Origin of the sequence: Sporosarcina sp. ACRSL (assembly GCF_022346605.1) — a bacterium.
GTDB lineage: Bacteria > Bacillota > Bacilli > Bacillales_A > Planococcaceae > Sporosarcina.
This window is the reverse complement of sequence record NZ_JAKRNT010000018.1, coordinates 1-53,659: the sequence shown is the minus strand read 5'-3', so window position 1 is coordinate 53,659 and position 53,659 is coordinate 1. Positions and strand designations below refer to the sequence as shown.

Below are 53,659 nucleotides of genomic sequence, written 5' to 3'. Positions count from 1 at the left end.
TTTGCTCGCAAAAGCCGTTCTACGTGACGGCTAATACAAAGATGTGCTCGCAACGCTTCGCTTTTGCTCGCAAAAGCCGTTCTACGTGACGGCTAATACAAAGATGTGCTCGCAACGCTTCACTTTTGCTCGCAAAAGCCGTTCTACGTGACGGCTTTGCCTGTCGCCTCTATGCAGGCGTCCTTCGCTTTTGTGTATTATTCCTCACCGACAATCTTCACTTCTAACTCCAAGTCGACATCGAATTTCTTCTTCACTTCAGCTTTTACCATATTGATCGTTTCAATATAATCGGATGCGGTTGCTCCGTTTTTATTAATGATAAATCCTGCATGCTTTGTCGATACTTCCGCACCGCCATGGCCTTTCCCTTGCAGGCCACAATCTTGGATCAATTTCCCTGCGAAATATCCAGGCGGCCTTTTGAATACACTACCTGCAGAAGGATATTCCAAAGGCTGCTTCGATTCGCGTTGGAACGTCAAATCTGCCACTTTCGCGTCGATCGCTTCCTTTTCTCCTTCGGTCAGTTCGAAATCGGCGGACAATACATAATAACCTTCGGACGCGATAATGCTTTTCCGGTAGCCCAGATCCAATTCATCCTTCGATAAAACGAGCCGCTCACCCGATTTCGTCAGCACGGTACACTGGACGATCACATCTTTAACTTCCCCGCCGTAGGCTCCCGCATTCATAGCCATCGCTCCGCCGATCGAGCCAGGGATTCCGCAGGCAAATTCAAGCCCTGTCAATGATTCAGCTGCTGCCCGTCTAGAAACGTCAATAATCAGTGCGCCTGCTTCCGCATGAACCTTTGTGCCGTCCACTCGGATTGTATCCAATTTTGACAGATGGAGAACGATTCCACGAACCCCTCCATCCCTTACGACCATATTTGACCCGTTTCCTAATAAAAGTAGCGGAATTTCATGTTCATACGCATACCGTACTGTTTCTTCAGTTTCCTCGATTGTTCCAGGGATGACGAGCAGATCCGCAGCTCCTCCAAGTTTTGTCATCGTATATTTGTGTAATGGTTCATCTATCCGTAGAATACCTTCTTTTATAATTCCGCTTAAGTCCTTAAACCACTGATGCTTCGACATCAACATCCAGTCCCTTCAAATCTGATGCGATGAAAACCATTCTCTTTCCTCAACCAAAAAGAAGGCTTCACTTTTATAATTATGCTAGCTATCGGGTGTTTTGACAAGAAAAGATAACCGGGTTTCCAATGTTTGATAAATCATATTGGAAATAAAGGAGGTAAATGGCTATTCATCGAATTGTATTGCAGGGAGGGATTCACTTTGAAGAAAAGGAAAATGGGAAAGTGGCCAAAGATATTATTATCCGGCTTTGGTGGATTGCTCGCAATACTCGTTGTCGGGCTCATTGTCATCAATATATACATAGGTAAATCGAAGCCGCTTATCGAAGGGGAGCTTAGCGTGGACTTCTTGGATGAAGACGTGGAAATCACGCGGGATGCGAACGGCGTGCCGCACATTACCGCTAGTTCCGATGCCGATTTGTATCGGGCGCAAGGGTTTGTGCAGGCGCAGGATCGCTTATTTCAAATGGATCTGGCAAGAAGACAGGCGAGCGGCCGGTTGGCTGAAGTGGTCGGTGCCGTTGCTGTTGATACGGATAAAACATTCCGGACATTCAGTTTGCGCAATGCGGCGGAAGCCTCCTATGACGGATACGGCGACGACGCCAAGAAAGTGCTTGGCTGGTTTGCGGAAGGCGTCAATGCGTTCATGGAGCAGGCGAAGGATGAGGGGAAATTGCCTTACGAGTTCAAGCTCCTTGGCTACGAGCCTGAAGCGTGGACGCCGATTGACTCGCTTACAATCGGGAAGTATATGGCCTACGACTTAGGGGGCAACTGGCACAGCCTTGCTGTCAGGCATTGGGCGCTGAACAATTTCCCGGAGGAGCAGGCACGTGAATTATTCGTCAGCTATCCGGATAATGCCCCTTCAATCATCGAAGCGAATTTGAAGACGCCAGTTGAAGTGGTGGGCCGCTTCAATCCGGATTTGGTGCCGCACGAATTCAATGGAAGCAATAACTGGGTCGTTTCCGGAGATAAGACGGCTTCCGGAAAGCCACTGCTCGCGAATGACCCTCATCTGGGACTGAATACGCCTTCGATTTGGTATCAAATGCATTTACAATCTCCTGAGCAAAATGTTGGAGGCGTTATTTTCGCAGGCGTTCCAGGCATCATCCTCGGTCATAACGAGAAAATTGCATGGGGAGTCACGAATGTCGGGCCGGATGTGCAGGATCTGTATATCGAAATTCCGAATCCCGAGGACCCGACCCAATTCCGCTATGACGGAAAGTGGGAGCAGGCTGAAGTGCGGGACGAGACGATTTCGGTAAAAGGTGAGGAAGATATTCCGTTCGAAGTGATCGTCACAAGGCACGGGCCAATCATGTCGGACATAATTTATAATTCCGAGGATCCGGGTGCGTTATTCTCCATGCAATGGACAGCACTCGAGCCGACGAAAGAGCTTGAAGCGATCATGAGAATGAATAAAGCAGAGGATTGGGAGACTTTCGAATCAGCATTGGAAGATTTTCATGCGCCAGCGCAGAACTTCGTGTTTGCTGCTGTGGACGGGACAATCGCCTATAAAGCGAACGGTAGAATTCCGATCCGCAAACAAGGGGACGCCCAGCTACCAGTACCGGGTGATTCATCCGAATACGGCTGGAGCGGATATGTCCCTTACGACGAACTGCCTAAAATCGTTAACCCTTCCGAAGGGTTCATCGCAACTGCAAATAATGAGGTCATCGATGATTCGTATCCGTATCACATTACGAAATTCTGGGCTCAGCCGTATCGGTATATGCGAATTGCAGAAGTGCTGCAGGGCGGTGATAACTTCACAGCGGAAGATATGATGGACTTGCAGATGGATCAGGAGAATTTATATGCCCGGGAATTTTTACAAGATCTGATTGGTTCCTTGAAGACTGCGGATAGCGAAGGAGAGTATGCCGGGATTATCAGTATGCTTGAGGGATGGGATCAGGTTGACTCCACTGACTCGGGAGCGCCGCTCGTATTCCATAAGTTAATGAGACAATTGCCGAAGACGATGTTCAGTAATGAAATGCATGAAGATGTGTACAAACTGATGCCAGGCAAAGGGCAGATTGTTGACCAAATGCTGAGGGATGCATATAGCGGTAAGCCGGGCGTGTGGGTGTTCAATTATGGAGGCGTCGACAAATGGGTCTATGATGCATTCAAGACGTCCATTGCGGAAATTGAAGAGCAGTTCGGGAACGATTCGGCAAAATGGAAGTGGGGAGATTTCCACCAGTTGGCCTTCCCGCATTCATTAGCGGCGGCATCGCCGATTCTCGCCTATTTCCTAAACCCTGAAAAACAGGCAATCGGCGGCTCGCACGTCACTGTGCAGGCAGCCGCATTCAGAGATGATGGAACGGTGTATCACGGCGCATCATGGCGCTTCGTCGCAGATCTATCCGACTTGTCGGCGGCACATCACATCGTCGGGCCTGGTCAAAGCGGACATATGAAATCAAAATGGTTCCACGATCAATCCGAAGATTGGTCGAACGGCATCTACCACGAAACCATCCTAAGCGGTGAAGTGAAAAAGGGCTCTACGTTGAAATTAATAGCGAAATGATTGGGAACGCTCCTATTTAATGAGATCTCCTGAGTATTTTGAACAAACAATTTTATTTCAAGATTATTATCTTTACTTCGAGATAAATTAAGTATATCATATGGATATACCTTGGAATGAAGATTTTTGTTAAAAAGGATTATCTTTCATGCATCAGGGTATAAGGAATAACGTAGAATAAAAATGGATGAAAATGAAAGGGTGGATGGGTAAAATGGCAACATGGAATGTTGACGCGGCGCATACGAGTGTAGGATTTTCGGTGAAACATATGATGGTTTCAAAAGTGAAAGGTAGTTTCGCAGGGGTAGAAGGAACGATTGAGGGGAATCCTGAAGATTTAACAGATGCAAAAATCAATTTCACAATCGATGCAAATACAATCAACACAAACGCAGCAGACCGCGACAACCACTTGCGTTCAGCGGACTTCTTCGAAACTGAAAAGTTCCCTCATTTAACATTTGTCTCTACGAATATCGTAAAAACAGACGAAGATGAGTATGAAGTGACTGGTGATTTGACAATTAAGGACGTCACAAAGCAAGTGACGTTTGAAGCAGAATTCGAAGGAATTGGCACAAACCCATGGGGCGTTCAAGTCGCTGCATTCGAAGTCGAAGGCAAGATCTCCCGTAAAGATTTCGGTCTTACGTGGAACCAAGCACTAGAAGCAGGCGGCGTCCTCGTAGGCGACGAAATCAAAATTTCCATCGACCTACAAGCAAACCCAGCTCAATAATTATATAGAATACGGCACGCATGAAAGGAAACTTCATGCGTGCCTTTTTTATTTGTCGCGAACCGGTGCAAGCGCTCATAAAACTGTATGAGTGCTCATAAATCGCGGTAAGTGCTCATAAACCCGTGAAAGTGCTCATAAATCGCGGTAAGTGCTCATAAACCCGTGAAAGTGCTCATAAATCGCGGTAAGTGATCATAAAACCGTATAAGTGCTCATAAATCCGTGTAAGTGATCATAAATTTCGATATGCGCCCGAAGGAAAGCCACCCTCGCCCGAAGTGAGCCGTCGCGCGCCTGAAGTGAGCCGTCGCGCGCCCGAAGGAAAGCCACCCTCGCCCGAAGTGAGCCACCGCGCGCCCGAAGGAAAGCCACCCTCGCCCGAAGTAAGCCGCCGCGCGCTCGAAGGGAAGCCTTCCGCGCCCGAAGCGAGTCGCCGCGCGCCCGAGGGAAACCCCTCCGCGCCCGAAGTAAGCCGCCCCGCGCCCGAAGCGAGCCGCCCTGCGCCCGAAGTAAGCCCCCGCACGCCCGAAGCAAGCCCGCTAGCGCTCAAAGCAAATCCTCACAAATCCAAGCTCATCCCTCAACAAACGGCCATCGTTCTACTGTTCTCCCATGTCTTCCCGTTGTCGTTTGGGCATGCAGTAATGATTGGTACACCGCTTCTTCCGTCGCTTCGATGACCGCCTGGAAAAGGTCGTTCATCACTTTCGCGTCGTCTCGCAAAAGCGTATAGCTCACCATTGAACTCCCTTCACTCGAATGCGGAATGGTATAGGCATTCGAGAAGGCGATGATAATGTCGCCGCTTCCGTTATGGATATGAGAGCCCGTTCGGCCAAGGCCGATCGAGGCCCGTTTGGCGAATCGCTTCAATTGGCGGCTGTCGACTGGCGCATCTGTTGCAACGATGATCATGATCGAGCCATCCGGTTTTTCGCTTTTCATTTCTTCTGACGACAGTAACTCACCACTTACCGTTTCCATTTGTACATCATTCCGCACGAGCCATTCATCAATTAAGCACTCTTCCGGTTTGCCGAAATTCGTCAATGTGAGGACGCCGACGGTAAACGAATTCCCCTCATGCGAGACGACCCTTGAAGAGGAGCCGATTCCTCCTTTATGACCGAAGCAGATCATCCCTTTCCCCGCTCCGACATCCCCTTGTTCAATCGGACCGCTGCTTGCCTTACGGATCGCTTCGATTGCGTGCTCTGGTCTAATTTTCATCGACCGCATCGCATTTAAATAGCTGTCATTGCATTCGCCTACGACGATGTTCAATGAACTCGTGGAATCCCCGATTGCCGGATTCTCCTTAAGCATATGTTGCAGCGTCCCTTCGAGCACCGCTCCGACGCTGAACGTATTCGTGAGCATGATCGGGGACTCGATGAGACCGAGCTCTTCCACTTGAATAAGTCCTGCCGATTTACCGAAGCCGTTCAAGACGAAACTGGCTGCCGGCACTTTCTGTTCAAAACTATTTCCACTATGGGGCAAAATGGCTGTCACGCCTGTACAGGCACTATTGGGGCCTGGATCCTCCTTCAACGTCACGTGTCCAACCGAGACACCGGGCACATCCGTGATCGCATTCCACTTTCCTTTTTCCATCTTTCCACACTCCAATTTCAATAAATATCAACATAAGTATCTTCCATATGAAAGTCGATAACCCTTTATTTTTCAAAATGAAAAATCATTCAAATAATTGTTTGTTTGTACTTGCAATCGGTGAAGGGGAAACATATACTATCTTTAACAATCAAACGGACATTTGAATGAGGTGTCGAAATGACAGTGAAAGATACATGTGAAGTGACGGCCGTCCATGAGGATGTCGTCGAGAAAGTTCAAAAGGGGCTGCCGGATGTCAGTGGCATGGTGCAAATATTCAAGGCGCTCGCAGACGAAACGAGATTGAAGATTGCCTATTCACTTACGCTCGAGGAGGAAATGTGTGTCTGTGATGTAGCGGCGGTCATCGGATCGTCGAATGCGACAGCGTCTCATCACTTGCGCTATTTGCGCGAGCATAGCCTCGCAAAATCGGAGCGTAAAGGGAAAATGGTCTACTACTCGCTTGCAGATGCACATATCGTTGACCTTGTGAAAATTGCCCACGATCATTCACTCGAAAAGGACGGTGAACCGGATGGCCAGTAAGACAGAATACCGATTAGAGAATCTATCCTGTGCGAATTGTGCAATGAAATTCGAAAACAATGTAAGAAGCATCCCTACCGTATCGGAAGCGACCGTCAATTTTGGCGCATCAAAGCTTTCATTTACAGGTGATGCGTCAATTGCGGAGCTTCAAGCGGCAGGTGCTTTCGATGGCATTCAAGTCGTGCCGTTATCAACAAGGAAGAAGGAGCCGAAAATTCCATTTTTCAAAAGGAAGGAAAACATTGTCACGATTTTATCCCTCCTATTCGTTATCGCGGGAATGATGTTCACCTACTGGGACGTTCCGCATCCGGTTATAGCGACAACCCTTTTTGCTGCTGCGATCGTTATCGGTGGAACAGGTATGTTTATCACGGGTATTAAAAATCTCGTGCGACTCGATTTTGATATGAAGACGCTCATGACAATTGCCATCATCGGAGCGGCAATTATCGGTGAATGGCAGGAAGCAGCGGTCGTTGTCTTTTTATTCGCAGTGAGTGAGGCGCTGGAAGCCTACTCCATGAACAAGGCTCGACAATCAATCCGCCAGCTAATGGACATCGCTCCTACGTCTGCTCTCGTCAACCGGCATGGCAACTTGGTCGAGCTGCCGACGGAGGACATACAAGTCGGCGACATTCTACTCGTGAAGCCGGGGCAGAAGATTGCGATGGATGGCGTCGTCAAGAGCGGCCGGTCGACGGTCAACCAGGCGGCAATTACGGGGGAAGCCGTGCCTGTATTGAAACAAATGAATGACGATGTATTCGCAGGAACGTTGAATGAAGAAGGCGCACTCGAAGTGACCGTGACAAAACTCGTCGGGGATACGACAATCGCGAAAATCATCCACCTTGTCGAGGACGCCCAAGCTGAAAAAGCGCCATCCCAAAAATTCGTCGATCGATTTGCGAAATATTATACGCCCATCATTATCGCTGTCGCTTTCCTCGTTGCAATCGTTCCACCTCTACTCGGCGGGGATTGGCAAACTTGGATTTACCAAGGTCTCGCCGTACTCGTCGTCGGCTGTCCGTGCGCACTCGTCGTTTCCACGCCTGTCGCCATTGTGACAGCAATTGGAAATGCAGCTCGTCAAGGAGTGCTCATTAAAGGAGGGGTTCATCTGGAAGAGATGGGCCGAATCCAGGCGATCGCGTTCGACAAGACGGGTACATTGACGAAAGGCTATCCTGAAGTGACCGATTTCATTGCCGCTGAAGGGGAGAAGCTAGCGATTTTGCAAGCGGTAGCTTCTGTTGAATCGATGTCACAGCACCCGCTCGCACGTGCGATTGTCGACTATGCCGAAAAGCAAGGTGCTGTCTTAGCGGAACTTCGGAATTTCCAGTCGGTCACCAGTAAAGGGGCCGTCGGAGAAGTGGATGGAAAGATGGTATACGTCGGAAGCATGAAATGGGCGGAGGAGCTGACGGTACTCCCACTGGACATAAAACAGTGCGCCGAGGAAATGCAAGTTGCCGGAAAATCCGTCATGGCAGTTGTTGTGAATGAAACGTTCAAAGCACTGATTGCAGTTACCGATCCGCTACGGGAAGAGAGTAAGGACGTCATCCGTCAATTAAAAGAAGTCGGCATCCGCCATACGGTCATGCTGACAGGAGATGACGAGCGGACCGCTGAAGCAATTGCCAAAGTCGCCGGCGTAACAGATATCCGTGCGGGGCTCATGCCGGAAGACAAATTGACGGCTGTAAAAGGGTTGATTGGACAATACGGCCGTGTCGCCATGGTCGGTGACGGCATTAATGATGCGCCTGCACTTGCCGCTTCTTCGATCGGAATCGCGATGGGAGGGGCAGGGGCGGACGCAGCGCTCGAAACGGCTGATATCGCTTTAATGGCAGATGACCTCCGACAATTACCATATACAATGAAATTAAGCCGAAAAACGTTGCAGATTATTAAAGAAAATATTATGTTTGCATTAGGCTTAAAAATAGTAGCGCTGCTTTTAATCATCCCGGGATGGTTGACATTATGGATTGCGATCTTCGCAGACATGGGCGCGACGTTGCTCGTCGTGTTGAATTCATTACGATTGATACGAATCCATAAATAAAGTACGCAGCCCGATTGGGGGAATGGAAATGAAATTACGGGAATGGACGATGGAAGAACAAGAACAGCTCATTCATTTTTTGACGACGAATACATGGCCGTTTCATGGAAATGCGCATCCGGAGCGTGAATTGATTGAAAAGACGATCGAAGAAGGCGGATATGAATCGGATGAAGTGAAAACGTTTTGGGTCGAAAACGATGAAGGCGACATTGTAGGAATCGTGAAAATCTATGATTTGCAAGATGAAATTCCACTTTTCGATTTGCGGATTGCGGATCGGTTTCGCGGCTTCGGCTATGGACCGAAAGCGCTCCGTCTTATAACAGAGTTCGTCTTCGGGTTGCCGGAAGAGAAAATCCGCCTGGAAGGCCATACGCGCCAAGATAATTTGGCGATGCGGAAAACGTTCGAGCGTGCCGGGTTTGTGAAAGAAGCCCATTTGCGCAATGCATGGTTTTCACCAAAGGAGAATTCCTATTATGATGCAGTCACATACGGGATGACGCGGGAAGACTTTTTGGCGGGAACGACGACGCCAGTTCAGTGGGAAGATGCGGGATTTGGAGAAAAACCGAAAAAACGCATTCCGAGCGTGCCGACTGAATTTGAATCGGAGCGGCTCATCATTCGCATGCCAGAAGTGGAAGATGCCTTAGACGTGTGGAATGCAATGCGGAATTCGCGAGCCTCCTTAAAGGAATGGATGCCTTTTGCGCAAAAGGCGCCTGAGCTTCATTCAACAGAGGAAAATCTTCGTCAAGCTGTTGCGGATTTCATTACGCGAAAAGACTTGAGGCTTCATGTGTTCTTGAAGGAAACAGGCGAGTTTATCGGCTCGACGGGACTTCACCGGATCGATTGGTCGGTGCCAAAGTTTGAAATCGGCTATTGGCTCGATACGAAATTTGAAGGACGGGGGCTTATGACCGAGGCGGTTGAACGATTGACACGCTTTGCGTTCGATGAATTGAACGCCCGCAGAGTGGAAATTAGATGTGATGAGGTAAATGTGAAAAGCCGTTATGTGGCGGAACGGGCGGGATATGAGTTGGAAGGGACGTTGAAAAACGATTCCCTTTCAGCAGATGGCAAGCAGTTGCGGAATACATGTATCTATGCAAAAGTAAAATAAAAAAGGGTGCCAATTGGTGGCACCCTTTTCAGCCTGTTGGCAAGCGCTCGCATCCGTTGTTGCTCGTGTCGCTCGTCCGCTCATGAACTGAAGTTCTATTCGCGTCTTCGCTCCACTTCGCACGGGCTCGCAGGAGGCGAGTCATGCAACCGTCGCCACAGGACGTGGCGCTCTTAGGTTGCCTTCCTTGACAAGCGCTTTCAATCAGGCTGAAAAAATCCCTATAATCTTATGTTTCTCTAAACCGATCGTCTTCCAGTCAATAGCTGGACGATGAAGATGATTCCTGCGATAACTAATAGAAGATGGATAAGTCCTCCTCCGATCTTCATTACGAAACCGAGCAGCCAGAAGGCAATTAATGCTACGATGATGATCCATAGTATTTTACCCATTTTTAATCACTCCTTTGAAGTGGTATAGTGAATTTACCCGTTAGTTAGAAAATGTAAACTGCCGTATGAAGATGATTCATCATTGAAAAGGCAGGGAATGTACATACTGGAGGTGGAACGTTTGGCAACACCAAGTATGGAGGATTATATCGAACAAATTTATTTACAGCTGGAAGCGAGAGGCGAGGCACGCGTCTCGGATGTAGCTGAAGCGTTATCGGTATTACCTTCATCTGTCACGAAAATGGCGCAGCGGCTCGACCGTGAAGGGTATGTCGTCTATGAGCGCTACCGAGGGCTTGAGCTGACAGACAAAGGAATGCAATTTGGAAAAAAACTCGTCAAACGACATGATCTTCTCGAACAATTTCTCCGTATTATTGGCGTTGAAGAGAAGAATATCTATAAAGATGTCGAGGGGATAGAGCACCACTTGAGCTGGAATGCGATGGACCGGATTACGGACCTCGTGGAAGCGATGAAAGATGACGATGAATTTGTACGAAAACTGAAGGAACGGCAAAGCTTCTAAATGGAAGAGGTAGATATGACATGACAGAACATAAACCGGGATATATCTCCCTGTTGACGGTGAAGAGCAAGGAAGGATCAAGATGGATTTTGGATGGCGGCGAACACGAAATTATGATCAACGCATCCGAATTCGATTCCCCGATCCAAGAGGGAGATGACGTAGAAGTCTTCCTATACATGAACAGGCGGGGCGAATTGACAGCGACTGCACAAATTCCAAACATGACGTGTGAATCGTTCGGATGGGGACGCGTCATTCGGATCGATGAAAAGGAAGGTGCGTATGTAGACATCGGTTCTTCCTTCGAAGTGCTCGTCAATAAAGCGGACTTGCCGAGAGTGAAAGCTTTATGGCCAAAGACGGACGACGAGCTGTTCATGACGTTGCGAACCGATCTCGGTGGAAATATTTTTGGACGCCTTGCGACGGAGGAAAGAGTGCTGGAGTTAATCATCGAAGCACCTTCAACCGTGTTCAATCAAAACTTAAAAGCACGGGCATACCGCCTGTTGCCGGTAGGTTCATTCTTTTTAAGCATTCCGGAAAACTACCGGATCTTCGTCCATCATACGGAACGGGAGCATGAACCGCGTCTTGGAGAAGAAGTGGAGATCCGAATAATTGATGTAAGGGATGACGGTACGTTAAACGGTTCCTTACTGCCGAGGAAAGAGGAGCGGCTCGGTGATGATGCGGAAACGATCTATCGCTATTTGATGGATGTCGGCGGCAAAATGCCTTTTTCGGATAAGTCGACACCAGACGAAATAAGTGAAATGTTTGGCATGAGCAAAGCGGCCTTTAAACGGGCGCTTGGCAAGTTGATGAAAGAAGGTAAAGTGACGCAACGTGAAGGATGGACGTCCTTGAAAGAGTAACAATCGGAAACTTTTTTCATGACAGCTTCGTACTACTTCATAGTACAGGAGGGGAAGTTTATGAAGAAACTACTAATGGCAGCAAGCGCATTGCTGCTCATGTTCGGAGCCTTGCTTCCAACGAATTTGAAAGCGGATGCGGCCATTGATGAAAAACTCGGTGTACCCATTGTTGTATTAGGAGCAAACTTGACAGATGCAGAAAAGGAAAGCGTCAAGAAAAGCTTGAAAGTCGAAGAAAATGATGAGGTCGACATGATAACAGTCGATGGCAATGATCTTGTGAAATATATTAAAGACGGCAATTCCCAGGCAAGAATGTATTCATCCGCCAAAATTACAAGGCAGGATGAAGGCAAAGGCCTCGTTATCAACATCGTCACACCCGACAATATTACGCAAGTGACGAACGAAATGTACGCGACCGCTATGCTGACTGCCGGAATCGAGGATGCGATCGTAGAAGTGGCGGCGCCGAAACCGGTGACGGGCCATTCCGCATTAGTCGGAATCTATAAGGCGTATGAAGTTTCAGGAGAAACACTCGATACCGAGCGGACAGATGTCGCGAATGACGAGTTGAATTTGGCGACGAAGTTTGCGAAGGATTCCGGCATTGATGAGAACAAAGTGGCGGAGCTATTAACGGACATCAAAAAAGCGATCGCCGAAAAAAATCCGGTCACAAGGGAAGAAGTCGAGACAATTGTAAATGAACAATTGAAGAAGCTGAACATCGAGCTGAATGAGGCCGATCGGCAATTGCTCATCGACTTGATGGATCGAATCCGGCAATTAGATATCGACTTCGGCAAGCTGTCGGAGCAATTATCCGATATGGCAACGACCATCAAAGAGAAGTTCGGTGAGATCGACCCTGGCTTCTGGGAGAAAGTGAAACAGTTCTTTGCAGATCTTTTTGAATCGATCAAGTCGTGGTTCAAGTGATACAAGCGTGCGATATGATAGAATATTTGTAAAAGGAGAGAGATGCAATGGAATTTGAATTCGTCGAACTTGGTGGAGATGCATTCGCGTTCCGTCACGAAAAGGACGGTAAAATGCTAGCCGAAATTACATGGACACTTCTCGCCGACGTCATGGTCATGGATCATACGTATGTATCGGAAGACTTGCGGGGGCAAGGTGTGGCAAAGCAATTGCTCGACCGCGCCGCAGAATTTGCCCGTGAAAAAGGATATAAGATGGAAGCGGTATGCTCATACGTCGTCACCGCATTTAATCGGTATAAAGAATACGACGATGTAAAAGCTTAAGAAGTAACAAACGCAAAAAAAGGCAATCCTCATTCAATTAAAGGATTGCCTTTTATTTATTCATAAAATGAATCAAAGTCCCCATGCCATTGTGACGAAATATACGATACCAGTTAATACGGATGCGCCTGCGACAGTGTAAAGCATGTCTGTTGATGTGAATATTACTTTCTCTCTCATATCTCATGCTCTCCTTTCCGCTTCTTGATGTAAATCCTTAATAATCTGACTATACCCGCAATCGACATTCCCAAAACTTCCCTAAAAAAGTTATGGATAAAAACGAAACTTATTGTTTCATCTCTCGTATACTTGATATGATAGAAAAAACCATAGTTAGAAAGGGTGCTTTACTTGAATCGCACAGCGGAAAAGGTATTATCAATCATTGCAGTCGTCTTGACAGCAATTGGAACAGTATTTGGATTTATAGGTTTAGCCATTTTTAATCTCATGAAAAACGATCCGATGTTCAAAGCGGAATTTGAAGCGGAAATGATGGCTGATCCGACGTTGACTCAGGCTGACGTCGAAATGTTTTATACAGTATTCAACGTCTTTGGCGGCTTCTTATGGCTCATCATCATTGGAATGATCATTAGCATCGTCCTCAATATCGTTGGAATCGTCAACATTTGGAAAAACAAAAATGCAAAACTAGCGGGGATCATGTTCATCATCGCGGGTGTCCTAGGCGGCATTCTTTCATTGTCATCGATCCTACTATACGTTGCAGCAATCCTTTGCTTCACGAAAAAACCACCGTTGCAAGACGATATGCTTTACGCAAATCAATCGCACGAAGACAGCACAATGAGACCGTTATAAAAATATGTAAAAAGACGCTCTCCAAGTTCGGAGGGCGTCTTTCTTATTAAGCCAATACCGGCTCGTGAATGTAGTAGACATACTGGGCGGTTTCGACGGGATATCCTTCAAAATATTCCTCGAACACTTCCAGCAATTCAAAGCCTTGCTTTTCATAGAACGCCCGTCCAGCCGTATTCCGGCTATCGACATAAACGAAAAGCTGTTTGGCGTTTCGAAGCATGCTAAGCGTCGTATCAAATAATTTCTTGCCATAACCTGATTGCTGATAAGAAGGCAGGATGTACATGGCTGTCAATTCCGAATCGCCGTCCTCATCCTCTTTCGTGAAGTTCAGAAAGCCTATCGGGGTTCCTTCGTCACATTCAGCGATTAGCACATGAGTCTTTTCCATCCGCTTCATCATCATGGCGTCAGAATAGGAGCGGTTGATAAAAGCTGTCTGAATGTTTTCAGGAAGTATCCCTGCATATGTATCATTCCACGTAACGTGGGCAATGTGTTGTATATAGGCAATATCCTCGTTAGTCATCGGTCTAATCATGACGAATCACCTCCGGATTCCTTTTTATTATGATAACAAAAAAACAGCTGAGAAACTATGCTTGTCATCATAATGAAATATTAAAAATTAAATTATCTAAAAATTTGCGATTTTGACAAGGTAGTGGACTGAATTGTTTGAAATGCGTACGTTGATATGAGATGCTAAGAACAAGAAAAACAATCCAACCGTCACTTCGATAGAGGTGAAGGAAAGTTTTTAAAAAGAAGATGAGGGTATACTATACGTACAAGACGATTTTTTAAATTACTGGAGGAATGATAAGTATGGCACGTAAAAGCGGAAATGGATTACTTCTTGCTACATTGGCTGCAGGTGCATACGCATATTTCAGCAAAAAAGAAAACCGCGACAAAGCGATGGTAGCGGTCAATAATATGAAAACGAAAGTCGATTCCTTTATTCAATCGCAAAAATTGAACCGTTCCGATGCTACGAAAGCCGGTCATTCGGATCCTTACGACTTGCAGGATAATAAAATGGTCAGTGAAGGCGCACAAACGAGTGTCCATTACTACAACCAAGAGGTCGAAGATAAATCGAAGGAGTCCAACGTAGATGGTCTCTACCACAAAAAGGAAGACCCAGGCCAAGCCCCTCAAAACCAATAACCAATTCGCTTCCAATCTGGAGGCGTTTTTTTTTGAACATTTTTCGATAAATGGGAGAAATCACGAACATTGATTGTACTTACACCGTGAAGTGATGTATACTTTTCAGTAGTTTGAAATAGTGAAGGTGAATTTATTGAAAAAGAAACTTGGTTTTTTCACGATATTGATAACCGCTGCCGTTTTTCTAAGCGGTTGCGCTGGAGTCGAGAATAAAGAAGGAACGTTCTATAATATTTTTGTTAAACCGATGGAATGGCTGCTTCATTACTTAGGAGACTCCTTTAACGGAAGCTATGGCCTAGCGATTATTCTTATCACAGTTGCCATCCGTGTAGTTCTCATGCCGCTTATGTTGAAAAACTATAAGGCGCAACAAGAGATGAAGGTCAAAATGGATGCTCTCCGTCCGGAAATGGAAGATATCCAGAAACGTTTGAAAGAAGCGAGAGAAAAGGAAGATAAGGAAGAGCAAGTGAAGCTCCAACAGGAAATGATGGGCTTGTATTCCAAGCATGGCGTCAATCCGTTGAACATGGGCTGTCTGCCGTTAATTATCCAGATGCCGATCATCATGGGTCTTTATTTTGCAATCCTTTACGCTCCACCGGAAGTGAAGGAGCACCAATTCCTTTGGTTCAAGTTGGGCGAACCGGATATCATCATGATGCTCGTCGCAGGTGCGGTCTACTTTGTCCAAGCACGCGTATCGCTATGGACGATGCCTGAACAGCAAAAACAGCAGATGAAAATTTTCATTTATATGTCACCGATTATGATCATGTTCATTTCCTTTACAGTAATGGCTGCACTTCCGCTTTATTGGGCGGTAGGTGGAATCTTGCTGATCTTCCAAACCTATTTGGGCCGGAAGTTCTATTATAAGGAAGTCGAACCGGCTCCACAAACAAAGAAAGATTGAACTGAGTCATATTTTAGGCTGGAGAGCAATCTCCGGCCTTTTTTGGAGGGATTTAACATGAAGTTTAGCAAAGGAACCGTCATTGGCGTTGTGCTGTTAGGGGTCGTGACGTTGTTTTTTGTAGTCAGAGGGCAATTGGATTTAGCGATTCTGACGATGATGGCCCTTTTTACTTTGTCGAACGCTTCCAGGGCGAAATCGTTCAAGGAACAAGGGTTTGACAGGGAGTCCAAATGGATGCGCTATTTGTCCATCCTATTCGCCATTTCGTTCTTCGTTGTGTTGTTTCTTATTCTGTTCAAATAAAAAAACGTCCTCCGGAAACGATTTTCTCCGAAGAACGTCAAACATTAATAGGCATACCGTTTTCGAGTTGCTAGGACAATAATGATAGCGGGAATCGAGCAAATTGTCATTCCTAAAAATGCGGTTCCTGGTGAGATTTCGTAAAGGAATCCTGCAGGGAACGTCAAGATCGCAACGCTTAAACTCATCGCGAAGGCAGCGTAAAACCCTTGGGCCGCAGCAATCTGCGAATTCGGAAGCTTATTCGATATGTATTGGATGAACGCATAATGGGCAATTCCGAACGAAGCGGCATGCAAAGCTTGAGTTGCGATGAACATGATGGCATTCGGGAAAAGGAAGACGAGTACCCACCGTAACGTTGATCCGATTCCAGCAATCAGGAACATCGTCGATATCCGCATACCGGCCAATAAGCGATCCGCCTTTGCGAAAAAAAGGATTTCGAATAGAATTGCGATATTTAAAATGACACCGATATAAAACCCATTGACGTTCAGGTCATTGAGGAAAAGGAAGCCGTAATTGTAATACGATGCATGCGCGCCTTGCAGCAAGATCGCAAGTACCATGACGACAGGAAAACCTTTTGTAGCAAATAACATCTTCAACCCGGTTTTCAGATCACGCGAGTTTTTCTTATCGGGCATGCTTTGTAAAACTGCAGGTGCAGGTTGGGAATAAATGACGACAGCGATGGCGAGCCCGGCAATCATCATGTAAAGAATCGCTTGTTCATTCCAAATCGCTGTTGCGGTGCCGACGAGCAAGAGAGCAACCGTATACCCGATTGATCCGAACGATCGGCTTTTTCCATAATGGACACGCTCTTTTTTCATCAAAACGGATGCCCCGCTTTCAACAGCAGGCAAGATGATCGGATAAACAGCGCTAAATAATACTGTAATGATGAATAACGCAACGAATGGCGACTCAGGGATATAAAGGACGGCCAGTAGCAGCGAAACGATTGTTGTCCATTTGAGGACACGGCTATACGATGTCCTTTCCGTCAAATACGGAAAGACGAGAAACGTGGAAAACGATCGGGCGACCATCCCGGTACCCATAATAATGCTGGCGGTCTTCACGGTTAACCCCTTTTCGATCGTCAACCAGCCTGTCCAATAAGGGGTAAAGACACCCCATGTGAAGAAAAATATAAAAAAACTAAGCGAAAGCCAGCGTTGATTATTCATGGATACTCCTCACATTCATGTAAATACACTTTTGAAAGTAAATAATAGCATACAAGGACTGGAAAGAACATCGTCATTTGGCGATTTAATCTTATTAATAATTAAGAGATACCTAGAGTAGAAGGAAGGCCAACAAAGATGAAGCGGAAACGAAGTACATATAAGAGCAAGAAAAGCACAGGTAAAGCGTTGACAATAACGCTGCTGCTAACAGGATTACTCATGACAGCGATTGTCGTCTGGATCGGTATGAATGACTGGGATGTATCGAAGACATTGAGACAAGTAGATATTGGCAAAACGGAGGAACCGTTGCCGGAACAGCAAGAAATCGAGCCTGAGGACGTTGACGAAACGGAAACGCCTGAGGAAGAACGTGAAGCGGAAGAAGAAACACCTCCTGTCGAGGAAGAACCAGTTGAAGAAGAGCCGCCTGCAAAAGTGGAGGAGACAGAAAAGAAGTCGGAGCAACAAACGGCTCCCGAAAAGCCAGCTAAAGTCGAGGAGAAGCCAAAGGTGACGAATCAACCACAGACAAGCCCGAATAAGAGCGGCTATATCGAAGGTCAGAAGCTTCCGGATGAACCGACATACATTAATGGCATCCTCATCGCAAATAAGAAATATCCTTTGCCGAGCACTTACGCTCCCGGTGAAAATAAAGAGGCGAGGGAAGCATTCGAGGAAATGGCGGCGGAAGCTAAATTGTCCGGCTTCAATCTAACCGCCTTCAGCACTTACCGTTCATTTGAATACCAAACGTCGCTCTATAACCGCTACGTCAGTAGAGACGGCGTTGAGAAAGCGGATCGTTATAGTGCACGCCCGGGCTATTCCGAGCACCAAACCGGTCTTGCATTCGATATTGGGGAAGTGAACTACGAAAAATATTGGGCATCGAACAAGTTCGGGGAGACCGAGGCAGGCAAATGGGTCGCGGCAAACGCCTATCGCTACGGCTTCATCCTCCGATACCCGAACGGTAAAGAAGAGATTACGGGCTACATGCATGAATCATGGCATTTCCGTTATCTAGGAAAAGAAATCGCCGAAGAAATCTTCAAACGCAACATCACCCTTGAAGAATACCTCGGCATAGAATGAATAAATCCTCTTCCATCCTGACATCATGGATGGAAGAGGATTTTTTATTGTAGGCTGGATTATAAAAGAGGAGACAACAATCTTGAAATCGATTCTTTGATTTTGATCCAACGCGTCCGATTTTGATACATCTCATACGTCAGCTCCGTCGATAATTGCATATCTTGCTCGAATAATTCCGCGAGTTCATGAGACTTCTCGCGATCGTAAATAAATGCATTTACTTCGAAGTTGAGTTTAAAGCTCCGTACGTCGATGTTCGCCGTTCCGACGGTGGATACTTCGTCATCTACGACAATTTTTTTTGCATGGAGGAAGCCGTTTTCGTAAATATACACTTTTGCTCCTGCTTTCAACAGCTTTCCGATATTGGAGTACGTTGCCCAGTACACAAACAAATGGTCCGGCTTGTTTGGAATCATAATCCGAACATCGACTCCCGAAAGACAAGCGATTCGTATGGCATCAAGGAAACTAACGTCCGGAATGAAGTATGGCGTCTGAATGTAAATATATTCCTTCGCCAAAAAAATCATCTTCAAGTAACCGTCTTTGATCTGCTCCCACTCGGCATCCGGGCCGCTTGATACGATTTGCAATCCGACCGATCCTTTCCGTGGAATCGCAGGGAAATAGCGTTCGGCGTATTCGATGTCTTCCATATCAGTCGCTTGGTTCCAGTCAAGGATGAACCGTGTTTGCAACGGATGGAGCGCACTGCCTTCAATGCGAAGATGCGTGTCACGCCAATAGCCGAATTTTTTATTCAACCCTAAATATTCGTCGCCGACGTTAAATCCACCGACGTAGCCGACACGTCCGTCAATGACAACAATTTTCCGGTGATTCCGGTAGTTGAGACGTGGATTGATGAGAGGGAGGATGGCGGGGAAGAAAGCCGCTACTTCACCACCGCAATCAATTAATTCCTTCAAATGTTTCACCCGGAGTCCACGGGACCCGATATCGTCGAACAGGACCCGGACTTTAACGCCTTGTTTCGCCTTTTTGATCAATACGTCCAATATCCGTTTACCTAATGAGTCCAACCGCAAAATATAATATTGAAAGTGGATATGGTCTTTGGCGTTTTCAAGGTCGTGCAGCAACGCTTCGAATTTCGCAACGCCATCATTGAAAATTTGAACGTCATTATCTTGTGTCAATACTGCGTGGTTATTTCGGAGATGAAGGTAAATCATATCTTTGTAGTGCTCGGTATCGGCCAATCTGAAATCGAACGTCCCTTTCTCGATCGCCTCAATTTGATAATCAATCAATGTCTCAATGCCGATTCGGTCTTTCCATTCCCATCTGAACAAATGCTTCTGCCGCAATTGCCGGCCGAATAGTAAATAAATGAAAAAGCCGAATAAAGGCACGAAGAATAGAACGAGAATCCACGCCCATGTTGCGGTGGGATCCCTTCTTTCGAGGAAGATGAGGGCAATCGCAAGGAATATGTTCAAAATAAAAATGGCTGTTACCATCAGCGTAATTAAATTGGCCATATACGCCCTCCTTTAGTGACTGCTGTCTTATTAGTATACCGAAAAGTTTATGAAAAAGAATGGAAAATCACCCTGAAAAATCTTTTGCATCCTTCTGAGGGACAATTTTCCTTTAGCGCAATTCTCCTAAAGTCATTTATTCCTAGTTGACTGGTTAGTTTTTAGGGTATATATTCTTTTAGTACTTTTAATAAAGGAGGAAAAGTAGTGGACACAGTACTGTTACTTGTTAATATATTTGCATTATTACTGTTGATCGGTATTCTCTATACTATGCATCGGAAGAAGGTTTCGTTTTCCAAAAGGGTGTTTGCAGGTCTCGGTCTTGGGATTCTGTTCGGATTCATCTTGAATGTAGCATACGGTGCTGACTCGGAAGTGCTTGCACAAACTGTGCCTTGGTTTAACATCGTCGGGACAGGCTATGTCAAGCTGCTTCAAATGATTGTTATACCGCTTGTTTTCATTTCAATTCTTGGTGCTTTTACGAAAGTGACGATTGGCAAGAATTTCGGGAAAATGGCGGGAATGATTTTAGGAATTCTTGTCGGAACGACTGCTATAGCAGCCATCATCGGCATTTCGGCAACACTGCTATTTAACTTGGACGCATCAGAAATCGTCCAAGGGGAAGCGGAAATTGAGCGCGGTGCTTCCATTGAAGAACGTTCTGCGGGAATCGAAGACCGGACGTTGCCGGATCAAATCTTGGATCTATTGCCTGCCAATCCATTCCTTGACTTTACGGGCGCCCGTCCCACTTCGACAATCGGTGTCGTCATCTTCGCAGCGTTTCTCGGATTTTCGTATTTAGCGTTGACTAGACGGGATGAAAAGAATGCGGAATTGGTGAAGAAGGGAATCGACGCTATTTATTCATTAGTAATGGGCGTCGTTCGAATCGTTTTACGCTTAACGCCGTACGGAATTTTGGCGATTATCGCGAGAACGGTGGCAACATCGGATTTTGGAGCGATTTATAGCCTCGGGAAATTTGTTCTGGCGTCGTATGTCGCATTGCTTGTCATGTTCGTCATCCATTTGGCCATCGTCTCCATTTCGGGACTGAATCCAATTACGTATGTGAAGAAGACGGCGGAAGCTTTGCTGTTCGCGTTTTCTTCTAGATCGAGTGCAGGTGCTTTACCCCTAAACATTAAAACACAAACGGATCGTCTCGGCGTTCCGGACGGAATTGCAAACTTTGCAGGATCTTTCGGATTGTCAATCGGACAGAATGGCTGTGCAGGCGTGTATCCGGCTATGCTCGCTGTCATGATTGCGCCTACTGTCGGTCAAAATCCGCTGGAGCCGACATTCCTTATTACATTGATTGTTATTGTGGCGATTAGCTCGTTCGGGGTTGCGGGAGTCGGCGGTGGCGCAACATTTGCTGCAATCCTTGTTCTTTCAGCGTTGAATCTTCCGGTCGCATTGGCGGGTCTATTGATTTCAGTAGAGCCGTTGATCGATATGGGACGTACGGCATTGAACGTGAGCGGATCAATGACAGCGGGTGTAACAACTGCACGCATGAGCGGTGAGTTGGATAAAGATGTATATAACGGTTCAATCGAGCATCAGTCGATCGATGCTACATGATTGAATAAACCGCGTAAGCCATTGCGCTTTCGCGGTTTTTTATTCCTTAGATTTCAGTAATTGAATTTCCCCTGAATCAGATATGAGCTCAAAATTATAATTTCCGTACCCTGTCAGCTTGACTGGAGTTTTTGAATCGAGTTGGACGGTCGAATGATTAGGTGAGGTAATCAAGGAGACTTCCAATAACATGTCCTTAGTTACATCCACCTCTTCTGGGAGGAATTCAAACACCATCGATTCTCCCTTTTTCATCTTGGAACCGTCTGCATCTACTCCTCCTTGCGTGCCCTTTATTTCTCCGTCCTGATGCCAACTGATCTCCATTCCGTACATTGTTGCATTTGTATTATTCGTAATATGCAACTGTACAGAATTAGCAGCTTGTGGAGTGGAACTGTTAGAACAAGCTGCCAATAAAAGAGACATCATGCATGCAATTGCTAATGCCGTTTTCATTTTCATAAAAACACACCCCCGTTATACATATGAACGAGAATGTGTAAGAAAAGTTTCTGAATTCAACTATTTTGAATCAATTCATACGTATCCATAATGAAGTCTTTATAGGGGGTCCGAGGCATCGGAGTAATATTTTCAACTGCTTTATCAATGGCTTCAACCGCTTTGTCTTCTTCGCCTAATGCTAAGTGGCACAATGCTGTGTACGCATCCTTTTCGTAAAAAATGGACAAATCGAATGGATGGTGAACATAGTCTGCGATTGTGACACTTTGGAAACATTCAATTGCTTCCTCGTATTTTTCCAATCCATATAGCACTTTCCCTTTTTCCATATAGAAGTAGGGGGTCTGGTAGTTGGCAAGTTCATTTTCATTTGTAAAGCTATTGATTAGATCCAATGCTTCCTCATACGATTTTTTATAGGAGGTTAAATAATGGGTCCGTACGTAAGTAGGGAAGTAAACAGCTTCTTCATCATCCGCAAATTCACCATATAACTCAATCTTCCGCACATAATATTTCATGGCCTCCTCGTCGCCTGTCATCATTGCATGAAAAACGGCCAAGCGATATAGATGATCAATGCGATAAAAAACTTGCTTCTCCTTCGAAAACTCAATTCCATTATTCATGACACGAATTGCCTCTTTTGCATCCCCAACAGCATAATGGAGGGCAGCTTCCATATAATCAAAATCAAGCCGGGTCATCGGATCAATGAATACATTCCGCGCTTCGATATCCGACCTCTCCTTCAACAGGGTAGCAAGAGCACTTTCGTAATTATGCTCTGTAAATTTCACCAAAGACCTGAAAATTCCTATTGCGGAACGGCGAGGAATAATATTCAATTGGTCGTAAATTTGTGCCGCCTTATCGGAATACTCCTGCCAACCTTCCTTCTTTTCTACATGAAGACTGCGGCTATAGATTTCCAACAGACGGGCAGCTTCGTAGCCTTGTGTCAAGCTGTCAGCATACGGGTCTATTAAAGCGATAATTTGCTGATACTCGTCCGTTAACTTATCAAATTCCGTATTGTATAGTTTCTCCGTCTTCTCCAAAACTTCCCGCAATTCTTGTGTACTCACTTCCTCCAATAGCTCGGACACTTCCACGCCGAGACGTTCCGCGATATACGATAAGCTCTCCATCGATGGATTCGCTTTATTGTTCTCGATTAAACTGAGCATTCCCTTTGTCAGTTGGTCTCCCGCCAATGTTTCCAATGTCATCTTTCGCTGTTTTCGCAACGACCTGATCCGTTCACCTAAAGTATGCAGCAGGAACACCTCCATCTAATTTTGTATATAGTTTAATTATATTAAACTTTCTCTTGCAATGGAAGAGGGTGCGTGTTATTATTTGTTTAATTAAATTAAACTTCCTGAATGGAGCGATTATTTTGAGTGAAGCAATAAAATTAAAAAGGGCAACTTATCACCTATGGACGTTCACAATTAGCAAGATTATTTCATCGTTCGGCGCGCAAGTGTACGCCTTTGCGATCAGCTTTTACATTTTGCAGTTGACGGGGTCTGCGACGAGTTTTGCGACGAACCTCATTTGCAGCATTTTGCCAAGGACGTTAGTAGCCCCGTTTGCTGGTTATGTCGCAGATAGGTATTCACGCAAGACGATTGTTATTACGGCGCAGATTGCTACGTCATTGGCAATCGGTGGCCTTCTCGCTGTCAGCTTGACTTCAGGCATTTCTCTACTAGCGATCTATGCGACGACAGTTATATTGTCACTTACTTCTACTTTTTCGGGTGTAACGTTCAGCTCGTCTATAACAGGTCTTGTCGATGAAGCAAGAATCCAACGGGCGATGTCACTGAATCAAATGTCGATTTCGTTTGCAGCAATCGCCAGTCCTGCGGTAGGGGGCCTGCTCTACGGATACGTTACGTTGCCGGTGTTTCTCATTATGTACATGACTGCCTCTATTATTGCAGTCTTCCTTGAGTCGACGATGGATTTTAAACTATTTGCTAAACGGAAAGAAGTGGTGGAAGGCGAGCAAAAGGAATCGATGCTTCAAAGTATGAAGGCTGGACTTTCCTATTTGAAGCTGCAGCCAATTATAATGGCAATCATCTGGGTCTCGCTCGTCATTAACTTTCTTTTCGGAGCCTTCATGGTCGGCTATTCATTCATTCTAATTGAGAAGATGAAAATGGCCCCTGAACATTTTGGATTCACAGAAGGAGCTTTCGCAGTCGGTATGTTGCTTATGTCTATTTACCTTTCGGTGAAAAAAGAAGTGAAGTTTCCAATGTTAGTAGCGAAGAGGGGAATTCTCGGCATGGCTTTGATTATGGCCGGAATCGGCTTACCTTTGTTTTTTGCAATGCCGTACAATGGGATGTTCGCTTATTATGCGACGTTGATGTTCACCTTCGGGGTAACGCAAATTATCGTCAATACGCCAATGATGGTCATGATGCAAAAGATGATTGACGACGATTATAAGGGACGTGTATTTTCGATTCTTGAAACGATGGCGATGGCATTGATGCCTCTCGGAATGGTGATCTACGGATTTCTGTATGATATTTTACCTGCGCAATGGATCCTTCTCGTCTCTAGTCTATTGCTGATTAGCACAGTTTTCATTATGATCAGACCTTCTGCCATTCGGATGGCGCATCCAGAACTGGATAAAAGAAAAATAATAAAAGCAGAAGCAGTTCAAGAATGAAACTTGTAGGGGGTATTGGGAATGGAAAAAATCTTTACAGAAATTGTTCACATTATGCATAACGACTACGCAGGCTGCAATGATAAACTGGGCTGGGATAGACCGGAGTATTTCCTTCAAAAACTCAGGGGAAATGATCAGCTGTCGCATGAAGAATTCAAGCAAATCGTTGAGGAGTATTTGTTGGACTTTAACGATAAGCATATACATTTTATAGCTGAGAATGTGGGAAGTGAAAAGCCGAAAAACCGAGGATTCAAAGTACGCCGTTTTGAGGATCATCTCTATGTGACGGAGGTAGATTCGGAGGAACGGTTGAAGCCCGGGATGAGCTTCGTATCCATAGGGGGATACAGCATTCCAGAATTGAAGGAACGGCATCACCGACTGTTAAATGAAAATCATCCTGAACGCGAAAATTGGATGCCGATTCTCATGCTCTACAATGAAGGGGAAATTGTAGGTGACAACGGAAGACGGACGATCCCGTTCCGCCTGTATGAGAAGAAGCCGTATATCCCGACCTATTCGGTGGAAGAAAGGGATGGTGTCGCTTTTATTACGATGTCTGACTTTGCGAACCCGGATGCCATTCTGAAAATGCTTGAGGAGCATCAACAGCTGCTTGAGAAGACCGATAAATGGATTATCGACGTTCGTGTGAATTATGGAGGGAGCGATTCGAGCTTTTATCCATTTATTCCGTACTTGATGCCTGAAGAGGGGGTCGAGCTTGCGGATCCGGAGAATAAAATGCTGTTCAATTGTACGGAAGCGAGTACAGATCGAATCCTGTCTGAACTGGAAGAGGCGCTTGCGAGTACGGAAGATGAACAGGCTCGGTGGTTCTTGACTGTCTTCAAGCGGGAGTGGGAGCGGAACCGCGGGAAAGGCTTTGTCGAATTTGACTTTGGTGATCTCGTCAGCGGTACGTTCGTAAAAGGGTCTAAACACCCATCTTCGGTCATCGTCTTGGCGGATGTCTTCTGTGGCAGCTCGGGTGATTCATTCGTCGAAGGCGTTAAAAAGTCGAATAAAGTGACTGTCATCGGCAGAGCGACGATGGGGCTGAACGATTACGCGAATTTGGTGAGCATGAAGTGGGAGGAAGGCTTCGAGCTGATGTATCCGTCTTCACGTCTTTCACGGATCGACAAAGGGGAGGGGATGACGGGCGTCGGTATCACGCCGCATATTCATATCCCTTGGACACCAGAGCATATTGATGAAGATATCGACATAAAGAAGGCTTTTGAGCTTTTACAAGAAACAATATCAAAATGAAACTATTTTCATAGCACGTCGTATACCTATAGATGGAACTATTAGAAAAATAGGAACTGGGGGAAAATTATGCTGAACAAAGCGCTTATTGAAGATGTGTTGCAAGCTGCCCTTGAAACGGGTGGTGATTTTTCGGAAGTGTTTGTGGAGGATCGGTTCACAAACCAAATGGTCTTGCAAAACGCTCGCTTGGAGAAGAATTTGTCTGGCAGGGATTTTGGTGTGGGAATCCGTGTGTTCCATGGGTTGCAAAGTGTTTACGCTTATACGAACGATTCTTCTCGAGAAGGTCTTTTGAAAGCCGCGCGTACAGCTGCAAAAGCCATTCAAGGGAAGCAGGATGGAAAGACGACGATCATTCCGCTTATGAAAGAATCGATCTCGACGCTTCATCCGATAAAAATCATGCCTCATGAAGCAGAAAAATCACGAAAACTTGCGGTCATGCGAAACGCCAATGACATTATGAGAAATTATGACCCGGAAATCGTGCAAGCGATCATTCGTCTCATTGATGAAGAGCAAAACGTCCTCATTGCCAATTCCGAAGGGAAATTTGTGGAGGATCAGCGCGTACGAAGCCGGATGTCCATGGTATCCATCGCTTCAGACGGGGCGGATATGCAGACCGGTTATTATGGTCCTGGCGCCTATCAAGGTTTTGAGTTCATCGAAAATCTCGATCTGAATCATTATGCGAAGGAATCTGCCCGGATGGCTAAAACAATGTTACATGCTGCTCCAGCCCCGAGCGGGAAATTCCCTGTCATTATCGACAACGAATTTGGCGGCGTCATATTCCACGAAGCTTGCGGTCACAGCTTAGAGGCGACATCTGTAGCGAAAAATGCCTCTGTCTTTGCGAATAAATTAGGTGAAAAAGTGGCGTCAGATCTCGTTACATACATTGACGACGGGACGCTTGAAAACGAGTGGGGTTCCATCAATATCGATGATGAAGGTGAAAAATCCCGTAAAAATGTGCTCATTGAAAACGGGATTCTTAAAGGGTACATGATCGATAAATTAAACAGCAGACGGATGGGAATGGAGTCTACAGGCTCAAGCCGCAGACAATCGTATAGATTCGCCCCGACATCCCGGATGACGAATACGTACATCGCTCCAGGAAAATCCACTCCTGAAGAGATCATTGCGGACACGGAATACGGTATTTACGCGAAATACATGGGCGGCGGTTCGGTCAATCCGGGAACGGGAGATTTCAACTTTGCCGTCGATGAGGCGTATTTGGTCAAGAACGGGAAAATTGAGAAGCCGATCCGCGGTGCGACTTTGATTGGGAACGGAGCAACGACGATTTTGAATATCGATCGCGTCGGCAATAATTTAGGCCACGGTGCTGGTATGTGCGGCGCATCAAGCGGCAGTTTACCAGTGAACGTTGGGCAACCGATGGTACGTGTCAGTGAAATTACGGTTGGCGGAAAGGAGGCGTAAAAGAATGAGCATCGAACAATTGAAGGAACAACTGTTTACAGAAGGGGAAAAAGCAGGCTTTACCGATCTAGAACTTTACTATGAGAAAAAAGAGAGCCTTACCGTCGGGGTGTACGAAGGGGAAGTGGATGCGTACGATTTTTCCGATGTTCAAGGTGCAGCTGTGAGAGGATTGTATAATGGAAAAACAGGATACGCTTTTACAGAGAAATTCGACGAGGACTCGGTTTCATTCTTGCTGAAAAATGCGTCGGAGAATGCAGAGCTCAATGAAAATGAACCTGAACAGTTCTTTACGGAAAAGTCCACGTATGAAGATATCAAGTTTTACACACCGGACTTAGAAACGGTCAAGCCGGAAGAAATGATTCAATTCTTACAGGAAGTGGAGAAGAAAATCCTCTCGTTAGATCAGCGAGTAACGAAGGTGACTTCAGCCCAAATGCGAAACCAGAAATGGGAAAATGGCCTATTCCATCATAAAGGGCTTGCGCTAAGGGAAGAGAATAACTCTTTACTATTTTACGTATCTATCCTCGTCCAAGAAAATGGCCCATTGAAATCAGGTACGGTTTTTAGAATTACGAAAGATTTTAAAGAGCTGAATGCTGACGCAATCGCAAAAGAGGTCGTTGAACAAGGGTTAAGCATGTTAGGAGAAAAAAATTATCCGAATAAAACATATCCTGTCGTCTTGAAAAATGAAGCGGCAGCTTCCCTCTTGGCGACGTTCACATCCTCATTTTCGGCTCAGGCTGTGCAGGATAGCCAGTCCCGCTTGAAAGGAAAGTTAGGCGAGAAGATTGCGGCGGATCATGTGACATTGATCGATAATCCATTCCTTCCGGAAGGAATCCGCAGCGCGACGTTCGATTCAGAAGGGGTCCCGACGAGAAAGCACAACGTTGTAGACGGTGGGAAATTACAAACATACTTCCACAACTTGAAAACAGCGAAAAAGGATGGCGTAGAGCCTACCGGCCATGCGCATCGCCAATCCTATCAGGATTCCGTCGGAGTCAGTCCATCTAATTTCTATATAGAACCTGCCAATCAAACGTATGAGCAGCTCTATGAAGGGATTGCAGAAGGCATTATCATTACCGACTTGGCTGGATTGCATTCGGGGGCGAATCCGATTTCGGGCGACTTTTCGCTAGCGGCTGACGGTTATTATGTGAAAGACGGCAAGATTGTCGGACCAACGAAGCAGATGACCGTAGCCGGGAACTTCTTTGAAGTGCTCCAGGACATTGAGAACATTGGAGAAGACTTAGTATTTTCACCGTTTAGTTACAACGGGTATATCGGTTCACCATCCCTGAAGATTAAAGGCTTGGCTATTACGATTGATTAAATAAGAAAAGGCACAACATATTTGCGAAATGAATATGTTGTGCCTTTTATTTTAATTGGAACGTAATGTTTTCGAAGACTTGCGATACATGAAAATGAAGAGGATCGAAATGACTGCAAGCGCAGCGGAAATATAGTAAATTTCGCCTGTCATCCTTGTGAAGAGCCATGTAAACAATAGCGGCCCGATGATGCGACCCATACTGTCCATCGAATAGGTCATGCCGGCTGCTGTTCCATACATCCCTCCGGATTCCTTCGATGTTAATGACACGAGCACTGTCCTTGAAAGTGCGTTGCCCGCTGTGAAGACGCTGAGTGCAACGCCCGCCCAAAACAGGCTGCTTGTGAACGGTATCAAAATCAATCCGATCGCTGTAACGATTTGGCCACCAATGATCCATTTTGTTTCCGACCCGTTTTTCACCCGGCGCACCACACCGCCTTGAATGGCCGCATCAACAAATCCGCTCGCCATGAATAAATAGCCGATTTGCAACGGGGTGATTTCAATCGCGGAAATCTGGAACAATTGGAAGGTCGATTCGATTCCTGCCAATATGAGCGTCACCATGAAAGAAAGCATGAACAAGTTCCGGATCCGGTACTGCCAAAGCATCATACCGCCCTTCGGAAGAAGCGCGCGTTTATTCACCTCGCCAAGACGCTCCGGCTCTTTCAAGATGATTCCTGCATAGATGAGAAGAAGCAACGTTAATACACCGGATGCGATAAATGGAGTTTGCAAGCTAATATCGCCAAGAACACCGCCGATCGCAGGTCCGAAAATGAATCCGAGACCTATCGACATGCCGAGCAAGCCCATATATTTATTCCGATTTTCCTCAGTCGTCATATCCCCGACAAACCCAGTAACCGCCGTATACAAGGCGCCCGAGAAAATTCCACCGACGACACGGGAAAGGTAGAGCATCGTGAGATTATTTATAAAGAAGGCAAACAAGAAAAAGCTTAAACTAAAGCCGATCAGGCCGACTAAGATTAGCTTTTTGCGCCCAGTTCGGTCGGATAACGAACCCCATAGCGGAGCGGTAAAGAAGGAAGCAAGCGAATAAACCGTCAGCAATCCGCCGACGTGAATTTCCGAAAGCTGCTGTTGCACAATGACTTCCGGCAAAACGGGAATGATGATCCCGAATCCGAGATAGACGAAAAATTGCACGGACATTAATAATAATATTGGTTTTTTCATAGGAGAACCTGCTTTCAATGAACATCATACGTCTATTTTACTTCGCTACACTTGCAGTTACAAAGAATATGTATGTAAGGAGAAACTGCTATATACTACACCGTACGAAACACGCATAAATCTATTAATCGCCGCATAAATTGCTTTACACGCGTATAAATCAAGAAGTTCACGCATAAATCGCCTAACAGACGCATAAACCGGCGCAACTACGCATAAATCCCCACGTATACGCATAAACGCCCCGATGGCAATCTTTAATTTTCCATTCGTGTATAAAGCATTTACAAAAGGCGAACAATTTGTAACAGAATTGAAAGATTTAAAAGTGGACAGGAGTGGTATGATGTGTATAGATGAAAATTGGCATGATTTTCATTTCACTGATGAAACTTTCCAATTGTCTGATGCGTCTACAACAGATAGAAAGGTCGAGGTGGAAAAGATGGCGAAAGAAAAAGTTGATTTGAAAACAATCATCTCCAACTTGGCGAAGTTGGGTGTTTCGGCAACAGCAACGAAATCCCGGATGGAAATGCTGAAAGCCCTCGCGCCACCTGCAAATGACCCGCAAATACAGTCATAATGAAAATCCCCCGCATACGAGCATGCAGGGGATTTTTTTTATGCGTTTTTGAGAAGTGTTATGCGTAAATAAATAGATTTATGAGCATGTACACCGGTTTATGCGTGAAATAACTAATTTATGCGCGTTTGGGCAAGTGTATGCGCATATCAATGGTTTTATGCGCAATTCTAGCCGTTTATGCGTTTTATCTTTAATCCTCATCATCCGAGCTAAACATATACGTCCGATGGTGGAACTTCATACTGAATACCAGTCCGATGGCGAGCATATTGCCCATCAATGAGCTCCCGCCATAACTAATGAATGGCAGGGGAATTCCTGTGATCGGCAGCAATTGGATTGTCATGCCGATATTTTCGAACACGTGGAAGGTGATCATCGCGATGATGCCTGCGCAAATATACGTACTGAATTGATCCTTTAGCTCAAGTGTAATTTTCGTCATATGATAAATCAGGAAGAAATACAAGCAAATGACGAGGCTTGCGCCGACGAATCCCCAGTCTTCTCCAATGGTGCTGAAAATAAAATCTGTATGGCTTTCGGCGACATACACTTCTCGCCCTTGGAACCCTTTCCCGAAAATTTCCCCTGAACCGATGGCGTTCAGGGATGTGATCAGATGACGTCCTTCATTGGATGCATATGAATACGGATCAAGCCATGAGTAAATCCGTTCGAGTTGATACGGCTTGGCGCCAAACTTCACGAGAATTTCCTGAGCGTAGAGGGCCATCCATAACAACGTCGCACCCAAAGTTGCGGTTCCTAGGAAAATCGGCAGAATGATCCGCCACGTAATGCCCGCCACGATAACTAATGCAGTGGTGATAGCGATGAAGACGAGTCCTGTTCCTAAGTCTGGTTGGAGCATGATCAAAGCGAACGGGACAATGAAGACGGCGATAATTTTGCCGAGCAGCAGGAAATCCGTCTGCAATGTCTTTTCCAAATATCTTTCATGGTGCTTCGTAATCGTGCGGGCAAGACCGATAATGAAAAACGTCTTCATGAACTCAGCAGGCTGGATACTGCCGACTCCAGGTATATGGAACCAGCTTTTTGCCCCGTTTCTGCGGCTGACTAGTTCCAGGCTATCAGGCAAAATGTAAAGCATTGCCAACATGAATACACCGCCGCCATAGATGATCCAGGCAGCTTTCTTGTATTGTTCCGGCTCTAAATACATCGTGATGGCGATTATAATAGAACCGATGACATACCATTGGATTTGAGACGGGATGAAGTTTATCGGGATGGAGTTTATCTTATATTGTCCTGTTGTTTGTGCAGAAGCGATTGCAATTAGGCTGATCACGAAGAAGAGGAGCATAATGAATGCAAGCGGCCAATCGAATCGATCCACAGGTTTTTTATCTATATTCATGTCATTCACCTTATCAGTTTAGTTGGGTTGATTGAAAACTAGATATCATTATAACGGAAAACAGACGATTTGTACGGGACTTTAAAAAATGTCAATTCGTAAACTATTCAAAGCTTGACGGAATTGGGTGTTCATCCCGAAAAAAATGTGCATACATATACAATAGAAGAATAATAGACATATTCAGTATAACGTACCGATTGCTGTCCTTCAAAGAGACGTCACGATTTAGGAGGAAGTTGCCCATTGAAAAAAGGGTCCTTCCGTATGATGATATTTTACGAACGTCCACATCGATTCGTGGTAAACTAAAGGAACGAAATCTAACGGTAAGTGAGGGAGTTTAATGAAGAAGAAACTGGGTTTAGTATATGGCGGGAAGTCCGCGGAGCATGAAGTATCCCTATCGACTGCCACGGCGGTAACCAATGCGATTGACTTTGATAAATATGAAGTGATCCCTGTCTATATAACGTACGAAGGTGAATGGAGAAAAGGGGAGCCGCTCGTCGCTCCTGTCGAAACGGCTGAACAATTGCGACTTACGCGTGATGGCGGTAAGCCAGACAGCATCCATGATTTTTTGAATGGAAACGGTGTGCCTGACATCATCTTGCCGCTTTTACACGGAACGAACGGGGAAGACGGAACGGTCCAAGGATTGTTCGAAGTCATGAACATCCCGTATGCAGGCAATGGCGTGTTATCCTCTTCCGCAGGAATGGATAAAGTAGTTATGAAACAGCTCTTTGCACAAGTAGGACTGAAGCAAGTTCCTTACGTCTACTTCATCCGGAACCAGTGGAAAAAGGATCAACAATTTTGGATTGATAAAATGGAGTCGGAATTGACGTTCCCGATGTTCGTCAAGCCCGCTAACTTAGGCTCAAGCGTTGGCATCAGCAAAGCGACGGACCATGAAAGCCTCATTGCTGCAGTCGAGTTCGCATTGAAATTCGACCGGAAAATCATCGTCGAGCAAGGGATCACGGCGCGTGAAATTGAAGTCGGCATCCTCGGCAATGACGATCCGAAGTGCTCCGTCCTCGGGGAAATCAAACCGGTGGCGGCATTTTACGATTATGAAGCGAAGTACCAGGACGGCAATACGGAATTGCTCATCCCTGCGCCAGTGACGGATGAAGTGGAAATGACATTGAAGGACATTGCAATCCGCGCATTCAAAGTACTTGATTGCGCAGGGTTAGTTCGGGCAGACTTCTTTGTGACAGAAGACAATGAAGTGCTGATCAATGAAATCAATACGATGCCGGGCTTTACACCGACAAGCATGTTCCCTTTATTATGGCAGCATGCAGGTACATCTTACCCGGAATTGATTGACAGATTGATTGAACTGGGACTTGAACGGCATGAAGAAAAGCAACAGATACAATATACAATGGATTGAGCGTGATGGAAGATGAAGCGTTTATTGACTGAATTGGCTAGTTGGCTGCAGGCAGAAGGGCAGCATATGGACGACGTGGTTGTGAATGGGGCGTCGATCGATACGCGCACACTTAAAAAAGGGGACTTATTCATCCCATTCCGCGGCGAACAGGTGAATGGTCATCAATACGTTCGACAAGCTATTGAAAAAGGAGCGGCAGCATCCCTTTGGATGAAGGATGAACCGGACGCACCTTCCGATATCCCTCTCATTTTCATCGACGACCCTGAACTTGCATTACAGCAGCTTGCACGCTCATATCGGGAAGAGCTCGACTGCAAATTCATCGGTATTACCGGCTCGAACGGCAAAACATCGACGAAGGACTTAGTGGCAAGCGTCCTTTCTCCGTATTTCAACGTGCGCAAGACAGAAGGTAATTTCAATAATGAATTAGGGATGCCGTTGACAATTCTTTCATTGGAAGAAGACACGGAAGTCGCCGTCCTTGAAATGGGGATGAGCGGTTTCGGTGAAATTTCGTTCCTGTCGAAACTCGCGAAGCCGCACTACGCCGTCATTACAAATATCGGCGAAGCGCATATGCAAGATCTCGGCTCGCGCGAAGGGATCGCCAAGGCGAAATTCGAAATCATCGATGGACTGCAAGAAGTTGGAACCTTATTCTATGATGGCGATGAGCCGCTTTTACAGACACTCGTATCCAACCATCCTGACCTGAGAGCGGTCTCATTCGGTCAAAGCGAAGATGCGGACCTTTCTCTCATCTCTATGGAAACAGGCGATGACGGTAGCCAATTCTCCGTCGAAGGAACAATCGCCGGCAACTTCACAATTCCGGTTTTCGGCGCCCACCAAGTGAAAAATTCGCTTGCGGCGATTTTAATTGCGAGTGAACTCGGTCTTAGCGACGAACAGATCGATACAGCACTTCGTCAGTCGACACTGACAGAAATGAGGATGCAACCGATTGTCGCTCAAAACGGAGCGCTCTTCATTAATGACGCATACAATGCAGCACCAACATCTATGCAAGCAGCACTTTCATTCCTACAGGAAACGAAGCTCCGGACCGAAAAATGGGCTGTTTTGGGTGATATGCTCGAACTTGGCGAAAATGAACGGCATTACCATGAATCAATAGCCCATCAGCTTGCCACTATAGAATTAGAAGGAATCCTTCTATATGGCCCGCGAATGAACTGGCTTTTTAAAGAGCTTCGAAACACTGGGAATGAAGCAACAATTATCTGGTCGGAAAGCGACTACAATCCGCTTATTGAGGAACTACTTGCTTCGACTAACGAGGACTCCATCGTTCTGTTTAAAGGATCGAGAGGGATGGCGTTAGAGACAATTATTGACGGCGTGTTGCGAGCATGAAAACAGGCGTACTGTTCCTCCATGGCTTTACCGGAGGGGTGTTTGAAGTCCGTCCTTTCATTCAATATGTAGAGGAAAGGACGGACTGGATCACATCTGTCCCGATCTTGCCGGGGCATGATTTCCCGATCGATCTGACCAAAGTGTCGGCAGAATCGTGGATGATGGAAGCGGAACTCGCGCTTAAACGATTGCAAGAAAAGGTCGATCGCGTAATGATCGTCGGCTTTTCGATGGGCGGCATCATTGCCTTATATTTAGCATTGCGCTACAAAGTTGAAAAGCTTGTCCTGCTCAGTGCTGCTGCGAAGTACATCAGCCCGCGCTATCTTCTTGAAGACATGGCTGTCCTCCTATCGGAATCCGTCACGAAAAACTATCCGCCGAATACGTTTTATCATTTATACGACTACAAATTACGGCATACGCCACTCCATGCCGCCAAGGAATTTGTACGTGTCGTCAAAATGGTGGAACCGTATTACGGCATGATCACGACACCTGTTTGTATTGTGCAAGGGAAGAGAGATGGAATCGTACCGTTTTCTTCTGCATACCATCTATTGCGTTCACTCGGCTCTGTTCAAAAGGAGCTCATCGTATCGGAAAATGGAAAGCATCACATTTGCTACAGCGATGATAGCGACGAATGGTTCCCCCAAGTATATGAATTCATGAAGAAAGAAAATCGGGAATTCTGATTATTTGTTTTAAAGCGGATTGATTGCGGATCGAACGTAAGCGTGATAAACTACTATGAGTATTGGATACATTTACACGAGACTCTTCCGGTGGCGAAGAGTACTTTTTTTTGAATAAAACGGTTGAGCGCGCGTTTTGTACATGCTTGCGCATAACCCGATCGGCAAAGACTAGCTTTCCTTTTCACTAACGCCTCTGAATTCATGAAGTTCACCATTGAACTTTGCCCACTCCAGAGAATTAAAAATATCGGAAACGTTCCCATAGAAGTTTAAGGCTCGAATTTGCCGTGCTTTCATTTGCAAATGTAACCAATTGCTAAATGAAGAAACTAAAGGAGATTGAGAAGTTTGACGAAATTTTCAGAACTTAATATTAGCGAATCCACACAAAATGCTCTACAGCGCATGGGATTTGAAGAAGCGACACCGATCCAGGAAGGCACAATCACTTTCGGCATGGAAGGTCGCGACGTTATCGGTCAAGCACAGACAGGTACGGGGAAGACTGCTGCATTCGGGATTCCGATCATTGAGAAAGTCGATGTGAACAATCCGGCAGTACAAGCTTTGGTCATTGCACCGACACGTGAATTGGCGATCCAAGTGTCTGAAGAAATTTACAAAATCGGATACGGCAAACGCGCACGTGTGTTGACTGTGTATGGTGGCCAGGAAATCGGGCGGCAAATTCGAGCATTGCGCAACAATCCACAAATTGTTGTCGGAACTCCGGGACGTATCCTCGACCATATTAACCGTAAAACATTGAAATTGAACAATGTAAATACGCTCGTCCTTGACGAAGCGGATGAAATGCTCAACATGGGCTTCATCGAAGACATCAACACAATTTTGGCAAGTGTTCCAGATACTCGCCAAACACTTCTATTCTCGGCGACAATGCCTCCTGCAATTCGTAAAATTGCTGAGACATTCATGAAAGAGCCGGAAATGGTGAAAATCAAATCAAAAGAGATGACGGTAGAAAACATCGACCAATATTTCGTTAAAGCGCAAGAAAGAGAAAAGTTTGATGTGCTTTCTCGTCTATTGAACGTTCATCAGCCTGAGCTAGCGATCGTATTCGGACGTACGAAGCGTCGTGTCGATGAGCTATCCCACGCTTTGAGCATCCGTGGCTACTTGGCAGAAGGAATCCACGGCGACTTAACGCAAGCGAAAAGGATGTCTGTTCTTCGCCAGTTCAAGGAAAATAAAATCGACGTACTTGTTGCAACGGACGTTGCGGCACGTGGATTGGATATTTCGGGTGTAACGCACGTTTACAACTTCGATATCCCGCAAGATCCAGAAAGCTATGTACACCGTATCGGTCGTACAGGACGTGCTGGTAAAAGCGGTATGGCGGTTACGTTTGTCACGCCGCGTGAAATGGGTTATCTTCGCGTCGTTGAAGAAACGACGAAAAAACGGATGACGCCATTACAGCCACCAACGGAAGACGAGGCACTAATCGGCCAGCAACGTCTTGCGATGGAACAGCTGACGGAAATCATTGAGAAAAACGAATTGAATGATTATAAAACTCTAGCAGCAGAGCTTCTTGAAAAGCACGATGCAAAAGAAATCGTTGCTGCAGCGATTCGCTCGTTGACGAAAGAGCCAGATGATACACCAGTTAAAATTACGGAAGAGCGTCCATTGCCTTCCCGCAAAACGCACTCCCGTGATCGCGGTGGCTACAAAGGAAGCCGCGGCGGCGGTCGTTCTTACGGTGGCGGACGCGGTTACGGCAGTGGCGGCGGTTCACGTCGCGGCAACCGTGATGGCGGCGGACGTAGAGACCGTTCAAGAGGCAGATCGGAAAGATAATAATAATCCCTGGGAGATGATAATTTCATCCCCGGGGATTTTTTTATTTAAGGCTTCTAAAATATGTGCTCGTAACGCTACGCTTTTACTCGCAAAAGCCGTTCTACGTGACGGCTAGTGCAAAGATGTGCTCGCAACGCTGCGCTTGTGCTCGCAAAAGCCGTTCTTCGTGACGGCTTTGGCATGCGCCCTTCGCTTTTTTTATTATAATGAAACATTTTCAGCCTCACTACGTATACAATGGAAGAAGAGAAAGAGGTGTATGGAAATGAGAGCTCAACCAGCAAATCGTATTTCGAAAAAAGGGTTAAAAGTATGGCGATTATACGGCTGGATTCAAACGATCATTCTCGCATTGGTCGCTATCGGCGGCGGTGTGCTCGTATACATATTCGAATGGCCGTGGTGGATTTATCCGATTGAAGCGATTGTTCTTGTGTTATTTGCCTATTTCATGGTCTTTTTATTCCCGAAGGTGAGATGGCTCCGCTGGCGTTATGAAGTAAGGGAGTCTGAAATCGAATTACAGCACGGTCTTTTCATCGTGAAGCGGACGTTGATCCCGATGGTGCGTGTCCAACACGTCGACACATCTCAAGGGCCAATTTTACGGAAATATAAATTAGCTGAAATTTCGATTTCGACGGCTGCGACGGTTCATACAATTCCTGCGTTAGTCGTAGAGGAAGCTGATGAACTGCGCGGTAGGATTTCTGTTCTGGCAAGGGTGGCGGAAGATGATGTCTGAACAACAACAACGTTATAAACTGCATTGGATTACCGCAATTATCGAAGTGCTTAAAACAGTGAAAGAAGCGATCCTACCACTTCTTGCTTTGATTTTCGTGAATGGCTTTCAAGGCGGATGGAAAGGCGAAATGACCGGACTTTGGTACGTGGATTATTTGTCCTTCATCATCTTCGGCGCATTAATCATCGGATTGGCAATCGCGGGAATTGTGAAATGGAGACGGTTCGAGTATTGGTTCGAGGATGATGAGCTTCGAATCGAATCGGGTTTATTCGTCAAAAAGAAACGCTATATTCCATTCGACCGCATTCAAAGCTTGGATTATACGGAAGGGATTTTCCATCGACCGTTCGGGCTCGTCAAAGTGAAAGTGGAAACGGCGGGGAGCTCATCACAGAAGCAGGCGGAAGGGGAACTGACCGCCATTACGAAAGAAGCTGCAAAACGGGTTGAAATGGAGATGGCCGAAGCGAAACGGCGGAAGAAGGCTACGCCCGGATTGGATGGCGAAGAGGCCGCTTTTGAGGGGATGTATGAGCAGCCGGCTGAAGAGGAATCCGCTCTTCGGCGGATTTTCACGATGTCGACGAAGGATCTATTCGTCCTTGCGACCACATCGGGAGGTATTGGCGTCATCTTGTCCGGGGTTGCCATCTTCTTATCCCAATTTGCGGATCTCATTCCGTTCGAATGGATGTATGAAGAGATTTCAGCATTCATCAAATTCGGTGCGCTTATCGTGGCGGCTGCCATTTTTCTTGGGTTCCTTTTCGTCTGGGTCTTATCCGTCGCGATGACGTTCCTGTCCCATTATAAATTTACGGTCGCGTTGGACAAAGAAGATATCATCATTACGAGAGGACTGCTCGAGAAAAAACGAGTGACCGTCCCGCTGAAACGGATTCAAAGTGTCGTGCTCGTCGAGAACCCGTTCCGAAAGCTATTCGGCTATGTATCCGTCTCGCTCCATAGTGCGGGAGGAAGTATCGGCCTCAGCTCCAAAATCAATTTATTCCCGCTCGTGAAAAAGGATCAAGTAGAAACGTATTTGCAAGAAATTTTTCCGGATTTACATTTGGAGGAACCGGCGAAAAAGCTCACGCCGAAAGGTCGCCCGTTCTATTACCGCATTGATTTCCTTTGGATGGTGCCGGTCATCGGGGCCCTCATCTATTTCTTCTTCCCATACGGCCTGTTTTCGCTCGCGCTCATTCCCGTCGTCATCGCGTACGGCATATGGCAGCATCGCTCGGCGTCGTATGATGTCGTCGGAAACCAGCTCATTATGCGCTTCAGATTGTTTAGCTTGCAGACGGCTTATACGATGAAGAAAAGAATACAGTCAATGGAGATGAAGCAAAGCTACTTCCACAAACGGAAAGGCGTTGCGACAGTCATCGCGAATGTCAAATCCGGCATGGGCTGCTACCATGCGGGGGTGCATCATATGGATGTCGAAGAGGCGGAGAAGATTTTGAATTGGTATGAAAAAGGTAAATCGGCAGAATAAAAAAGCCTGCGAGCGCTCGCAGGCTTTTAATTTATCTAATGGTGGAGGCTAGTGCAAAGATGTGCTCGCAACGCTACGCTTATGCTCCCTTAGGGTCGCAGAAAACATTGCTCGCAAAAGCCGTTCTTCGTGACGGTAGTGCAAAGATGTGCTCTTAACGCTGCGCTTTCACTCGCAAAAGCCGTTCTTCGTGACGGTAGTGCAAAGATGTGCTCTTAACGCTGCGCTTTTACTCGCAAAAGCCGTTCTTCGTGACGGTAGTGCAAAGATGTGCTCGTAACGCTACGCTTTTACTCGCAAAAGCCGTTCTTCGTAACGGTAGTGCAAAGATGTGCTCGTAACGCTACGCTTTTACTCGCAAAAGCCGTTCTTCGTAACGGCTTTCGCTTTTGTTTTTATCGCCAACTAATGATTCTTTTCGGATGAAAATAGCTTAACCCGATGATGAAGCCGACGATCAGTCCTGCAATATGTCCGATAACATTGACGCCGGGTTGAAGGAACGTCATAATCACGCTAATGACGATGATGGGCACAATGATTTGTCGTAGTTGTGGAAAAGCATTTTTCGTATAGTAGACGAGTGCGCCAAATGCACCGAAGATACCGAAAATCGCTCCGCTTGCCCCTACATGGGGTATGAGATCATTCCCGAGAAAGAAGTAGGCGATATTCGCAAAAACACCCGAAAGTAAATAAATTGTCAGGAAGCGCGCCTTGCCTGCAACCCGCTCAAGTTCTGGCCCGAAGATGAATAAGGAGAACATATTGAATAGAAGATGCATCAGCCCGGCATGTAAAAACATCGGAGTGATCAACCGCCACCATTCACCTTCCGATATCATATAATTGATGCCCATTCCCGTATAATATAATTGTTGGCTCCCTTGAAACGGAAGGCCCGTTACAATGAAAACAAGTATATTAATCGCAAGCAATGTGGATACCAATGGATACAAACGAATGTATTGGGAAAAGCTCTCTCTTCGAATAAACATATTTTCACCTAACCTTTGTATTTATTATACATAGTTTATGAACGGATAAGAAGTGCGAACTACTCGTAAAACATTGCAAGAAAGGAACTAAGACAATGATAACAGGCATCGGATTAGATATTGTGGAATTAGATCGCATCGCCCGATTGGATGAAAGATCGGATAAATTCAGGTTGCGCATCCTGTCTCATAAAGAGCTACAAATGTATGAAGCGCTGCCGGGGCACCGGAGGATCGAATTTCTCGCAGGACGATTTGCCGCAAAAGAAGCATTCGCCAAAGCAAGAGGTACAGGAATCGGGGAAGGCTGCCGGTTCGAGCAAATTGAAATTTTGAAGGAGCCTTCAGGGAAACCGGTATTATGTTTTGACGGCAAGGAAGTCACCGGCTTCGTGTCGATCACCCACACTCGTACGGTCGCAGCAGCGCAAGTCATATTGACTTAATCCAGCAAACACCGCTGGACAGGGGAACTCAGGCTAAGGGCGCCGCGTCCTGCGGCAACGCCTGAGTGACCAACATCACGTTGGCCTAATGCCTCCGGCGGATGTCACGGATTTTTAAAGGAGTTAGGAAGGTAGTCTAAAATTGCGACATCCTGTCGCGACGACTGCATGACCTACATCCTGTAGGCCTCAAGCTCGATAAAAATCCGGACGCAATTACGTCAAGACGTAATTGATTTAAGAAATAAAATTCCAATGTAAACAAGCTTGCATAAATGACTGTCCACTCTCATAAGATGACCTACCCGATTGAAATGAGAAAGGATGAACTGTATGCGCAGCCGAATTTTTGTTTTATTGCTAGTTGCGATCATGGCACTACTAGCAGCTTGTGGATCACCGTCTAAAGAGGATGTCATGAAGAAGCTCAGTGGGAAGTGGAACGAGACGAAAGGGTACGAATTGCAAGCGACGATGGAAATTAAGACAGGTTCTGAACCGAGAACGTACGACGTAGTTGTTTGGCATACGAAGCCCGATTTTTACAAAGTCAATGTTGCACAGGCAGGCAGCCAAGACTCACAAATGATCGTCAGAAATGAAGAAGGCGTTTTTGTCATCACTCCGTCACTCGGAAAAACGTATAAATTCCAAAGTGATTGGCCGACACAAAACAGCATGCCATACTTGATCGGCACGTTGTCGGACGACATAAAGGCGGATAAGAATTCCACGATGGTCGAAAAGGATAATATGTATATATTTGAAACAGCATCCCGGAACAATCATAAAAAAGTTCTTCCGACTCAGCAAATCCATATTGATAAGAAAACATTGTTGCCGAGATACGTATCCGTCATGGATGAAAACAAAGAAGAGAAGATCCGTGTGACGTTCAATAAAATTACACTTGGTTTAGAACATAAGCCAGCTGAATATAAAGTCGATATGGAAGCTCCTCCGTCCGAGAAAAAATCACAATCTGAACAAACGGGCATGATGAGGTACTACCCGAATTTGGATTGGAATGGAACAGTCCTTGAAGAGGAAACGGTTCCAACAGAAAAAGGAATGCGGTCATTCATGACATACGGTGGCGGAGATAAAGAGTTTGTCGTCGTACAAGAGCCGGCTGAAACACCGGACAATCAGTTGCCAGTGTCCATTGAAGGGGATCCGGTCGACCTTGGTTTCGCAGTGGCGGCATTGACCGCAAACTCGATTCGTTGGGAGCAAGATGGTGTGGCTTTCTTCGTTGCCTCTTCCACATTGACGCCTGACGAACTGATCGAAGTAGCGTCCTCCATGTCTCCTGAAAGTAGCAAATAATTAGAACATTAATTGACGGATGATGCCAGTAGGACGGATAATAGAGACGACAACTAGAGAAAAAAGAGGGATTCCAATGCACTATCGTCCAACGAAAGCAACCGTCAAGTTACAAGCGATACAAGAGAACATCAACAATTTGAAACAATATTTGCCTCGCCATACATCTATCATAGCCGTCGTGAAAGCGGACGGCTATGGGCATGGGGAGGTTGAAGTAGCACGCGCTGCAATCGAGGCGGGGGCCCGGATGGTGTCGGTTGCGACGCCTGATGAGGCCTTACAATTGCGTGATGGGGGTATTACTGGCGATATTCTTGTCATGGGCCCGTCTCCGGTGGGATTTGCTGAAAAGGCTGCAGAACTCGACATCCACGTTACTGTCTCGGATGCCGAGTGGCTTCGCAAAGCTGCAGAAATGGTAGCAGGAACAGGTCATCCCTTGAACGTTCACGTGAAAATAGACAGCGGCATGGGTAGGATTGGACTCCGGAATGAAAACGAGTTACAGAAAATTGTTGAAGTGCTCGAAGGAACGCAATCCATCCGTTTAGAAGGGACATTCACTCATTTTGCATGCGCAGATGAGAAGGATCCTAGCAAAACGGAGGAGCAATTCAATCGATTCATGGAATTGGTCAATAAATTCCCGCAAAAGCCTCCGCTTGTGCATGCATCGAATAGTGCGGCCACACTGCTTTATCCACAATATGCACTTGATGCTGTCCGGTTTGGCGTCAGCCTGTATGGAATCGCCCCTTCAGTTTACGTCGAGAAGAAATTGCCGTTTAAATTACAGAAAGCACTCACGCTCGAAACGGAATTGGCATACGTGAAAAAGCTAGAAAAGGGCAGTTCGATCAGCTACGGGGCAACATATGTAACGGAGCAGGATGAATGGATCGGCACGTTGCCGATCGGGTATGCTGACGGCTTGAAACGTGGCCTTCGCGGACAGGAAGTATTGATTGCAGGCGAACGGATGCCGATTGTCGGTAAAATTTGCATGGATCAATGCATGGTGAAGCTGCCGCGTGAATTACAAGTCGGGGAGAAAGTGACGTTGATCGGCCGACAAGGCGACGAGGAGATCACAATAGAAGAATGGGCAGACCGGCTCGGGACGATTCCATATGAAATTGCGGTTACAATTGGAAAACGAATTCCGAGAATATATTGAACCTCACATGGATAAGATGTATACAGTTCCAACTTTCGACAAAAGGCACCTTTATTTGAAGATTCTTGTCAATAAAAATCCTTCTTTGTCTTCTCATTGTCGAAGTTCAATGGTAAGATAGACTTTGAATAGAATCGATCGAGGGAACGGGGTCTGTCGGAGGTGCTAGAATTGCGAGAGAAAAACATAAAAATCGTAAAAGTATCTAAAGGGAATGAAATTGAACATACGGCCGTCCATCAGGAGTCGGAGCGCGGAGAATTCGTTTATGTTTCAACAAAGCGGTATATGACTGATCGTGAAGCGGATACGATTCGTGAAGCGATGATGATCGGCTATGTTGAAATGTCGCAAATCAACTTACGAATTGCAAAGGAATGCTTGCATGCGGAACTCGAAGCCCAGCATACGGTGGAACGACTCGTAAGCGGAGGATGAAAAGTTGGCAATAAAACGTGGGGACGTCTTTTTTGCAGACCTGTCACCCGTCGTTGGTTCCGAACAGGGTGGGACGAGACCGGTACTGGTCATCCAAAACGACATAGGCAACCGGTTCAGCCCGACAGTGATTGTAGCGGCGATCACTGCGCAAATCCAAAAAGCAAAATTGCCGACGCATGTCGAAATTGATGCGGAACGATATGGGTTCGAGCGGGATTCTGTAATCCTGCTCGAACAAGTCCGCACGATTGACAAGTCAAGGCTGACGGATAAAATAACCCATCTGGATGAACCATTGATGGAAAAAGTAGACGAAGCGCTTGAAATAAGCTTCGGGTTAGTTAAATTTTGAATACATATGTAAAAACACTTCGGAATTTTGCGAAGTGTTTTTTTGTTTTTTAAAAGATCTGACAATAATAATCGAAATTGCTGTCCAATTCGACTTTTTTCTGTACAATGGGGGTATGGGATTTTCAATTTGGCGAGGAGGCATTAGGAACATATGGACAGAATTATGGTAAAAGGCATCAATCAGAACATGGATGAAATCATTGGCCGTTGGATAACAAAAATGAAGGAAGAAAAAGGAGAACGTTTTTTCCACTTCATGCCCGAACATCTTGTCGAAAAAACAAGCAGGGAATTTGCGGAGCTTATGACTTCCAATATTACCGATCCCTCCAATGTAACGGTCGCAAATACCGAAAGGATCAACGACTTTACCGAGAAAGTCGTCAGATTCGGCTGGACGATCAAATTTGTGAATAAGGCAATCGACAACTTTTCGGAAGTCGTTTTTGTATTTCTTGAGGAGAATGGAATCATCAACGAAAGCAATTTAAGGCCTTTCATTCTCGTATTCAGAAATTGGATAAACCCTCTTCGGGAAAGCATTATCGAGGCGTATTCAACGGAATGGGAAAGGACAGTCAGCTTGCAAAAGATTGCATTGCAAGAATTGTCAGCGTCGTTAATACCGGTATTCGACAAAATTTCGGTCATGCCACTCGTCGGGACGATCGACACGGAACGGGCGAAATTGATCATGGAGAACCTTCTGGAAGGCGTTGTGAGCCAGCGTGCCGAAGTCGTGCTGCTCGATATAACTGGAGTTCCGGTTGTAGATACAATGGTAGCGCATCATATTATTCAAGCGGCAGAAGCGGTGCGTTTAGTCGGTGCGAAATGCATGCTTGTCGGCATACGACCTGAAATTGCTCAGACCATAGTTGCCCTAGGTATAGACCTCCAAGAATTCACAACGAAAAGCACTTTGCAAAGGGGAATGCAGGCAGCTTTAGGGTTAACTAACAGAGCGATTGTGGAGGTGCAAGCATAATGAATACACGCATACCGATTTTGAAATTGAACAACGTCCTCATTGTCTCCATTCAATGGGAACTAGATGATCAGACAGCGATTCAATTCCAAGAAGATCTACTGAATAAAATGCATGAAACTGCGGCTCTCGGAGTCGTCATCGACTTGACACCGATTGATTTCATTGATTCCTTCATCGCAAAAGTATTGGGGGATGTGATCAATATGACAGGATTGATGGGCGCTAAAGTAGTAATTACTGGCATTCAGCCCGCGGTCGCTATTACATTGATCGAACTAGGCATCCATTTAAACAATGTAATGACAGCACTAGATTTGGAAAACGGTTTGGATAAACTAAATAAAGAATTGGAGGCCTGACAATGAACTATAGGTCTTCTGTAGAAATAATTACGGAATGGGACATTGTTGCTGCTAGGCAACTAGGTCGTAACGAAGCAAAGAAGGCCGGTTTCGGGACTGTCGACCAAGCTCGCATCACAACTGCTATTAGTGAGTTGGCGAGAAATATTTATCTGTACGCCGGAAAAGGGAAAATCGAGATTGAAAGAGTTGCGGATGGCGGTTTATTCGGCATTAAAATCATTGCCTCCGACGAAGGCCCGGGAATCCCCGATATTCGAAAAGTGATGGAAGACGGCTTTTCGACTTCGGGTGGCCTCGGGGCAGGGATGCCGGGGGTAAAGCGGCTAATGGATGAGTTCAAAGTGACTTCGGAGCCGGGGGCCGGTACAATCATTACAACAACAAAATGGATTCATTGAGGAGGCGGTAATGGATGCCGGAAGTAGTTGGCAGACAATATAAGGAAATTTTAAAGAAGTATTTAGAGACCCATAGCGAAGAGGACTTGTATGTTGGACAACAATTCAGCAGGCGTTTCATCGAAAAGGAGATTGCGCCTGAAGATGTCATTAGCATACATAAAAACGCATTATTGCAACTTCACCCTACGTTGCAGGATGAGGTGTGGGATTCACTTGATTTCCTAATTGAAATGATGATCCACTACGGACTTACATTGCGTGAGCACCAAAGCCTCATCCGTAAACAGGAAGCCATTCAAATGGAGATGGATGTCGCGACGAAAGTGCAGGACACTTTATTGAAAACGAAGATGCCAAATGTCAGTGGGCTCGATATCGGTTTTATTTCACAGCCTGCTAAACAGATGAATGGGGACTATGTCTATTTCCTTAATCAGGAGCAGGAATCGGGTGTTGCCGTCGCAGACGTAATCGGAAAAGGGCTTCCCGCGGCCTTATGCATGTCGATGATCAAATTCGGGATGGACGGCTTGCCTGATGAAAACACGAGTCCACAGAACGTACTCAGCATCCTTAACCGGATTGTCGAGAAAAGCGTTGACGATTCGATGTTCGTATCAATGTTTTACGGGAAATACAATGCTAAAAATACAACATTCTCTTACGCTTCCGCAGGTCATGAACCAGCTTTGCATTTTGATAGCAAGGCGGAGGCGTTTTCGGAATTGGACGCGAAGGGGCTGCTTCTTGGCGTCAAACCGGATTCTGCATATGAAGAGCGTTCGGTCGTTTTGAAAGACGGCGATTTCATTGTCATGATGACAGACGGCGTGACCGAAACGAGAACCGCGGATGGGTTTATCGATATGAATACAATTCAAAACCTTTTATATGAAGTGAAAGACAAAACCGCCCAGGGAATGGCGGAGCATGTCTATCAGAAGCTTTCAGATATACAAAACTATCAATTGACTGACGACTTCACGATCGTTATTTTCAAAAAAGAGCCGGAACAGGTTTAAATCTTTTGAGTGGCGGGTATTAACAGACATAGCGCTATAAATTATCCAACGCAAAAATAGAGATTCGGGGTGCAAAAATGAATTTACAAGTTGAGTTACTTGAAGAAAATAGTGTTCAATATTTCAAGGTTGTCGGAGAAATAGATGCATTCACGGCACCTGTTCTGCGAGAACGTCTCGCATCCGTTGAAAATGTCGAAGGCTTGAAGGCTGAACTGGATCTATCCGAAGTCGACTATATGGATAGTACAGGTCTCGGTGTTTTCGTCGGTTTTTATAAGGCTGTCTCTTCCAATGGCGGTCATGTGAAAATAACCGGATTGAACAAACGACTAAGTCGCCTCTTTGAAATTACCGGCCTGAATGAAATTATCGATATTGAGATGAAGGAAAGTGAGGACAATAATGCAACATTATGATTATATTGAAATAAAAATTCCTGCAAAAGCCCAATATGTCGGTGTTGCCAGATTAATGATTTCAGGGATCGCAAGCCGTCTTGGGTTTACATATGATGACATCGAAGACTTAAAGATCGCTTCCAGTGAAGCGATTACAAACGCGGTTCAGCATGCGTACAGCGATGATGAAAATGGTGAAATCGTCGTCGGATGTGCAATGTATGAAGACCGGTTGGAAATCATGATTGCCGATCACGGGACAAGTTTCGACTTTGAAGAAACGAAAAAACATATCGGACCATATAGCGACGAATCAGATGCTCGTTTCCTCCGTGAAGGGGGATTAGGGCTTTATCTGATGGAGACACTTATGGATGAAGTGAAATTACATCACGAGGAGGGCGTGACGGTCTTTATGACTAAATATCTCGGCAGAGAGCGAGGCGAAGAAGATGTCAAACGAACAGCCAACTCATAAGCCGGATACGAAAGAGAAAGTATTGGAATGGATCAAGCAATACCAGGAGACAAATGATGATGAAGCGCAGACGAATCTCGTCCTTCATTATGAACGACTCGTCCATTCCATCGCCCGTAAATATTCAAACGGGAAACCATATCATGAAGATATCGTGCAAGTCGGCATGCTTGGACTCCTCGGGGCAATCCGTCGATATGACCCAGAACTCGGTCGCAGTTTCGAAGCTTTTGCCGTTCCGACAATCGTTGGGGAAATTAAACGGTTCTTGCGCGACAAGACTTGGGCCGTCCATGTACCGAGACGCATTAAGGAACTCGGTCCAAAGATCAAGGCTGCAGTGGAAACGTTGACAATTGAGATGCAACGTTCGCCGCTCGTAAGTGAAATTGCAGAATACTTGGATACAGACGAGGAACTGGTGCTTGAAGCGATGGAAATGGGTCGGAGCTACCAAGCCCTTTCAATGGACCATACGCTCGAAGCTGATTCGGAAGGCGGCACTGTGACGTTATTCGATATTATCGGGGAATCCGATGATGGATTTGAAAGAACGGAACACCGACTCGTCGTGGCCAATGCTTTAAATGTATTGTCGGAACGAGAAAAGCAGATCATCCAATATACATACATCGAGCAATTGAGCCAAAAAGAGGCGGGTGAACGTCTCGGCATTTCGCAAATGCATGTATCAAGACTGCAACGGAAAGCAATAAAGAAACTTCAAGAAGCCATTTTGGCAGCTGGTGGTGCAACATAGTGGAGATGTTCAAAAATGAGCATGTGGAGGCGTATGTATACAATGCAGCGAAGCATGGCAATCTCGAGTCAGGGGATACGTACTTCATCCATTCCGAAGAGGATTACTTCATCTGCGCGATAGCCGATGGACTGGGAAACGGCTTAATCGCAAGGCAATCCGCAGAAGTCATCCCCCACGTCCTCGCGCAGTATCACCATGAATCGCTTGATGAACAATTGAGCCGTTGCAATGAACATATGGTGCAAAAACGTGGAGCAGCCGTAGCAATTGTACGTGTGAACTATGAGGAAGGAACGATCGAGTATAGTTGTGTCGGCAACGTCAGACTGTACATTTTACATGGCTGTAATAAAATGATCTATCCACTGCCGGTCATGGGGTATTTATCCGGAAGACCACAAAAAATGAACACGCAAATATACAAATACGAAGTAGGCGACCTCTTTTTCCTTCATTCGGACGGGATTACACTGAACAGCCCGAAAGCAAGCTTAAAAGAGAGTGCAAATGCCTACGAGCTGTACAATAACGTAAAACAATCGGCCCAATCCGGGGACGACGCCACATTCATCGTCGGCAGCCTGCTTCAGTAACTTGAAGCGGGTTTTTTAATTTGCGTAGGCCGCTGTAGGCTTTTAACTTAATTCAGTTAAATGGTAAACTGAGATAAGGAAAGAAAGGGTGGAATGAATGACGGACAAACTAATAGCAGCAACAGCCAAACGGGCATCGATAAGTCCGAAGCAAACGGCCAATGTCATTGCTCTTCTTGACGAAGGCAATACGGTCCCCTTCATCGCGCGGTACAGGAAAGAAGCGACCGGCTCCCTCGATGAAGTGGAAATCAAGGCGATCGAAGATGCGTACCATTACGAAAAAGGGCTTGAACAACGAAAAGAGGAAGTTATCCGGTTAATTGAAGAGCAAGGAAAGCTAACGGACGAGCTGAAAAAGGAAATCGAATCAGCGACTGTTTTGCAACGGGTTGAAGATTTATACAGACCGTATAAGCAAAAAAGGCGAACGCGTGCGATGATTGCGATTGAAAACGGACTCGAACCTCTCGCGGACCGTTTACTTGCCTTCGGTCCGGAAAAACCGGAAAATCTGGCTGCATCATTCGTAGATGAAGAGAAGAATGTCAATTCAATTGAAGAGGCGCTCGCGGGAGCACGCGATATTATAGCAGAGCGGATTGCGGACGATGCAGCGCTAAGGGAAAACGTTCGGAAACTTGCATGGTCCGACGGTCAAATGACTTCTGTTCTCCGAAAAGGTGCTGAAGATGAACGATCTGTATACGAAATGTACTACGAATATGAGGAGCCGCTGAAAAAGATCGTTCCGCATCGGGTACTTGCTTTGAACAGAGGAGAAAAAGAAGAGGTCCTACGTGTAGGAGTGGCATTTCCGGCAGAGCGTATCGTCGGAATGCTTGAACGTGAATTGATCAAAAAGCAGCAATCCCCATCTGCCACTCAAGTGAAAGAGGCTGCGGAAGATGCATTCAAACGGTTGATCGCCCCATCTGTCGAGCGTGAAATCAGGACCTCGCTTACTGAAAAGGCGGAAGCCCAAGCGATTCATGTGTTCTCCGAAAACTTGAAAAGCTTGCTATTGCAGCCTCCGCTTAAAGGCAGGATGGTGCTCGGAGTTGACCCGGCATTTCGGACAGGCTGTAAATTGGCGGTCATCGATGAAACGGGCAAAATGCTTGAAGTGTCGGTCATTTATCCTCACCCGCCGAAAGCAGATAAGGAAGGATCCAAGAAAACGATCCTTTCAACTTTAGCCAAATACAATATCCCGATCATCGCAATCGGCAACGGAACAGCATCGAGGGAAACAGAGAAATTCATCGCGGACTGCATAAAAGAAGCGAAATCCCCAGTTTCATACGTCATCGTCAATGAAGCGGGGGCGAGTGTCTACTCTGCATCGGCCCAAGCGCGGGAAGAATTCCCTGATCTCCAAGTCGAACAGCGGAGCGCCGTTTCCATCGCCCGTAGATTGCAAGATCCTTTATCCGAACTCGTCAAAATTGATCCCGAATCGATTGGTGTCGGCCAATACCAGCATGACGTCGCGCGGAAAAAACTGTCTGAGTCGCTATCGTTCGTCGTTGAAACGGCAGTGAACCGGGTAGGCGTGAATGTCAACACCGCTTCCGCGTCATTGCTGCAATACGTGGCGGGCCTTTCGAAGACGGTTGCCGAAAACATCGTCAAAGCGCGCGAAGAAGTAGGGCAGTTCAACAAACGGACAGAACTGAAAAAAGTACCGCGTCTTGGCGCTAAAACATATGAACAGGCAATCGGTTTCCTCCGCATCCCGGAAGCGAAAGACCGATTCGACTCGACCGGCCTCCATCCGGAAAGCTACGCAATCGCGGAGCAAGTCCTTACTGAAGCAGGTATCGATAAAAGTCTATTAGGGAAAGAAGAGGCGGTCAAGTCACTGTCCGCATTGGATGTTCCGACGCTAGCGACAAAGCTAGACATCGGTGAAGTGACATTGCGTGATATTATCGATACATTAATGCGACCAAATCGCGATCCGCGTGACGACTACCCGCAACCGTTATTGAAAGCAGATGTCCTCGACATTAAAGACCTATATGAAGGACTCGAAATGCAAGGGACTGTACGGAACGTCGTCGATTTCGGAGCGTTCGTCGACATCGGCGTCTCGGAAGACGGACTCGTCCACATATCCAAATTGAAAAAAGGATTCGTCAAGCACCCGCTAGACGTCGTCGCATCCGGCGACATCGTCACCGTCTGGGTGGAAAGTGTAGATAAAAACAAAGGCAGAATCTCATTGACGATGATTCCGCCAAAAGGGAAATGAGCTACAATCGTGAAAACGAGCATGAAACAAAGTGAACTGCAGCAACTCGTCCAACAACTATCTATAGAAGCTTTCGGAAAACCGTTCAGACATGAAGCCCGTTTCAACGCCCGCCTCAGAACAACAGGCGGGCGCTACAAACTGCTCGACGGCTCCATCGAAATCAACCCGACTGTGTTAATGCTCTATGATAGGGAAGAACTGATCGGCATCATCAAACACGAGCTTTGCCATTACCATCTCCACCAAGAGGGAAAAGGATATCGACACGGAGACGACGACTTCAAAAAGCTATTAAAGGAAACCGGCTCACCAAGATACTGCAAGCCGCTCGGGAAAGCAAACAGCAAACCAAAAACGATTCATCGATACGTCTGCAAATCCTGTAACTTGGAATACAGGCGCAAACGAAGAATGGACGTAAGGAAATACCGATGCGGTAAATGCGCCGGCGAAATCATTCCGCTCTACTAATAGAAGATAGCTACAAATTTACGCATAAATCTTGTGAATTACGCATAAAACGAATGAAGTGCGCATAAAAGCAATGATTGACGCATAAAATTGGCGAACTACGCATAAAGCAAATTAAATACGCATAAAGTCTACGAATCACGCATAACTCGATTCGAAATTTCAAACGGATGAAGGAAAGCACTATTTCCTTCATCTACTTTTGTTTTTGGAATGAAACAGATAAATTCCTTCTTCCGCATCCAATTGAAAAGGGTGCAAATCCTATTACAATGCGATATCCGACGCTCTATCTAAAGTTTTTCTAGCTGGTGCGAAAAATAATTCGAGAAAAGTGTTGACGAATAGATGATGAGTGTCTATAATAGGAAAAGTCGATTAGGGAATGATAACAAACAAGTTTTCAACTTCCTGTCGAATAAAATAAAATGGCCCCTTGGTCAAGCGGTTAAGACACCGCCCTTTCACGGCGGTAACACGGGTTCGAATCCCGTAGGGGTCACCATTATACGTATGTATAATTTCTACGTTTACGTCCATAGTAAAAAGGGTAACAATTAAAGTGCCCTTATTTCACAAAGTGGCCGATACAATCGTTGGGGTATAGCCAAGCGGTAAGGCAACGGACTTTGACTCCGTCATTCGTTGGTTCGAATCCAGCTACCCCAGCCAAACTTTTTAAGCGCTTCGTGATTAAAAAGTTTTGCGAGCAATACCGCAAGGTAATTGCGAGCAAATAAGGTTTTAATTCCGATGCATTCCATCTTAAAGGAATTAAGAGCAAAAGGTTTTAAACTCAACAAATCAATCCAACGTCTTCATATAAAAAGGACCCCAATCCTACACAACAAGACATTACACCAAGTACGAGCCATTAGCTCAGTCGGTAGAGCATCTGACTTTTAATCAGAGGGTCGCAGGTTCGAATCCTGCATGGCTCACCATTTATTCTAAAAAAACTATTGACATCTTTATAGAAAGTTGTATAATAAAGTGTGTCGCAAATAATGCGGTAGTGGCGGAATGGCAGACGCGCTAGGTTGAGGGCCTAGTGGGGGTTAACCCCGTGGAGGTTCAAGTCCTCTTTACCGCACCAAACTTTATTAATAAATTAACAGAGCGCCCGTAGCTCAATTGGATAGAGCGTCTGACTACGGATCAGAAGGTTATGGGTTCGACTCCTGTCGGGCGCGCCATATTTCATACGCGGGTGTAGTTTAGTGGTAAAACCTCAGCCTTCCAAGCTGATGATGAGGGTTCGATTCCCTTCACCCGCTCCAATTATTCTTTCAAAAAACGCTTGACGCGTTAAAGAGAATATGTTATATTAGTAAAGTCGCTAAAAGAACTGCAGCGAAATGAACCTTGAAAACTGAACAGCAAAACGTCAACAAATAAAGTCTTGAAGCCGACCCCGTCGGCAGATAGACAAAACGAATCTTCGGATTCAAAATTGACATCTTAAATGATGCCAGCAAGAAACTCGAGCTACTCGAATTTCTCTATTATGGAGAGTTTGATCCTGGCTCAGGACGAACGCTGGCGGCGTGCCTAA

Annotated in this window: 53 protein-coding genes and 6 tRNA genes; 47 read left to right on the top strand and 12 right to left on the bottom strand. The window is 45.9% G+C overall.

Annotation, left to right across the window (positions count from 1 at the left end; all coding sequences use genetic code 11):
- Window positions 1–197: 197 nt before the first annotated feature.
- Entirely contained in the window at window positions 198–1,109 is a 912-nt protein-coding gene (gene murB, locus MHZ92_RS20040; RefSeq protein ID WP_239433482.1) for a UDP-N-acetylmuramate dehydrogenase, read from the bottom strand.
- Between the two features lie 219 nt (window positions 1,110–1,328).
- On the opposite strand from murB, the gene MHZ92_RS20035 reads away from it, so the two are divergent.
- The gene (locus MHZ92_RS20035) at window positions 1,329–3,686 is read left to right on the top strand and encodes a penicillin acylase family protein (RefSeq protein WP_239433486.1); all 2,358 of its coding nucleotides are present in this window, start codon (window positions 1,329–1,331) and stop codon (window positions 3,684–3,686) included.
- A 214-nt stretch (window positions 3,687–3,900) separates the two neighbouring features.
- The gene (locus tag MHZ92_RS20030) at window positions 3,901–4,428 is read left to right on the top strand and encodes a YceI family protein (protein WP_239433481.1); all 528 of its coding nucleotides are present in this window, start codon (window positions 3,901–3,903) and stop codon (window positions 4,426–4,428) included.
- Between the two features lie 235 nt (window positions 4,429–4,663).
- On the opposite strand, the gene MHZ92_RS21675 is transcribed toward MHZ92_RS20030, so the two are convergent.
- A complete protein-coding gene (locus tag MHZ92_RS21675; RefSeq protein ID WP_370644793.1) occupies window positions 4,664–4,954 on the bottom strand; it encodes a hypothetical protein in 291 nt (96 codons plus the stop codon).
- A gap of 50 nt (window positions 4,955–5,004) precedes the next feature.
- Complete coding sequence (locus MHZ92_RS20025) at window positions 5,005–6,048, bottom strand: P1 family peptidase (RefSeq protein WP_239433480.1); 1,044 nt, start codon at window positions 6,046–6,048, stop codon at window positions 5,005–5,007.
- Between the two features lie 180 nt (window positions 6,049–6,228).
- On the opposite strand from MHZ92_RS20025, the gene MHZ92_RS20020 reads away from it, so the two are divergent.
- From MHZ92_RS20020 to MHZ92_RS20010, 3 genes are read left to right on the top strand one after another with little or no spacing between them, the layout of a single operon-like run.
- Window positions 6,229–6,600 (top strand): ArsR/SmtB family transcription factor, encoded by a 372-nt coding sequence (locus tag MHZ92_RS20020; RefSeq protein WP_239433479.1) that lies wholly within the window; start codon window positions 6,229–6,231, stop codon window positions 6,598–6,600.
- Window positions 6,590–8,689 (top strand): heavy metal translocating P-type ATPase, encoded by a 2,100-nt coding sequence (locus tag MHZ92_RS20015; protein WP_239433478.1) that lies wholly within the window; start codon window positions 6,590–6,592, stop codon window positions 8,687–8,689. The genes MHZ92_RS20020 and MHZ92_RS20015 overlap by 11 nt, the downstream gene beginning before the upstream one ends.
- Before the next feature lie 28 nt (window positions 8,690–8,717).
- Window positions 8,718–9,824 (top strand): GNAT family N-acetyltransferase, encoded by a 1,107-nt coding sequence (locus MHZ92_RS20010; RefSeq protein WP_239433477.1) that lies wholly within the window; start codon window positions 8,718–8,720, stop codon window positions 9,822–9,824.
- Window positions 9,825–10,063: 239 nt separating this feature from the next.
- On the opposite strand, the gene MHZ92_RS20005 is transcribed toward MHZ92_RS20010, so the two are convergent.
- Window positions 10,064–10,219, bottom strand: coding sequence for a lmo0937 family membrane protein (locus MHZ92_RS20005; RefSeq protein WP_239433476.1), 156 nt, complete (start codon window positions 10,217–10,219; stop codon window positions 10,064–10,066).
- Window positions 10,220–10,340: 121 nt separating this feature from the next.
- Here MHZ92_RS20005 and mntR point away from each other — a divergent pair, with 121 nt between their 5' ends.
- From mntR to MHZ92_RS19980, 5 genes are all read left to right on the top strand, one after another.
- Window positions 10,341–10,751, top strand: a complete 411-nt coding sequence (gene mntR, locus MHZ92_RS20000; protein ID WP_239433475.1) for a transcriptional regulator MntR — start codon at window positions 10,341–10,343, stop codon at window positions 10,749–10,751.
- Window positions 10,752–10,771: 20 nt separating this feature from the next.
- Window positions 10,772–11,632, top strand: coding sequence for a CvfB family protein (locus MHZ92_RS19995; protein WP_239433474.1), 861 nt, complete (start codon window positions 10,772–10,774; stop codon window positions 11,630–11,632).
- Between the two features lie 60 nt (window positions 11,633–11,692).
- Window positions 11,693–12,580 (top strand): DUF1002 domain-containing protein, encoded by an 888-nt coding sequence (locus MHZ92_RS19990; protein WP_239433473.1) that lies wholly within the window; start codon window positions 11,693–11,695, stop codon window positions 12,578–12,580.
- 47 nt (window positions 12,581–12,627) lie between these two features.
- Window positions 12,628–12,909, top strand: a complete 282-nt coding sequence (locus MHZ92_RS19985) for a GNAT family N-acetyltransferase (RefSeq protein WP_239433472.1) — start codon at window positions 12,628–12,630, stop codon at window positions 12,907–12,909.
- Between the two features lie 354 nt (window positions 12,910–13,263).
- Complete coding sequence (locus MHZ92_RS19980) at window positions 13,264–13,737, top strand: DUF4064 domain-containing protein (RefSeq protein WP_239433471.1); 474 nt, start codon at window positions 13,264–13,266, stop codon at window positions 13,735–13,737.
- 46 nt (window positions 13,738–13,783) lie between these two features.
- Here the strand turns inward: MHZ92_RS19980 and MHZ92_RS19975 are convergent, their stop codons facing one another.
- The gene (locus MHZ92_RS19975) at window positions 13,784–14,269 is read right to left on the bottom strand and encodes a GNAT family N-acetyltransferase (protein WP_239433470.1); all 486 of its coding nucleotides are present in this window, start codon (window positions 14,267–14,269) and stop codon (window positions 13,784–13,786) included.
- Window positions 14,270–14,568: 299 nt separating this feature from the next.
- Here MHZ92_RS19975 and MHZ92_RS19970 point away from each other — a divergent pair, with 299 nt between their 5' ends.
- From MHZ92_RS19970 to MHZ92_RS19960, 3 genes are all read left to right on the top strand, one after another.
- Entirely contained in the window at window positions 14,569–14,913 is a 345-nt protein-coding gene (locus tag MHZ92_RS19970) for a hypothetical protein (RefSeq protein WP_239433469.1), read from the top strand.
- Window positions 14,914–15,049: 136 nt separating this feature from the next.
- Entirely contained in the window at window positions 15,050–15,835 is a 786-nt protein-coding gene (yidC, locus tag MHZ92_RS19965) for a membrane protein insertase YidC (protein ID WP_239433468.1), read from the top strand.
- Between the two features lie 57 nt (window positions 15,836–15,892).
- Window positions 15,893–16,141, top strand: a complete 249-nt coding sequence (locus MHZ92_RS19960) for a hypothetical protein (protein WP_239433467.1) — start codon at window positions 15,893–15,895, stop codon at window positions 16,139–16,141.
- Between the two features lie 44 nt (window positions 16,142–16,185).
- Here MHZ92_RS19960 and MHZ92_RS19955 read toward each other — a convergent pair whose 3' ends face one another.
- Window positions 16,186–17,340, bottom strand: coding sequence for an MFS transporter (locus MHZ92_RS19955; RefSeq protein WP_239433466.1), 1,155 nt, complete (start codon window positions 17,338–17,340; stop codon window positions 16,186–16,188).
- 138 nt (window positions 17,341–17,478) lie between these two features.
- On the opposite strand from MHZ92_RS19955, the gene MHZ92_RS19950 reads away from it, so the two are divergent.
- Window positions 17,479–18,444, top strand: a complete 966-nt coding sequence (locus MHZ92_RS19950; protein WP_239433465.1) for a M15 family metallopeptidase — start codon at window positions 17,479–17,481, stop codon at window positions 18,442–18,444.
- Window positions 18,445–18,503: 59 nt separating this feature from the next.
- On the opposite strand, the gene cls is transcribed toward MHZ92_RS19950, so the two are convergent.
- The gene (gene cls, locus MHZ92_RS19945) at window positions 18,504–19,955 is read right to left on the bottom strand and encodes a cardiolipin synthase (RefSeq protein WP_239433464.1); all 1,452 of its coding nucleotides are present in this window, start codon (window positions 19,953–19,955) and stop codon (window positions 18,504–18,506) included.
- A gap of 273 nt (window positions 19,956–20,228) precedes the next feature.
- Between cls and MHZ92_RS19940 the strand changes: the two genes are divergently transcribed.
- The gene (locus tag MHZ92_RS19940) at window positions 20,229–21,557 is read left to right on the top strand and encodes an L-cystine transporter (protein ID WP_255723671.1); all 1,329 of its coding nucleotides are present in this window, start codon (window positions 20,229–20,231) and stop codon (window positions 21,555–21,557) included.
- Window positions 21,558–21,596: 39 nt separating this feature from the next.
- Here MHZ92_RS19940 and MHZ92_RS19935 read toward each other — a convergent pair whose 3' ends face one another.
- Together MHZ92_RS19935 and MHZ92_RS19930 are read right to left on the bottom strand one after the other, a co-directional pair.
- Window positions 21,597–22,022: a hypothetical protein gene (locus MHZ92_RS19935; RefSeq protein ID WP_239433462.1), complete on the bottom strand. Its 426-nt coding sequence runs from the start codon at window positions 22,020–22,022 to the stop codon at window positions 21,597–21,599.
- A 56-nt stretch (window positions 22,023–22,078) separates the two neighbouring features.
- Window positions 22,079–23,320, bottom strand: coding sequence for a helix-turn-helix domain-containing protein (locus tag MHZ92_RS19930; protein ID WP_239433461.1), 1,242 nt, complete (start codon window positions 23,318–23,320; stop codon window positions 22,079–22,081).
- Window positions 23,321–23,427: 107 nt separating this feature from the next.
- On the opposite strand from MHZ92_RS19930, the gene MHZ92_RS19925 reads away from it, so the two are divergent.
- The 4 genes from MHZ92_RS19925 to MHZ92_RS19910 all read left to right on the top strand — a co-directional run bounded on the left by MHZ92_RS19925 (window position 23,428) and on the right by MHZ92_RS19910 (window position 28,828).
- Window positions 23,428–24,726 carry an MFS transporter gene (locus MHZ92_RS19925; protein ID WP_239433460.1) on the top strand — a complete coding sequence of 433 codons (1,299 nt, stop codon included), beginning with the start codon at window positions 23,428–23,430 and terminating at the stop codon, window positions 24,724–24,726.
- Window positions 24,727–24,747: 21 nt separating this feature from the next.
- Window positions 24,748–26,010: a S41 family peptidase gene (locus tag MHZ92_RS19920; RefSeq protein WP_239433459.1), complete on the top strand. Its 1,263-nt coding sequence runs from the start codon at window positions 24,748–24,750 to the stop codon at window positions 26,008–26,010.
- A 69-nt stretch (window positions 26,011–26,079) separates the two neighbouring features.
- The gene (locus MHZ92_RS19915) at window positions 26,080–27,471 is read left to right on the top strand and encodes a TldD/PmbA family protein (RefSeq protein ID WP_239433458.1); all 1,392 of its coding nucleotides are present in this window, start codon (window positions 26,080–26,082) and stop codon (window positions 27,469–27,471) included.
- Window positions 27,472–27,475: 4 nt separating this feature from the next.
- The gene (locus MHZ92_RS19910) at window positions 27,476–28,828 is read left to right on the top strand and encodes a TldD/PmbA family protein (protein WP_239433457.1); all 1,353 of its coding nucleotides are present in this window, start codon (window positions 27,476–27,478) and stop codon (window positions 28,826–28,828) included.
- Between the two features lie 51 nt (window positions 28,829–28,879).
- On the opposite strand, the gene MHZ92_RS19905 is transcribed toward MHZ92_RS19910, so the two are convergent.
- Window positions 28,880–30,040: an MFS transporter gene (locus tag MHZ92_RS19905; RefSeq protein ID WP_239433456.1), complete on the bottom strand. Its 1,161-nt coding sequence runs from the start codon at window positions 30,038–30,040 to the stop codon at window positions 28,880–28,882.
- 445 nt (window positions 30,041–30,485) lie between these two features.
- On the opposite strand from MHZ92_RS19905, the gene MHZ92_RS21475 reads away from it, so the two are divergent.
- Window positions 30,486–30,626 carry an Lmo0850 family protein gene (locus tag MHZ92_RS21475; protein ID WP_255723670.1) on the top strand — a complete coding sequence of 47 codons (141 nt, stop codon included), beginning with the start codon at window positions 30,486–30,488 and terminating at the stop codon, window positions 30,624–30,626.
- Between the two features lie 193 nt (window positions 30,627–30,819).
- Here the strand turns inward: MHZ92_RS21475 and MHZ92_RS19895 are convergent, their stop codons facing one another.
- Window positions 30,820–32,016, bottom strand: coding sequence for an FtsW/RodA/SpoVE family cell cycle protein (locus tag MHZ92_RS19895; protein WP_239433455.1), 1,197 nt, complete (start codon window positions 32,014–32,016; stop codon window positions 30,820–30,822).
- Window positions 32,017–32,362: 346 nt separating this feature from the next.
- On the opposite strand from MHZ92_RS19895, the gene MHZ92_RS19890 reads away from it, so the two are divergent.
- From MHZ92_RS19890 to MHZ92_RS19865, 6 genes are all read left to right on the top strand, one after another.
- The gene (locus MHZ92_RS19890) at window positions 32,363–33,427 is read left to right on the top strand and encodes a D-alanine--D-alanine ligase (protein WP_239433454.1); all 1,065 of its coding nucleotides are present in this window, start codon (window positions 32,363–32,365) and stop codon (window positions 33,425–33,427) included.
- A 12-nt stretch (window positions 33,428–33,439) separates the two neighbouring features.
- Window positions 33,440–34,813: a UDP-N-acetylmuramoyl-tripeptide--D-alanyl-D-alanine ligase gene (locus tag MHZ92_RS19885; protein WP_239433453.1), complete on the top strand. Its 1,374-nt coding sequence runs from the start codon at window positions 33,440–33,442 to the stop codon at window positions 34,811–34,813.
- Window positions 34,810–35,514 (top strand): alpha/beta hydrolase, encoded by a 705-nt coding sequence (locus MHZ92_RS19880; RefSeq protein ID WP_239433452.1) that lies wholly within the window; start codon window positions 34,810–34,812, stop codon window positions 35,512–35,514. Before MHZ92_RS19885 ends, MHZ92_RS19880 begins: the two co-directional genes overlap by 4 nt.
- 351 nt (window positions 35,515–35,865) lie before the next feature.
- Window positions 35,866–37,350 (top strand): DEAD/DEAH box helicase, encoded by a 1,485-nt coding sequence (locus MHZ92_RS19875; RefSeq protein WP_239433451.1) that lies wholly within the window; start codon window positions 35,866–35,868, stop codon window positions 37,348–37,350.
- 268 nt (window positions 37,351–37,618) lie between these two features.
- A complete protein-coding gene (locus MHZ92_RS19870; protein WP_239433450.1) occupies window positions 37,619–38,098 on the top strand; it encodes a PH domain-containing protein in 480 nt (159 codons plus the stop codon).
- Entirely contained in the window at window positions 38,091–39,611 is a 1,521-nt protein-coding gene (locus tag MHZ92_RS19865; protein ID WP_239433449.1) for a PH domain-containing protein, read from the top strand. The genes MHZ92_RS19870 and MHZ92_RS19865 overlap by 8 nt, the downstream gene beginning before the upstream one ends.
- Before the next feature lie 395 nt (window positions 39,612–40,006).
- On the opposite strand, the gene MHZ92_RS19860 is transcribed toward MHZ92_RS19865, so the two are convergent.
- The gene (locus MHZ92_RS19860) at window positions 40,007–40,609 is read right to left on the bottom strand and encodes a rhomboid family intramembrane serine protease (protein ID WP_239433448.1); all 603 of its coding nucleotides are present in this window, start codon (window positions 40,607–40,609) and stop codon (window positions 40,007–40,009) included.
- Between the two features lie 95 nt (window positions 40,610–40,704).
- On the opposite strand from MHZ92_RS19860, the gene acpS reads away from it, so the two are divergent.
- The 21 genes from acpS to MHZ92_RS19755 all read left to right on the top strand — a co-directional run bounded on the left by acpS (window position 40,705) and on the right by MHZ92_RS19755 (window position 53,384).
- Complete coding sequence (acpS, locus tag MHZ92_RS19855) at window positions 40,705–41,055, top strand: holo-ACP synthase (protein WP_239433447.1); 351 nt, start codon at window positions 40,705–40,707, stop codon at window positions 41,053–41,055.
- A 333-nt stretch (window positions 41,056–41,388) separates the two neighbouring features.
- Window positions 41,389–42,384, top strand: coding sequence for a LolA family protein (locus MHZ92_RS19850; RefSeq protein WP_239433446.1), 996 nt, complete (start codon window positions 41,389–41,391; stop codon window positions 42,382–42,384).
- A gap of 76 nt (window positions 42,385–42,460) precedes the next feature.
- A complete protein-coding gene (alr, locus tag MHZ92_RS19845) occupies window positions 42,461–43,564 on the top strand; it encodes an alanine racemase (protein ID WP_239433445.1) in 1,104 nt (367 codons plus the stop codon).
- 171 nt (window positions 43,565–43,735) lie between these two features.
- The gene (locus MHZ92_RS19840) at window positions 43,736–44,002 is read left to right on the top strand and encodes a hypothetical protein (protein ID WP_255723668.1); all 267 of its coding nucleotides are present in this window, start codon (window positions 43,736–43,738) and stop codon (window positions 44,000–44,002) included.
- Window positions 44,003–44,006: 4 nt separating this feature from the next.
- Entirely contained in the window at window positions 44,007–44,357 is a 351-nt protein-coding gene (locus MHZ92_RS19835) for a type II toxin-antitoxin system PemK/MazF family toxin (RefSeq protein WP_060205884.1), read from the top strand.
- A gap of 153 nt (window positions 44,358–44,510) precedes the next feature.
- Entirely contained in the window at window positions 44,511–45,347 is an 837-nt protein-coding gene (locus MHZ92_RS19830; RefSeq protein ID WP_239433444.1) for an STAS domain-containing protein, read from the top strand.
- Window positions 45,347–45,709 (top strand): STAS domain-containing protein, encoded by a 363-nt coding sequence (locus MHZ92_RS19825; RefSeq protein ID WP_255723667.1) that lies wholly within the window; start codon window positions 45,347–45,349, stop codon window positions 45,707–45,709. The genes MHZ92_RS19830 and MHZ92_RS19825 overlap by 1 nt, the downstream gene beginning before the upstream one ends.
- A gap of 2 nt (window positions 45,710–45,711) precedes the next feature.
- Window positions 45,712–46,113, top strand: coding sequence for an anti-sigma regulatory factor (locus MHZ92_RS19820; RefSeq protein WP_239433443.1), 402 nt, complete (start codon window positions 45,712–45,714; stop codon window positions 46,111–46,113).
- A gap of 14 nt (window positions 46,114–46,127) precedes the next feature.
- The gene (locus tag MHZ92_RS19815) at window positions 46,128–47,138 is read left to right on the top strand and encodes a PP2C family protein-serine/threonine phosphatase (RefSeq protein WP_239433442.1); all 1,011 of its coding nucleotides are present in this window, start codon (window positions 46,128–46,130) and stop codon (window positions 47,136–47,138) included.
- Window positions 47,139–47,215: 77 nt separating this feature from the next.
- Window positions 47,216–47,557 (top strand): STAS domain-containing protein, encoded by a 342-nt coding sequence (locus MHZ92_RS19810; RefSeq protein WP_239433441.1) that lies wholly within the window; start codon window positions 47,216–47,218, stop codon window positions 47,555–47,557.
- A complete protein-coding gene (rsbW, locus tag MHZ92_RS19805; RefSeq protein ID WP_255723666.1) occupies window positions 47,544–48,017 on the top strand; it encodes an anti-sigma B factor RsbW in 474 nt (157 codons plus the stop codon). The genes MHZ92_RS19810 and rsbW overlap by 14 nt, the downstream gene beginning before the upstream one ends.
- A complete protein-coding gene (gene sigB / locus MHZ92_RS19800) occupies window positions 47,992–48,777 on the top strand; it encodes an RNA polymerase sigma factor SigB (protein WP_239433440.1) in 786 nt (261 codons plus the stop codon). The genes rsbW and sigB overlap by 26 nt, the downstream gene beginning before the upstream one ends.
- Window positions 48,778–48,782: 5 nt before the next feature.
- Entirely contained in the window at window positions 48,783–49,373 is a 591-nt protein-coding gene (locus MHZ92_RS19795) for a PP2C family serine/threonine-protein phosphatase (protein WP_255723669.1), read from the top strand.
- A 97-nt stretch (window positions 49,374–49,470) separates the two neighbouring features.
- Complete coding sequence (locus MHZ92_RS19790) at window positions 49,471–51,630, top strand: Tex family protein (protein WP_239433438.1); 2,160 nt, start codon at window positions 49,471–49,473, stop codon at window positions 51,628–51,630.
- A 21-nt stretch (window positions 51,631–51,651) separates the two neighbouring features.
- On the top strand, window positions 51,652–52,104 hold the full coding sequence (locus tag MHZ92_RS19785; protein WP_239433437.1) for a SprT family protein: 453 nt from the start codon (window positions 51,652–51,654) through the stop codon (window positions 52,102–52,104).
- 430 nt (window positions 52,105–52,534) lie between these two features.
- Window positions 52,535–52,609, top strand: a tRNA-Glu gene (locus MHZ92_RS19780).
- Window positions 52,610–52,701: 92 nt separating this feature from the next.
- Window positions 52,702–52,776, top strand: a tRNA-Gln gene (locus tag MHZ92_RS19775).
- 196 nt (window positions 52,777–52,972) lie between these two features.
- Window positions 52,973–53,048: transfer RNA gene (locus tag MHZ92_RS19770), tRNA-Lys, on the top strand.
- Window positions 53,049–53,113: 65 nt separating this feature from the next.
- Window positions 53,114–53,200, top strand: a tRNA-Leu gene (locus MHZ92_RS19765).
- Window positions 53,201–53,223: 23 nt separating this feature from the next.
- A tRNA-Arg gene (locus tag MHZ92_RS19760) sits at window positions 53,224–53,300 on the top strand.
- A 10-nt stretch (window positions 53,301–53,310) separates the two neighbouring features.
- Window positions 53,311–53,384 (top strand) — tRNA-Gly (locus MHZ92_RS19755).
- The last annotated feature ends 275 nt before the right edge of the window (window positions 53,385–53,659 follow it).

Excerpts from the sequence above, each read along its gene's own strand:
- MHZ92_RS19825 (WP_255723667.1), top strand. The coding sequence starts at position 45,347 with ATGAATACACGCATACCGATTTTGAAATTGAACAACGTCCTCATTGTC.
- MHZ92_RS20005 (WP_239433476.1), bottom strand. The coding sequence starts at position 10,219 with ATGGGTAAAATACTATGGATCATCATCGTAGCATTAATTGCCTTCTGG.
- MHZ92_RS19940 (WP_255723671.1), top strand. The coding sequence starts at position 20,229 with ATGCATCGGAAGAAGGTTTCGTTTTCCAAAAGGGTGTTTGCAGGTCTC.
- MHZ92_RS20030 (WP_239433481.1), top strand. The coding sequence starts at position 3,901 with ATGGCAACATGGAATGTTGACGCGGCGCATACGAGTGTAGGATTTTCG.
- MHZ92_RS19790 (WP_239433438.1), top strand. The coding sequence starts at position 49,471 with ATGACGGACAAACTAATAGCAGCAACAGCCAAACGGGCATCGATAAGT.
- MHZ92_RS19860 (WP_239433448.1), bottom strand. The coding sequence starts at position 40,609 with ATGTTTATTCGAAGAGAGAGCTTTTCCCAATACATTCGTTTGTATCCA.
- MHZ92_RS19910 (WP_239433457.1), top strand. The coding sequence starts at position 27,476 with ATGAGCATCGAACAATTGAAGGAACAACTGTTTACAGAAGGGGAAAAA.
- MHZ92_RS20020 (WP_239433479.1), top strand. The coding sequence starts at position 6,229 with ATGACAGTGAAAGATACATGTGAAGTGACGGCCGTCCATGAGGATGTC.
- MHZ92_RS19850 (WP_239433446.1), top strand. The coding sequence starts at position 41,389 with ATGCGCAGCCGAATTTTTGTTTTATTGCTAGTTGCGATCATGGCACTA.
- MHZ92_RS19930 (WP_239433461.1), bottom strand. The coding sequence starts at position 23,320 with ATGGAGGTGTTCCTGCTGCATACTTTAGGTGAACGGATCAGGTCGTTG.
- MHZ92_RS19990 (WP_239433473.1), top strand. The coding sequence starts at position 11,693 with ATGAAGAAACTACTAATGGCAGCAAGCGCATTGCTGCTCATGTTCGGA.
- sigB (WP_239433440.1), top strand. The coding sequence starts at position 47,992 with ATGTCAAACGAACAGCCAACTCATAAGCCGGATACGAAAGAGAAAGTA.
- MHZ92_RS19820 (WP_239433443.1), top strand. The coding sequence starts at position 45,712 with ATGAACTATAGGTCTTCTGTAGAAATAATTACGGAATGGGACATTGTT.
- MHZ92_RS19950 (WP_239433465.1), top strand. The coding sequence starts at position 17,479 with ATGAAGCGGAAACGAAGTACATATAAGAGCAAGAAAAGCACAGGTAAA.
- MHZ92_RS19920 (WP_239433459.1), top strand. The coding sequence starts at position 24,748 with ATGGAAAAAATCTTTACAGAAATTGTTCACATTATGCATAACGACTAC.
- MHZ92_RS19915 (WP_239433458.1), top strand. The coding sequence starts at position 26,080 with ATGCTGAACAAAGCGCTTATTGAAGATGTGTTGCAAGCTGCCCTTGAA.
- MHZ92_RS19870 (WP_239433450.1), top strand. The coding sequence starts at position 37,619 with ATGAGAGCTCAACCAGCAAATCGTATTTCGAAAAAAGGGTTAAAAGTA.
- MHZ92_RS19895 (WP_239433455.1), bottom strand. The coding sequence starts at position 32,016 with ATGAATATAGATAAAAAACCTGTGGATCGATTCGATTGGCCGCTTGCA.
- MHZ92_RS19810 (WP_239433441.1), top strand. The coding sequence starts at position 47,216 with ATGAATTTACAAGTTGAGTTACTTGAAGAAAATAGTGTTCAATATTTC.
- MHZ92_RS20035 (WP_239433486.1), top strand. The coding sequence starts at position 1,329 with ATGGGAAAGTGGCCAAAGATATTATTATCCGGCTTTGGTGGATTGCTC.
- MHZ92_RS19885 (WP_239433453.1), top strand. The coding sequence starts at position 33,440 with ATGAAGCGTTTATTGACTGAATTGGCTAGTTGGCTGCAGGCAGAAGGG.
- MHZ92_RS19865 (WP_239433449.1), top strand. The coding sequence starts at position 38,091 with ATGTCTGAACAACAACAACGTTATAAACTGCATTGGATTACCGCAATT.
- cls (WP_239433464.1), bottom strand. The coding sequence starts at position 19,955 with ATGGCCAATTTAATTACGCTGATGGTAACAGCCATTTTTATTTTGAAC.
- MHZ92_RS21475 (WP_255723670.1), top strand. The coding sequence starts at position 30,486 with ATGGCGAAAGAAAAAGTTGATTTGAAAACAATCATCTCCAACTTGGCG.
- acpS (WP_239433447.1), top strand. The coding sequence starts at position 40,705 with ATGATAACAGGCATCGGATTAGATATTGTGGAATTAGATCGCATCGCC.
- MHZ92_RS19795 (WP_255723669.1), top strand. The coding sequence starts at position 48,783 with ATGTTCAAAAATGAGCATGTGGAGGCGTATGTATACAATGCAGCGAAG.
- MHZ92_RS19880 (WP_239433452.1), top strand. The coding sequence starts at position 34,810 with ATGAAAACAGGCGTACTGTTCCTCCATGGCTTTACCGGAGGGGTGTTT.
- MHZ92_RS20010 (WP_239433477.1), top strand. The coding sequence starts at position 8,718 with ATGAAATTACGGGAATGGACGATGGAAGAACAAGAACAGCTCATTCAT.
- MHZ92_RS20025 (WP_239433480.1), bottom strand. The coding sequence starts at position 6,048 with ATGGAAAAAGGAAAGTGGAATGCGATCACGGATGTGCCCGGTGTCTCG.
- MHZ92_RS19785 (WP_239433437.1), top strand. The coding sequence starts at position 51,652 with ATGAAACAAAGTGAACTGCAGCAACTCGTCCAACAACTATCTATAGAA.
- MHZ92_RS19975 (WP_239433470.1), bottom strand. The coding sequence starts at position 14,269 with ATGACTAACGAGGATATTGCCTATATACAACACATTGCCCACGTTACG.
- MHZ92_RS19985 (WP_239433472.1), top strand. The coding sequence starts at position 12,628 with ATGGAATTTGAATTCGTCGAACTTGGTGGAGATGCATTCGCGTTCCGT.
- alr (WP_239433445.1), top strand. The coding sequence starts at position 42,461 with ATGCACTATCGTCCAACGAAAGCAACCGTCAAGTTACAAGCGATACAA.
- MHZ92_RS19890 (WP_239433454.1), top strand. The coding sequence starts at position 32,363 with ATGAAGAAGAAACTGGGTTTAGTATATGGCGGGAAGTCCGCGGAGCAT.
- MHZ92_RS19970 (WP_239433469.1), top strand. The coding sequence starts at position 14,569 with ATGGCACGTAAAAGCGGAAATGGATTACTTCTTGCTACATTGGCTGCA.
- MHZ92_RS19995 (WP_239433474.1), top strand. The coding sequence starts at position 10,772 with ATGACAGAACATAAACCGGGATATATCTCCCTGTTGACGGTGAAGAGC.
- rsbW (WP_255723666.1), top strand. The coding sequence starts at position 47,544 with ATGCAACATTATGATTATATTGAAATAAAAATTCCTGCAAAAGCCCAA.
- MHZ92_RS19935 (WP_239433462.1), bottom strand. The coding sequence starts at position 22,022 with ATGAAAATGAAAACGGCATTAGCAATTGCATGCATGATGTCTCTTTTA.
- murB (WP_239433482.1), bottom strand. The coding sequence starts at position 1,109 with ATGTCGAAGCATCAGTGGTTTAAGGACTTAAGCGGAATTATAAAAGAA.
- MHZ92_RS19815 (WP_239433442.1), top strand. The coding sequence starts at position 46,128 with ATGCCGGAAGTAGTTGGCAGACAATATAAGGAAATTTTAAAGAAGTAT.
- MHZ92_RS19905 (WP_239433456.1), bottom strand. The coding sequence starts at position 30,040 with ATGAAAAAACCAATATTATTATTAATGTCCGTGCAATTTTTCGTCTAT.
- MHZ92_RS19830 (WP_239433444.1), top strand. The coding sequence starts at position 44,511 with ATGGACAGAATTATGGTAAAAGGCATCAATCAGAACATGGATGAAATC.
- MHZ92_RS20015 (WP_239433478.1), top strand. The coding sequence starts at position 6,590 with ATGGCCAGTAAGACAGAATACCGATTAGAGAATCTATCCTGTGCGAAT.
- MHZ92_RS19960 (WP_239433467.1), top strand. The coding sequence starts at position 15,893 with ATGAAGTTTAGCAAAGGAACCGTCATTGGCGTTGTGCTGTTAGGGGTC.
- MHZ92_RS19955 (WP_239433466.1), bottom strand. The coding sequence starts at position 17,340 with ATGAATAATCAACGCTGGCTTTCGCTTAGTTTTTTTATATTTTTCTTC.